The sequence below is a fragment of the Ramlibacter humi genome (assembly GCF_004681975.1).
GTDB lineage: Bacteria > Pseudomonadota > Gammaproteobacteria > Burkholderiales > Burkholderiaceae_C > Ramlibacter > Ramlibacter humi.
Genome location: NZ_SMLK01000004.1, coordinates 1 through 56,289, shown reverse-complemented (window position 1 = coordinate 56,289; position 56,289 = coordinate 1). Strand labels below are relative to the sequence as shown.

At 66.6% G+C, this 56,289-nt stretch carries 54 protein-coding genes (1 of these 54 only partly in view); 40 read left to right on the top strand and 14 right to left on the bottom strand.

Annotated elements, in window-relative coordinates; genetic code table 11:
- From EZ216_RS21395 to EZ216_RS13350, 3 genes are all read left to right on the top strand, one after another.
- Positions 1-349, top strand: the final stretch of a protein-coding gene (locus EZ216_RS21395; RefSeq protein WP_167772900.1) for an ATP-binding protein. The gene continues 2,633 nt to the left of window position 1, outside the view; 349 of the gene's 2,982 nt are visible here — the last part of the coding sequence; the start codon falls outside the window, past its left edge; the stop codon is at positions 347-349.
- A gap of 29 nt (positions 350-378) precedes the next feature.
- On the top strand, positions 379-732 hold the full coding sequence (locus EZ216_RS13355) for a hypothetical protein (RefSeq protein WP_135250280.1): 354 nt from the start codon (positions 379-381) through the stop codon (positions 730-732).
- 623 nt (positions 733-1,355) lie between these two features.
- On the top strand, positions 1,356-1,664 hold the full coding sequence (locus EZ216_RS13350; RefSeq protein WP_135250279.1) for a hypothetical protein: 309 nt from the start codon (positions 1,356-1,358) through the stop codon (positions 1,662-1,664).
- 306 nt (positions 1,665-1,970) lie between these two features.
- Here EZ216_RS13350 and EZ216_RS13345 read toward each other — a convergent pair whose 3' ends face one another.
- The gene (locus EZ216_RS13345; protein ID WP_135250278.1) at positions 1,971-2,261 is read right to left on the bottom strand and encodes a hypothetical protein; all 291 of its coding nucleotides are present in this window, start codon (positions 2,259-2,261) and stop codon (positions 1,971-1,973) included.
- Between the two features lie 431 nt (positions 2,262-2,692).
- Between EZ216_RS13345 and traA the strand changes: the two genes are divergently transcribed.
- From traA to EZ216_RS13240, 22 genes are all read left to right on the top strand, one after another.
- Positions 2,693-3,022, top strand: a complete 330-nt coding sequence (traA, locus tag EZ216_RS13340; protein WP_135250277.1) for a TraA family conjugative transfer protein — start codon at positions 2,693-2,695, stop codon at positions 3,020-3,022.
- Between the two features lie 16 nt (positions 3,023-3,038).
- Positions 3,039-3,326, top strand: coding sequence for a type IV conjugative transfer system protein TraL (gene traL / locus EZ216_RS13335; protein ID WP_135250276.1), 288 nt, complete (start codon positions 3,039-3,041; stop codon positions 3,324-3,326).
- Positions 3,323-3,937 (top strand): type IV conjugative transfer system protein TraE, encoded by a 615-nt coding sequence (traE, locus tag EZ216_RS13330; protein ID WP_167772899.1) that lies wholly within the window; start codon positions 3,323-3,325, stop codon positions 3,935-3,937. Before traL ends, traE begins: the two co-directional genes overlap by 4 nt.
- Complete coding sequence (locus tag EZ216_RS13325; protein WP_239024392.1) at positions 3,903-4,616, top strand: TraK domain-containing protein; 714 nt, start codon at positions 3,903-3,905, stop codon at positions 4,614-4,616. The genes traE and EZ216_RS13325 overlap by 35 nt, the downstream gene beginning before the upstream one ends.
- Before the next feature lies 1 nt (position 4,617).
- Positions 4,618-5,994 (top strand): TraB/VirB10 family protein, encoded by a 1,377-nt coding sequence (locus EZ216_RS13320; protein WP_167772897.1) that lies wholly within the window; start codon positions 4,618-4,620, stop codon positions 5,992-5,994.
- Between the two features lie 2 nt (positions 5,995-5,996).
- Entirely contained in the window at positions 5,997-6,737 is a 741-nt protein-coding gene (locus EZ216_RS13315) for a DsbC family protein (protein WP_135250272.1), read from the top strand.
- Positions 6,734-7,348 carry a type IV conjugative transfer system lipoprotein TraV gene (gene traV, locus EZ216_RS13310; protein WP_135250271.1) on the top strand — a complete coding sequence of 205 codons (615 nt, stop codon included), beginning with the start codon at positions 6,734-6,736 and terminating at the stop codon, positions 7,346-7,348. The genes EZ216_RS13315 and traV overlap by 4 nt, the downstream gene beginning before the upstream one ends.
- 1 nt (position 7,349) lies before the next feature.
- Positions 7,350-9,941, top strand: coding sequence for a type IV secretion system protein TraC (gene traC / locus EZ216_RS13305; protein ID WP_135250270.1), 2,592 nt, complete (start codon positions 7,350-7,352; stop codon positions 9,939-9,941).
- A complete protein-coding gene (locus EZ216_RS21390) occupies positions 9,938-10,312 on the top strand; it encodes a hypothetical protein (protein ID WP_167772896.1) in 375 nt (124 codons plus the stop codon). Before traC ends, EZ216_RS21390 begins: the two co-directional genes overlap by 4 nt.
- Complete coding sequence (locus EZ216_RS21385; RefSeq protein ID WP_167772895.1) at positions 10,312-10,821, top strand: S26 family signal peptidase; 510 nt, start codon at positions 10,312-10,314, stop codon at positions 10,819-10,821. Before EZ216_RS21390 ends, EZ216_RS21385 begins: the two co-directional genes overlap by 1 nt.
- A 40-nt stretch (positions 10,822-10,861) precedes the next feature.
- A complete protein-coding gene (locus EZ216_RS13295; protein WP_135250268.1) occupies positions 10,862-11,443 on the top strand; it encodes a hypothetical protein in 582 nt (193 codons plus the stop codon).
- Positions 11,440-12,759: a TraU family protein gene (locus EZ216_RS13290; protein ID WP_135250267.1), complete on the top strand. Its 1,320-nt coding sequence runs from the start codon at positions 11,440-11,442 to the stop codon at positions 12,757-12,759. Before EZ216_RS13295 ends, EZ216_RS13290 begins: the two co-directional genes overlap by 4 nt.
- A gap of 35 nt (positions 12,760-12,794) precedes the next feature.
- Positions 12,795-13,640, top strand: a complete 846-nt coding sequence (gene trbC / locus EZ216_RS13285; RefSeq protein ID WP_167772894.1) for a type-F conjugative transfer system pilin assembly protein TrbC — start codon at positions 12,795-12,797, stop codon at positions 13,638-13,640.
- Positions 13,637-14,557, top strand: coding sequence for a conjugal transfer protein TraF (locus EZ216_RS13280; RefSeq protein WP_135250265.1), 921 nt, complete (start codon positions 13,637-13,639; stop codon positions 14,555-14,557). Before trbC ends, EZ216_RS13280 begins: the two co-directional genes overlap by 4 nt.
- Before the next feature lie 11 nt (positions 14,558-14,568).
- On the top strand, positions 14,569-15,993 hold the full coding sequence (locus tag EZ216_RS13275; RefSeq protein ID WP_135250264.1) for a conjugal transfer protein TraH: 1,425 nt from the start codon (positions 14,569-14,571) through the stop codon (positions 15,991-15,993).
- 88 nt (positions 15,994-16,081) lie between these two features.
- The gene (locus EZ216_RS13270; protein WP_135250263.1) at positions 16,082-18,937 is read left to right on the top strand and encodes a conjugal transfer protein TraG N-terminal domain-containing protein; all 2,856 of its coding nucleotides are present in this window, start codon (positions 16,082-16,084) and stop codon (positions 18,935-18,937) included.
- 165 nt (positions 18,938-19,102) lie between these two features.
- The gene (locus EZ216_RS13265; RefSeq protein ID WP_135250262.1) at positions 19,103-20,938 is read left to right on the top strand and encodes a type IV secretory system conjugative DNA transfer family protein; all 1,836 of its coding nucleotides are present in this window, start codon (positions 19,103-19,105) and stop codon (positions 20,936-20,938) included.
- 13 nt (positions 20,939-20,951) lie between these two features.
- Positions 20,952-21,440 carry a lytic transglycosylase domain-containing protein gene (locus EZ216_RS13260; RefSeq protein WP_135250261.1) on the top strand — a complete coding sequence of 163 codons (489 nt, stop codon included), beginning with the start codon at positions 20,952-20,954 and terminating at the stop codon, positions 21,438-21,440.
- Positions 21,441-21,882: 442 nt separating this feature from the next.
- Entirely contained in the window at positions 21,883-22,884 is a 1,002-nt protein-coding gene (locus tag EZ216_RS13255; RefSeq protein WP_135250260.1) for a hypothetical protein, read from the top strand.
- Between the two features lie 77 nt (positions 22,885-22,961).
- Positions 22,962-23,600, top strand: coding sequence for a helix-turn-helix transcriptional regulator (locus EZ216_RS13250; RefSeq protein WP_135250259.1), 639 nt, complete (start codon positions 22,962-22,964; stop codon positions 23,598-23,600).
- 184 nt (positions 23,601-23,784) lie between these two features.
- On the top strand, positions 23,785-24,819 hold the full coding sequence (locus tag EZ216_RS13245; RefSeq protein ID WP_239024381.1) for a glycosyltransferase: 1,035 nt from the start codon (positions 23,785-23,787) through the stop codon (positions 24,817-24,819).
- 3 nt (positions 24,820-24,822) lie between these two features.
- Entirely contained in the window at positions 24,823-25,755 is a 933-nt protein-coding gene (locus tag EZ216_RS13240; RefSeq protein ID WP_135250258.1) for a glycosyltransferase family 2 protein, read from the top strand.
- Positions 25,756-25,796: 41 nt separating this feature from the next.
- On the opposite strand, the gene EZ216_RS13235 is transcribed toward EZ216_RS13240, so the two are convergent.
- Entirely contained in the window at positions 25,797-26,618 is an 822-nt protein-coding gene (locus EZ216_RS13235) for a hypothetical protein (protein WP_135250257.1), read from the bottom strand.
- A gap of 32 nt (positions 26,619-26,650) precedes the next feature.
- On the opposite strand from EZ216_RS13235, the gene EZ216_RS13230 reads away from it, so the two are divergent.
- Both EZ216_RS13230 and EZ216_RS13225 read left to right on the top strand, forming a co-directional pair.
- On the top strand, positions 26,651-26,938 hold the full coding sequence (locus EZ216_RS13230) for a hypothetical protein (protein ID WP_135250256.1): 288 nt from the start codon (positions 26,651-26,653) through the stop codon (positions 26,936-26,938).
- Between the two features lie 315 nt (positions 26,939-27,253).
- The gene (locus EZ216_RS13225) at positions 27,254-28,843 is read left to right on the top strand and encodes a DUF4139 domain-containing protein (protein WP_135250255.1); all 1,590 of its coding nucleotides are present in this window, start codon (positions 27,254-27,256) and stop codon (positions 28,841-28,843) included.
- A gap of 9 nt (positions 28,844-28,852) precedes the next feature.
- Here the strand turns inward: EZ216_RS13225 and EZ216_RS13220 are convergent, their stop codons facing one another.
- The 4 genes from EZ216_RS13220 to EZ216_RS13205 form a co-directional block, all read right to left on the bottom strand.
- Positions 28,853-29,833, bottom strand: coding sequence for an LLM class flavin-dependent oxidoreductase (locus EZ216_RS13220; RefSeq protein ID WP_135250254.1), 981 nt, complete (start codon positions 29,831-29,833; stop codon positions 28,853-28,855).
- Positions 29,834-29,940: 107 nt separating this feature from the next.
- The gene (locus EZ216_RS13215) at positions 29,941-31,023 is read right to left on the bottom strand and encodes an ankyrin repeat domain-containing protein (protein ID WP_167772893.1); all 1,083 of its coding nucleotides are present in this window, start codon (positions 31,021-31,023) and stop codon (positions 29,941-29,943) included.
- 151 nt (positions 31,024-31,174) lie between these two features.
- Positions 31,175-31,543, bottom strand: coding sequence for a cupredoxin domain-containing protein (locus EZ216_RS13210; RefSeq protein WP_135250252.1), 369 nt, complete (start codon positions 31,541-31,543; stop codon positions 31,175-31,177).
- Positions 31,540-32,433, bottom strand: a complete 894-nt coding sequence (locus tag EZ216_RS13205; RefSeq protein WP_135250251.1) for a metallophosphoesterase family protein — start codon at positions 32,431-32,433, stop codon at positions 31,540-31,542. Before EZ216_RS13205 ends, EZ216_RS13210 begins: the two co-directional genes overlap by 4 nt.
- A 140-nt stretch (positions 32,434-32,573) precedes the next feature.
- Between EZ216_RS13205 and EZ216_RS13200 the strand changes: the two genes are divergently transcribed.
- Positions 32,574-33,143 carry a sigma-70 family RNA polymerase sigma factor gene (locus tag EZ216_RS13200; protein WP_167772892.1) on the top strand — a complete coding sequence of 190 codons (570 nt, stop codon included), beginning with the start codon at positions 32,574-32,576 and terminating at the stop codon, positions 33,141-33,143.
- Positions 33,140-33,892: an anti-sigma factor family protein gene (locus EZ216_RS13195; RefSeq protein WP_135250248.1), complete on the top strand. Its 753-nt coding sequence runs from the start codon at positions 33,140-33,142 to the stop codon at positions 33,890-33,892. The genes EZ216_RS13200 and EZ216_RS13195 overlap by 4 nt, the downstream gene beginning before the upstream one ends.
- Positions 33,893-33,908: 16 nt before the next feature.
- Here EZ216_RS13195 and EZ216_RS13190 read toward each other — a convergent pair whose 3' ends face one another.
- Entirely contained in the window at positions 33,909-34,217 is a 309-nt protein-coding gene (locus EZ216_RS13190) for a high-potential iron-sulfur protein (protein ID WP_239024380.1), read from the bottom strand.
- A gap of 189 nt (positions 34,218-34,406) precedes the next feature.
- Between EZ216_RS13190 and EZ216_RS13185 the strand changes: the two genes are divergently transcribed.
- Positions 34,407-34,826 carry an MAPEG family protein gene (locus EZ216_RS13185; RefSeq protein WP_135250245.1) on the top strand — a complete coding sequence of 140 codons (420 nt, stop codon included), beginning with the start codon at positions 34,407-34,409 and terminating at the stop codon, positions 34,824-34,826.
- 25 nt (positions 34,827-34,851) lie between these two features.
- On the opposite strand, the gene EZ216_RS13180 is transcribed toward EZ216_RS13185, so the two are convergent.
- Positions 34,852-36,132: a TIGR03862 family flavoprotein gene (locus EZ216_RS13180; RefSeq protein ID WP_439126737.1), complete on the bottom strand. Its 1,281-nt coding sequence runs from the start codon at positions 36,130-36,132 to the stop codon at positions 34,852-34,854.
- 158 nt (positions 36,133-36,290) lie between these two features.
- Between EZ216_RS13180 and EZ216_RS13175 the strand changes: the two genes are divergently transcribed.
- Genes EZ216_RS13175 through EZ216_RS13160 form a run of 4 tightly spaced genes read left to right on the top strand, consistent with a single transcriptional unit; the run spans position 36,291 to position 40,717 of the window.
- On the top strand, positions 36,291-36,452 hold the full coding sequence (locus EZ216_RS13175) for a DUF1328 domain-containing protein (RefSeq protein WP_135250242.1): 162 nt from the start codon (positions 36,291-36,293) through the stop codon (positions 36,450-36,452).
- A gap of 47 nt (positions 36,453-36,499) precedes the next feature.
- On the top strand, positions 36,500-37,525 hold the full coding sequence (locus tag EZ216_RS13170) for a phosphotransferase enzyme family protein (protein ID WP_135250241.1): 1,026 nt from the start codon (positions 36,500-36,502) through the stop codon (positions 37,523-37,525).
- Positions 37,522-38,520: a GNAT family N-acetyltransferase gene (locus EZ216_RS13165; RefSeq protein WP_135250240.1), complete on the top strand. Its 999-nt coding sequence runs from the start codon at positions 37,522-37,524 to the stop codon at positions 38,518-38,520. Before EZ216_RS13170 ends, EZ216_RS13165 begins: the two co-directional genes overlap by 4 nt.
- A gap of 58 nt (positions 38,521-38,578) precedes the next feature.
- A complete protein-coding gene (locus EZ216_RS13160; RefSeq protein WP_135250239.1) occupies positions 38,579-40,717 on the top strand; it encodes an FUSC family protein in 2,139 nt (712 codons plus the stop codon).
- Positions 40,718-40,815: 98 nt separating this feature from the next.
- Here the strand turns inward: EZ216_RS13160 and EZ216_RS13155 are convergent, their stop codons facing one another.
- Positions 40,816-41,979, bottom strand: a complete 1,164-nt coding sequence (locus EZ216_RS13155; protein WP_135250238.1) for a mandelate racemase/muconate lactonizing enzyme family protein — start codon at positions 41,977-41,979, stop codon at positions 40,816-40,818.
- 103 nt (positions 41,980-42,082) lie between these two features.
- Between EZ216_RS13155 and EZ216_RS13150 the strand changes: the two genes are divergently transcribed.
- On the top strand, positions 42,083-42,988 hold the full coding sequence (locus EZ216_RS13150) for a LysR substrate-binding domain-containing protein (protein ID WP_135250237.1): 906 nt from the start codon (positions 42,083-42,085) through the stop codon (positions 42,986-42,988).
- A 9-nt stretch (positions 42,989-42,997) separates the two neighbouring features.
- Here EZ216_RS13150 and EZ216_RS13145 read toward each other — a convergent pair whose 3' ends face one another.
- Positions 42,998-44,338 (bottom strand): dicarboxylate/amino acid:cation symporter, encoded by a 1,341-nt coding sequence (locus tag EZ216_RS13145; RefSeq protein WP_135250236.1) that lies wholly within the window; start codon positions 44,336-44,338, stop codon positions 42,998-43,000.
- A 206-nt stretch (positions 44,339-44,544) separates the two neighbouring features.
- Between EZ216_RS13145 and EZ216_RS13140 the strand changes: the two genes are divergently transcribed.
- Positions 44,545-44,835: a DUF2845 domain-containing protein gene (locus EZ216_RS13140; RefSeq protein ID WP_167772891.1), complete on the top strand. Its 291-nt coding sequence runs from the start codon at positions 44,545-44,547 to the stop codon at positions 44,833-44,835.
- Positions 44,816-45,406 (top strand): cytochrome b, encoded by a 591-nt coding sequence (locus EZ216_RS13135; protein WP_338050547.1) that lies wholly within the window; start codon positions 44,816-44,818, stop codon positions 45,404-45,406. The genes EZ216_RS13140 and EZ216_RS13135 overlap by 20 nt, the downstream gene beginning before the upstream one ends.
- A gap of 5 nt (positions 45,407-45,411) precedes the next feature.
- Here the strand turns inward: EZ216_RS13135 and EZ216_RS13130 are convergent, their stop codons facing one another.
- Positions 45,412-46,386 carry an MlaD family protein gene (locus EZ216_RS13130; RefSeq protein ID WP_135250234.1) on the bottom strand — a complete coding sequence of 325 codons (975 nt, stop codon included), beginning with the start codon at positions 46,384-46,386 and terminating at the stop codon, positions 45,412-45,414.
- 43 nt (positions 46,387-46,429) lie between these two features.
- On the bottom strand, positions 46,430-47,758 hold the full coding sequence (locus tag EZ216_RS13125) for an MFS transporter (protein WP_135250233.1): 1,329 nt from the start codon (positions 47,756-47,758) through the stop codon (positions 46,430-46,432).
- 325 nt (positions 47,759-48,083) lie between these two features.
- Here EZ216_RS13125 and EZ216_RS13120 point away from each other — a divergent pair, with 325 nt between their 5' ends.
- From EZ216_RS13120 to fusA, 3 genes are all read left to right on the top strand, one after another.
- A complete protein-coding gene (locus tag EZ216_RS13120; protein WP_135250232.1) occupies positions 48,084-51,782 on the top strand; it encodes a pilus assembly protein in 3,699 nt (1,232 codons plus the stop codon).
- A 186-nt stretch (positions 51,783-51,968) separates the two neighbouring features.
- On the top strand, positions 51,969-52,388 hold the full coding sequence (locus EZ216_RS13115) for a hypothetical protein (protein ID WP_135250231.1): 420 nt from the start codon (positions 51,969-51,971) through the stop codon (positions 52,386-52,388).
- 116 nt (positions 52,389-52,504) lie between these two features.
- Complete coding sequence (gene fusA, locus EZ216_RS13110; RefSeq protein ID WP_135250230.1) at positions 52,505-54,562, top strand: elongation factor G; 2,058 nt, start codon at positions 52,505-52,507, stop codon at positions 54,560-54,562.
- 160 nt (positions 54,563-54,722) lie between these two features.
- On the opposite strand, the gene EZ216_RS13105 is transcribed toward fusA, so the two are convergent.
- Together EZ216_RS13105 and EZ216_RS13100 are read right to left on the bottom strand one after the other, a co-directional pair.
- Entirely contained in the window at positions 54,723-55,604 is an 882-nt protein-coding gene (locus tag EZ216_RS13105; RefSeq protein WP_135250229.1) for a hypothetical protein, read from the bottom strand.
- Positions 55,605-55,689: 85 nt separating this feature from the next.
- Positions 55,690-56,058 (bottom strand): response regulator, encoded by a 369-nt coding sequence (locus tag EZ216_RS13100; protein WP_205959677.1) that lies wholly within the window; start codon positions 56,056-56,058, stop codon positions 55,690-55,692.
- Positions 56,059-56,289 lie beyond the last annotated feature (231 nt).

Below are 56,289 nucleotides of genomic sequence, written 5' to 3'. Positions count from 1 at the left end.
CTCGGGCGAGCCCACCAGCGCGGCCGAGGCGTTCAGTGAAGGCATGCGCGAGTCCGTGGCGTCCACCAGCTGGCCCGCCGCGGCAGCGTGCGTCGCCGCGTTGGGCGTGCATCTCTGTTCGAGCGATCGGCCGCTGGGCCTGGCGATACTGGTCTTCGCGCTGGGCCGGCCCGAGCTGGCCTGGTCCGCGTCGCAGGAGTGGGGCCGGCGGCTGGATGCGCTGGATGCGACAGAAGAAGAACTGCATGCGGCGCGCCGGCGATGCGAAGGCTGGGGCTTCGAGCAAGTCGCGGCGCTGCTGGGCAGCCTGGCCGGCACTGCGCTGCCGACTACGGCCGCGACGCGGTGACGTTTTCTGTTCCGCAGGTCTGTGGCTACATGACGCTGGACCTCACGATGCGTCGCGTGCTTGTCGAAGCCGGAGTCTGCCTTGGATTCGTGGCGGTCCTCTTCTGCTTCGCCGTCTGGCTGGGTGCACCTGAACTTGCCGCATCCGCAGTGCTCGCACCGTTGCCGCTGTTCTTGCTGGTTCTTGTCCGCCGGCATCTGACCCTGGTTCAGAAGCTGGCTTATGCCGGAGCAGTGCCTCTTGCGGTCCCTTTGGCCCTGTTCGTCGTCCTGAACCATCAGGTTCCAGGGCGATCGTTGTACTTTCTGGCGCTCACCGCCATCGGCACGCTCTTTCTCGTGAGTGTGCTCGCCTGTATGCGAGTTCTCTGGGAGGTGCGGTGAATGCAAAACGTTGTCTTGCGTTTCGCATGGCTGGTACTGCATCTGTTTATCGGGATGAAACCCTTTGAACCAATGCGATGAGCACCTGACTTCGCGATCGACCGCGAGCACCTGTCCGGTATTCCGCGATAACTTTCTGGCCGTTCTATAGGTCCTCACAGCGACAAATGGCAACGGTTTGCCCGCAAAAATGGTGACAACGGAACCCTGCTGGTCAGTTCAAGGCCGACGTCGTACGGCGGTTGTGAGCGAACTTCGAAGCTCCTGCCATTGCGGTATTTGTCGGCTCGGAACCGGTGCGTAGACTGAGTGCAGTCGTTAGCTCAATTGAGCTTGCGATAGAACGGAGCCGGCGGCGTTTGCGAGGCGCGGACTCGGTACGGGGCACTCCCTGAGCGCGGGCTACTTTGCCCCTTTCAGGGAGTGCTCCATACCGGGGTTACTCCAGGAACGAGTTTTCGTTCTTGCTTCGTAAAGGCAGGTACGCGATGCGTTTGTATCACGTGCTGTTGGCGATGTTCGCGGCAGCGTTGCTGTTGTGCGGTGGTTGTGGTTCTTCTTCGATCCTCGTGCATCGCCCTTCGGAACCCCAGGGGTGCGCAAGGGTGGTTTGGAGGTTGGCCATGGAACAGAAGGACAAGATGCTCGCGTATGGTGAACTCTTCGGTCGCGAAGAAATCCAGGCCGCGTGCTGGACCGACGCTCCGAAGGCCGACCGTGTCTGGACCGCTTACGTCGCCACCTGGGAGTACTACCAGAAGGAAAGGGCGTTCCGTGAGGAACTGAAGGCCTCGCATCGTCCGGGTGAGGGGGATCAGATGAAGGACAACTTCATCGTGGACAACGACTTCGCGTTGAACTATGAGCGTCAGCACATGTTCAACATGCTCGGCATCTTGCAGGCCGAGCAGCCGAAGTACGAGCGGCAGTAACGCTTTCGAGTGGCATGTGTGAGCTGAGGTAAATCGCCGAGGTCCACACAAGCTGGGAAGGTACGGGTGTCGATTCTGACATCCGTACCTTTTCTTTTTTTGGGGCTTCCGCTAATTCGGGAAGATCTGAAAAGTCCACCGAATCGTGCCTGCGCGGGTTGATAGCTCAGTGTGACTGTTGGTCGCGAATCTGAAGTTCGGGGTCCGTCCAAAAAAAAGGAACCGAACCTCGGGTGAGGTTCGATCCCTTCCGGTGACGGCGGCGTCAGATCAACTGGTCATCTGACGCCGCCAGCGCCTACAGCACTACTGCTGATTGCTGGTCTTCATCCCCTCCAGCACGCAGAGGTTGTACCTCTGCTGCTCGGGGGGCGACAGCTCCGCGACGAGCTTGCTGAGCTTGCCCAGCCACTCGATCGCGCCATCCCTCTCGTACTCGTTGCCGTACTGCTTGTTGCGGAGCGCAACCACCGTCTCGGCGCACAGCGACTGCACGGTGAGCTCCTGCTCCTGCGTCAGGCCCTGCGGATGCGGGGTGACGCAGCCAGCGAGCAAACCGGCGAAGAGGAACGCAACCAGCTTCAGGTTAGTACGCATCTGTACTTCTCCATGGCACCTCTGCAGCTCTACCTGCAGTCCGTTGTGGGGGGTCTCGTCGGTGCCGGTGACCCTCTTAAACACCTGCTTCAACCGAAGCAAGTGGCTAAGAGGGGAACCGGCACCAAACCCTCCACTGGAAAAGACGCATGAGTCTTCGCCTGATGGCTGTGAGCCGCCAATTCCGTCAGGAACTTACTCGGTGGCCTGGGCGCCACTTTAGAGATCGGGGATGGCAACGCGAATCATGCAAACACAGGGGCAGGACAAGAACAAGCATAAACAGAAGAAGGCCGCCCGACCGCTGTCGCGCGAATGATGCGTTTGCTCATGCATACGTTTAGTCCATTCCTACAGACAGGAGGAATTGAAGAGCTGAAAATTCAATCTTTAGTTAAGAAGGGGTGGAGATGTATATCTGCGGTTCACCAATGAACCAGCGAGACGGCCATAAGCATGGGCGGCTCGAGCACATTGCCATGGTCGTTCTTCTGATCGCCGCGGCATACCTCTTGCTCGTCGGCGCAGCGAACGCGGCGGGAACCGGTGGGGCGAAGGAGTTCGAGAAGCTTTATACGGACCTCCAGGCGTGGGTCAGCGGCTATCTCGGAAAGCTGATCGCCTTGTTTGCGTTCGTGATCGGTCTCTTCTATGGCGCCATCAAGCAGAACTTCATGATGGCTCTCGGCGGCGTCGGCATCGCGATCATGATCGCCGTGATGCCGAACCTGCTGGATACCGTCATCGGCGCCGTCATCTGAGAACCGTGGATCGTCCATGGATGACCAGGACTACTACATCCCACGCCGGCTCAACGATGTGCCGCGCCTGTTCTTCTGGGACATGGATGTGGCCTGCATCTTCCTGGCGTTTCTCATGCTTGGCCTGCTGGTGGGATCGACGACGCTTGGATTTCTCGCGGCAGGCTGCGGCGGCTACTGGTTCGGCAAGGCCAAGTCGGGACGGCACCCGGCCTACACGATCCACCTGGCCTACTGGTACCTGCCGATGACCTCTGGGATGGACGCGATGCCGCCCTCCCACATCCGGGAGATGAACGGTTGAAGTTCGATCTGCGCAAGAAGTCGCTGGAGGCATCGCAAACCACGATCGCACTGCAGATGCTGCTTCTCGGCCTGTCCGTGCTGGCCAATGTGGCATTGGCCTGGGCAGTGATCGCGTTGGCCGGCAGCGGCCGAACGGTGGTGGTGCCGCCCAGCGTGGAAAAGTCATTCTGGGTCGAGAAGAGCCATGCCAGCGCGAGCTACCTGGAGCAGATGGCCGGCTATGTCGCCTATCTCTCCTTGCAGGTTTCACCGTCGACCGTGGAATACCAGTCCAGGCAATTGCTGGAGTACGTGAGCCCGGCCAGCCACGGCCAGCTCAAGCAGGACATGAGCTATGCCGCGGAGAAGTTGCGGCGCGAGAACGTCTCCCAGACCTATGTGCCGCGGGGATACGAAGTCGACGAGAAGCGGCAGTCGGTGGTCGTCCAAGGCAAGCTGACGACGTACGTCAATGAAAAACCCATCGGGACCCGCGAGGCATTTCTCGAGATCGCGTTCGAAGTTGTTCATGGAAAGCTGTATGTCAAGTCCATCAAGGAAGTCAATCGGGACCAGGCGCCCGCGGGTGACGGCGATGCTGGTGCTGTGCGCGCTGGCGCTTCTGGCTAGCGTCCGCCCGGCGTCGGCACAACAGGTTCTGGAGGTGGAGGCGGAGCGGACCATCACGGTGGACGTGCCTGCCGACGGCCTCACCCTGTTCAGGACGGAAGGCGCGAAGCTGCTGAAGGTGCGCCACCTGCAGCGCGAACTGGCGGCCGAAGCCGACCCCGACAAGAGCGAGGTGACGATCCAGCCTTTGAAAACGTCGGGCGTCACGGCCCTCTTTCTCGTCACTGAAACGCTCACCATCCCGGTCAACGTCAGGATCGAGAAGGGGCGCGGCGCGAGGACCATCGTGCTCAGGACGCCCGCGCCGCCTCCCGCGCCGGCGCCCAAACGCAAGGCACAGGATCCGCACGCACCTGCACAGGAGCAAGTGCGGTCCATCAAGGACATCGTGATTGCCGCCGCGGGGCAAGCCGTGGACGAGTCCGTCTACGAGGTCAGCCACGCCGGCAAGGCATTGCCGCCCGTGGATTCGCTGCAGGTCTTCCATCAGCTCACCGTCACCTCGGCGCGTGGCCTGAGCGGACGCCGCTACGTCATCACGAATCCCACCGACAGGACCATCGTGCTCGACGAGCGAAAGCTGCGCACTCCGGATGCGCTGGCGGTCGCGGTCGAAGAGGTGGAGCTGCCGCCGGGCGGTGCGACGGTGGCGGTGGTGGTTCATTCTTCGGGGGAGTGACGTGACGGACAGCAAAGCCGGCCCCGCCGGCACCCTGGAAACGCCTTCGGACGTGAAGAAGAAGCAGCTGTTCCTGATCACGATCATCGTCATCGTGGTGATGCTCGCCACTTTCTTCACGACGATCTTCAGCGGCTCCAAGGAGGAGCCCAAGTCCGCCAAGAAGGAACCCGCGCGCAAGACCAGCATCGCCGCACCCGGCGCGCGCGTCGATCCGAAGGAAGCCTGGATCGGCGCGGCCGGCGACCAGATCGCATCGCTGGAAAAGGACAAGCGAGCGCTGGAGGATCGTCTCCAGCGTCTGGAAGAAAAGGAGAAGGCGAGGGACAACAAGCCTGGCGTGCCCGCGGACGCCTTCATGCCGCCGCTGGGCGCCCCGCCGCCCATGCCCGCCGCGGCCCAGCCTTCGCGGGCGGCTTCGGCCATCGGAACTTCGGCGCAAGGCGTTCCCGCGGAGCCGGAGGGCGCGTCCAACAAGATCGCCACCACGATGGTCATGGGCAGTGCCGCGGACTCCCGGCCCCGGGGAGGCGAAACGGGCCAGCCATCGACTACGGGTGGAACGGCGGCAGTGCCGGCCACCCCTGCGGTCCCGGCTGCCGCCGCGGCCCCAGTCCCGGCGGCGAAGGCCGTCGACTTGACCCGCGAAGACTACATTCCCGCCGGCTCGTTCTTCCAGGCGGTCATGCTCAGCGGCCTGGACGCGCCCACCGGCGGCCAGGTTCAGGCCAATCCGCACCCGGTGCTGCTGCGGCTGCTCGACAACGCCATCCTGCCCAATCGTTTCCGGGCGCAGGTGAAGGAATGCTTCGTGGTCGCCGCCGGCTATGGCGACATGAGCAGCGAGCGGGCCTATCTGCGCACCGAATCCTTGTCCTGCGTGAATCGCAAGGGCCAGGTCATCGACGTGCCCATCGCCGGCTGGGCCATAGGCGACGACGGCAAGGCGGGCATCCGCGGCCGGGTGGTCAGCAAGCAGGGCCAGGCGATCGCCAACGCCATCCTGTCGGGCGTGATGGCCGGCCTGGGCTCGGCCATCAAGGAGTCCTCCGTCGACACCTATACCGGAGGATTTGGAGGCACGTCCGTCGTGCAGGTGCCCAGGCCGGGCAAGGAATTCCGGGCGGGGGTCGGCGAAGGCGTCACCAAAGGCCTGGACCGCCTGACGGAGTACTACATCAAGCTGGCGGAACGCATCTTCCCCGTGATCGAGGTCGATGCAGGACGGGTGGTCGATATCGCGCTGAACAAGGGCATGAGCATGAAGGGCCTGTACAAGGCCGACGCCGGCGACCCGGCCCAGCCGGGCGACGCCAGCGCGTTGAGCCGCCGGCAACTCGCGTTGCGCAAGACGGCCAAAGTGCCGCAGGAGCAGTAGCCGTGGCATACCGATGGACCGCCCTTGGCGCGGCGGCAGCGCTCACCTGTGCTGCCTGCCAAGGCACGACGACAGAGACGGACCAGGCGGTGCTGGCCAGGCTGCAAGCCGCCTATCCGGGCGCGGCGATCGAATCCGCGCATCGGTCGCCCATCGCATCGCTCTACGAGGTCAAGGCAGGCAGCGAAGTGTTGTATGCCGATGCCTCCGGACGCTATGTGATCTTTGGCCGCCTGCATGACATGCAGGCGGCGTCGGCTCCTGATGCCGCGGCGCCAAGTCCGCAAGCCGGCAAGGCACCGGCCGCCGTGCTGCGTGAGCTGATCGACTCGGCCGAGGCCAGCGCCATCAAGACGGTACACGGCAGCGGCGCAAACAAGCTCTATGTCTTCAGCGATCCGCAGTGCCCCCATTGCCGGTCGCTGGAGCCGGAACTCGCCAGGCTGAAAGACGTGACGATCTACACCTTCCTCTTTCCGGTGCTGTCGCCCGACTCGCGCGAGATCGCCCGCACCGTCTGGTGCTCGGCCGACAGAGCTGCCGCCTGGAAGCAGGCGCTGGCGGGCCGCAGGTTGGCTGCTCCCGAAACCGCCTGCAGCACGCCGATCGAAGACAACGTCCGCATGGCTCGTGCCTTGGGCATCCGCGGCACCCCCACCTTGCTTCGCGCGGACGGGCAGATGCTGGTGGGCTACCAGTCCGCGGAAACCCTGACCAAGCAATTCCAAGAGGTCACACGATGAGATCGGTATTTGCCCTCGCGGCTGCCGTTGCCCTGGGCGGTTGCGCCGTCACCGGCATCGACAGCCGCCCTGATTTTGCTTGCCAGGCGCCCGAAGGCGTCCAATGCATGACGACGGCCGGCGTGTACTACAACTCCCTGGCCAACAACCTGCCGGCACTGCGCACGCCCGGGCGCGGCGAAGGTTCGCAAGGAGGCGGAGCGCCCAACGGACAGACGCGGCTCGTGATCGAGGACAAGGTCCCGGCCGCCGTGGCGGGGTCCGCGCCGACCGCGCGGTCCACCGCCGCGGTCGGCAAGCGCGCCGGGGACGTGGCGCCCGGCGGCGGTGTGCGCGCCGTGCCGCGGATGATGCGGATCTGGGTCGCACCCTGGGAGGACAGCGACGGCGACCTGCACGACCAGGCCTACCTCTACATCACCCTGGATTCCGGCCGCTGGCTGCTGGAACGCGCGCGCGACCGCAGCCAGCCAACCGCCACGGCGGGCACCTCGCTGCTGCAGGGCGACGCCGTGTCCGGCCAGTCAAGCGTGGACAGCCAGTCCGGCAAGAGCACGTTCGCCAGGGAATTGGACAAGCTTGCCCCGGCCGACAGCGCAGGAGCCCAGTGAAATGGCCGAGGCTGCGATGCCCGGGGCCGATCGGCCGCCGCCGCTGTTCGGCGGGTTGCGCGACCTGCTGGAAGCGCTGCGGCGCCCTGCCGGGGGCCATCCCACCGTCGACGCCAACGAGCGCGCGACCGCGATGCTGGGGTCATGGCTCAAGTACTCGGCGTACATCGACGAGCGCAGCGTCTTCGTCAACGACGACGGCGTCGCGTTCGCACTGGAAGTCCATCCGCAGACCGGCGCGGACCAGGAGATGGGACAGATCCTGGCCGGCCTGTTCAACAACGCGCCGGCGGACACCGGCATCCAGATCCAGCTGCTGGGTTCGCCCCGGCTGGAGGACATGTTCGAGGCTTACATCGAGCAGCGCATTCCCGACGAGCAGCTGGGCGACTACCTGCAGGGACGCGATGCCCAAGGCGGCAACCCCTACCGCGAAATGGCCCGGCGCCGCGCCGCGTACCTGGGCCAGGCTCGCAAGAAGAGCTTCGCTCCGTCCGTGGGCAGTCTGGTGCGCAACTTCCGTTGCGTGCTCAGCGTGACCATGGACGGGGATCCGGAAGACCGGGTCTTTCTGGACAACCTGGAAATGCTGCGCTCCGGCGTGGAGTCCACGCTGAAGGCCGCGAATCTGCCGACGCGCCGGTGGTCCGCGACCGACCTGGTCAACTGGTGCGCCGACCTGCTCAATCCGCGCCGTCTCTATGGGCCGAGTGCCAAGCTTCGCTACGACCCCTACAAGGAGATCCGCCATCAGCTGGTGGCCCTGGACACCCGCACCTCGGTGCGCAAGGACAAGGTCGTTCTTTGGAGTGCCGACACCGACGACCACGTGGCCATCCGCACGCTCACGGTGCGGAACTATCCGGAGAGCTTCGCCCTGTGGGGCATGAACTTCCTGATCGGCGACGTGTTCCAGAGCGCGTTGCAGTACGGCTGCCCCTTCATCGTCTGCATCGGAGCCCGCGTGCCGAACCGCGACGCGATGAAGAACAGGGTGCAGCTCAAGCAGGCCCGGGCGACGCAGAACGCCGAATCGCCGATCGCCAAGTTCATGCCGGCCTTCGCCCGGCAAAAGCGCGACTGGGACGCCGCGCTCCGCTCGCTGGACCAGGGCGGCCAGCTGATCGACCTGTACCACACCGTCACCCTCTTCGCCAACAACGAAACGCTGGCAAGAGAGGACCAGGTGGTGCGGTCGATCTGGGCGGCCAAGGGCTTCGACCAGAGTTCGATGGAGATGATCCAGCTGCCGGGGCTTCTCATGAGCCTGCCCATGACGCTGTCGCGGCAGATGTTCAAGGACATCAACGTGCTCAAGCTGTATGCGACCAAGACCACGCACAACGCGGTGCACCTGGCGCCGTTCATCGGGGAGTGGAAGGGCACGCCCACGCCGGTGATGATGCTGGCCGGCCGCCGCGGGCAGCTGATCTCTTTCGACCTGTTCGACAACAACCAGGGCAACTACAACGTCGCCATCGCCGGCGCCTCGGGCTCGGGCAAGTCGGTGTTCGTCAACGACATCGCGTCTTCCTACGCCAGCGTCGGCGGCAAGGTGTGGATCATCGACGTCGGCCGCTCTTACGTGAACCTGTGCGAGGCCTTCGACGGCGACTTCATCGAGTTCACCCCCGAGCGCCACATGTGCGTCAACCCGTTCACCTATGTCGCCGACATCGACGAGGAGATGGAGCTGCTGCAGCCGCTCATCGCCCTGATGGTGTCGCCCAAGCAGGAACTGGACAACTTCACCTACTCCCTCATCGCCAGGGCCGTGGCCAGGGTCTGGGAGCAGCGCGGCAACGAAGCCTGCATGACCGACATCCACGATCTGGTCAAGACGGGAAAGATCGACGACGACGAGCAGTACGACCAGCGCGTGAAGGACCTGGCTTCGCTGCTGCATCCCTTCACCCGGCACGGCGCCTACGGCCGCTACTTCGACGGGCCGGCCAACATTGGCTTCAAGAACAGGTTCACGGTGCTCGAGATGGAGGAGCTCAACACCAAGAAGGACCTGCGCACCGTGATCCTGTACATCATGATGTTCCGGATCACGCACGACATGTACCTGAGCGACCGGGCCCAGCGCAAGATCGTGATCATCGACGAGGCCTGGGACCTTCTGGGCGCGCAGGGCGGCAGCGACTCGGCCGCCTCCGCCAAGTTCATCGACGCCGGCTACCGGCGCGCCCGCAAGTACGGCGGCTCGTTCATCACCGCGACCCAGAACATGTCGGACTACGAGATGAGCACCGCCGCCAGCTCGGCGCTCAAGAACAGCGACTGGCGTTGCTATCTGCGCCAGAAGTCGGAATCGCTGGAAGCCATGAAGGCCAACGGCCAGTTCAAGGACGACCCGGGCTTTTTCAAGATGCTGCAAAGCCTGCGCACCGAGAAGGACGTGTTCTCCGAGGTGCTGATCAGCGGGCCCAGCGGCAAGGCCGTGGCGCGCTGCTACATGGATCCCTACAACCTGCTGCGCTCCAGTTCCAACCCGGCCGACTTCACCGAAGTCAGGCGGCGCCGCGAAGCGGGCATGAGCCTGCACGAAGCGCTGGTCGACGTGCTGCGCGCGAGGGGCAAGGAATGAGGCTGACGTTGCGCGAATGGATCGTGGTGGCTGTCGCCAGCCTGGTGTGCAGCGCGCTCGTGGGAGTCAACGCCTGGTACCAGCGCACGCAGGCACAGCGCATCGCGACCGTCGATGCCCGCGCCGTGCTGCAGGCCAAGCACAGGCAGGTGAGCGAACTTCTTGTCAAGAAGGACATCTCCGACGAAGAACGCAAGGCCGCCGTGGAGTCGGCGGCCGGTTATCCCGCCAAGGTCGACCAGGCGGTGGAGGCGGTGAGGGCACGCTGCCGGTGCGTGCTGGTGGCCAGGAGCCTGGTGGTTGCCGGCGCCGGCATCGACGACTACACCGCGGAAGTGCTCGATCAACTGCGGGCGGAACTCGGACGGTGATGGCGCTGCGACATTTCTTCACGCGTCGAGGCAGCCTGACGCCGCGCCAGTGGTTGCTGCTCGCGGCCATTTGCGGCGCCACGGCCTTTTTCGCGCGCCAGTACTTGCGCGTCGGCATCAACGAGAGTCCGAGCATCAAGGCGCGTGTGCTGCTCGTCGTTCGCGGCCTGCAGCCGGATGCGCGCGGGCAGTACGTGGCGTTTCGCTGGGACGGCCGCGGCGGGATTGTCCGGCGCGGGAGCCAGCTCGTGAAGATCGTGGCGGGCTTGCCCGGCGATGCGGTCGAAGTCGGCCCGGACCGCTTGGTGAGCGTGTCCGGCGCCGTGGTGGGGCGGGCCAAGCCCGTGTCGTCCAAAGGGGTGCCGCTGGAACCCATCGATGCGGGCCGCATTCCCGCCGGGCACCTGTTCGTGGCCGGCCAGTCGGAGGACAGCTTCGATTCGCGCTACCGCGTGGTGGGCTTGATCCGGCAGGACGACATCGTCGGGAGGGCCTATGTGCTGTTCTAGCCTGGGGGTGGCCTGCTTGGTCCGCGCCGCGCTGGCAGTCATGCTGGCGGCCATCGGCGCAGCACAGGCTGGCGAGATCGGGCGGCTGGGGCCCACCTATGCCATCCAGGAGGTCGACGGCAGGGTGGCTGCGGATGCCCAGAAAGCCAGGATGGCGGCCCGGTCTCACGAATTCGAGGTCAAGGCCCGTGAGGGATCCAGGCAATTTCTGGATCGGCTTCCGCCGATCAAAGACATGGCAAGGGTCGAGAGGAGCCAGCGGCGCTTCGTCGACCTGGTTCATGTCGTGCCGCAGGACGTGCAGGACAGCCAGGGAAGGGTGGTGCTGAAAGCCGGCACCTCGGTGAACTACGGCCATCGCGCCAGGTTCGATGGCTTGCTGTATCTGTTCGATGGGGGCGACCCGCGGCAGGTCGCCCTGCTCGAGCGCCTTTGGAACGCCAAACTGAAGGTGCAGCCGATCCTGGTGGCAGGTTCATACACCCAGCTGGTGAAGCGGTTCCGCCGCCCCTTCTACTACGACTATGGCGGGGCGATCTCGAGAAAGCTGACCGTCACCCGCGTTCCCGCGCTGGTGGGACAGGACGGCAACCGCCTGCGGATCGAGGAGATCAAACCGTGAGAAGCCTGCGCGCGTCTTGTGCCGATGCATGGATCAGACGGCTGAGGGTCGCCGCGGCGCTGGTGTGCTGTTGCGCAGTGACGCACGTGCATGCAGCGGCACCGGCCGACTGGAGCAAGGTCTTCGAGGTCATCGGCGACCTCAAGAAATATGTTCCCGGTGCGAAGTTGGAAGCGGATAGCGATAGCGCGCTGGGGCAGGCTGCGGGGGCCGTGGCGGCGGTGCTGGGGGTGGCGGCGGATGCGGAGGCGGGCAAGGAACCGGCGAAGTGCAGCGCCTGGAAAGGTTCGACGCTGGACTACGGCAAGCTCATCACGGCAGGGCTCGACAACTTCGACGAGGAATGGGAATGGTTCGAAGAATTCTGCCAATGCCAGATGATGTGCATCGACGTACTCACGCCCGCACCCGGCACTTCGATGCAGTTCTGGCAAGGCGAGACCATGATCGAGGTGGTTCGCGAGCCCGGCTGCTCTCCAATTTCCGGCGAGATCCCCATCCCGATCCCGAAGGAAGCCTCGGACAGCTCAGGAGGCCGCAATGGTTTCTATCACGTCCACATCATCCCCAGCCCCATCCTTCTCGCCATGGCGGAAGGCATGGAACTGCTCTGTCACTGGCAAGCTTTCGCCGACGCCATCCCGCTCTACTACTCGGAACTCGATCCAAGCTGGAATCCGGAGATGCAGTTGCCGGACGTGAAGGACGCCCCTTACACGAAGGGATTCGCGGACAGCCTGGCAACCTTCACCTGGAAGGACATCCTTTCGTTCGACCCTGTGATCTTCACAAAGAAGCTCGGATATGCCTTGGGTCCCGACCTGTTTGGGGCATACCAGGCCGGAGAGAGTCTTGCATGCGTCGCCGAGTGCTTGGCGATCACGGCAGGGTTTGAGCCCTTCAGCTTCCCGCCATTTGACAATTGTTCGGGTTGCAATGGCCTGCTGACGCCCTACACCGGCGACGCAACCGCGGTAGGCGGCCGGCGTGCCGCCGAGCTGATGGCAAATCGGGTCATCAAGCTGCAGGTGAATCGATTGCTCTGGCAGAGCACGACGGTCGTGCAATGCGCGGGAGCGGTTCCTATGCCGGGGGGCGTGCTGTTTCCCAAGAATGACTTCCGCCTGCAGCTGATCTATCCGGAGGACAAGAGCAAGGCGATGCGCAAGTTCGGCGCGATCCACGTGCCGGTTCTCGACGAATTCGGAAAACAGGGGGGGCTGCTCAAGCAGGACTACGTCTTTCAGCTTTGGAAGCGGCGCAAGTGTTGCGCGACGCTCAGGCCGTGCGTCCCGATTCCCCTTCCGTACTCCTGACGTGCCTTGTCTTGTTTGCGCTTCGCAAGATGCCGATGCCTGCCGTGATTGATCGCATGCGCCTTTGTCGCCGGACGAAGATGGCGACCTGTGCCGCGATGCTGGGGTTGCTGGCGGCCAGCGCGCAAGCCGATGGAGCAGGCCAATTCCCGGCCATCGAGGAGGTGCTCCGGGCGGCGGAGCGGAAGCTGGGACGACCTGTCGATCCCGCGAATCCCGCGTCGAAACCTGTGCCGAATCCGGCGTCGCGAACCGCCGCCACTGCGCCGGCGCCCAGCGCCGGAACACTTCCGGGCGTGCCGCCGCGCGCTGCGCCGCAAGGCGCGCCGGACCCCGCCGCGCAGGGCGCGAAGTTGGCCGCCATGCTGAAGCAATATGGCGTCAAGCAGGAGCTGCCCACGCCGGTCTTGCACGGCAAGCTCTACGTCGCGATTTCATTTTCCATGCCGGAGGAGTCTCTGCGGCGGCTCTTCGCGCAAGCCAGGGCGGCCGGAGCGACCGTGATCCTGCGGGGATTGCATCGCAACTCCGGCAAGGCGACCCAGGAGCGGTTCGCCCAGCTACTGGCGCCCCCGCAAGGCGTCAAGGCAGGTGGACGGCCGCAGCCCGGCGGCGGTATGAGCTTGCGAGCCTCCCCCAAGTCCTTCGAGCGTTTCGGCATCCGCGAGGTGCCTGCATTCGTGCTGGTACCGCCGCGGGGCGCCCAGGACGACTGCCGCACGCCCGCCTGCCCAGGCTACGGCGATTTCGCGGTCGCTACAGGCGACGTTTCGGTGTCCTATGCCATGGAGGCCATCGGCCGGGCCCGGCCCGACCTGCGCCCTGCGGCCGAATTCTTTGCCAGGCGCGCGGCCTGGCCGACAGGGGAGACACGTCGATGAAGCTCGCTGGAAGAACAAGCCGATGGTCTCGGTGCTTCGCCTGCCTGGTATTCGCTGCCTGCCTGGCAGGGACTGCGGTTGGTGCCCAGCCGGCCGCTGCGGATTCCGTGGCGGGAGAGGTGCCATCCGTGGGGGCGGCAGCGGTCGCAACGATCGCCGAACCTGGCGCGGAGTTCTGGAAGCGCCGCCGCGATGGATGGTTTTGGTATCGGCAGGATCCGCTCCCGCTGGCCCAGCCCCTGCCAAAGCCCGCGCCAGCAGCGCCGGCCCCATCGGTCAAGAACAAGGACATCCAGGAGTTCGAGGACTTCCAGAGGAAACTGGAGAGCCTGCGCAAGGCCGCCATCATCAATCCCACGCAGGAGAACGTCCGGGCCTACATGGTCTACGAACGCATGGCCTTCAAGCAGGCGGCGCTGTTCGGACAGATGCACCAGAGCATCAACTGGATCGATCCCGTCTTTGCGGAGGACGCGGCCGACGTCCGGCCGGCCAATACGGTAGCCATGGGCATCTGGGACTATCAGCGCGGCCTCACGAAGAAAGAGTTCGTCTCCCGCGTTTCCAAGACGCACGGTCTGTACTTCGTCATTCGCGGTGACTGCCCCTATTGCCACGCCTTGGCGCCCGTCCTCAGGAGATTCAGCGACGAGACTGGCATGACCGTCTTCCCGGTCAGCCTGGACGGCCGAGGCAACAAGGAATATCCCAATCCGGTGCTGGACAACGGATTTGCCTCCCGGTTGGGAATCAAGACGACTCCGGCCCTGGTGCTTTCGCAGCCAAACGCGCGCGAATTTCAGGTGTTGAGCTTCGGGATGATCACCAAAGAAGAAATTGTTGACCGTATCTATTCCCTGCTGAACGAGCGGCGGGCCTCCAACGCACCGGCCGCGGGCCGCCTCGCGGTCAACTGAAAGGAGCGGAGATGAAGGCAGTGAAGAAGCTGGTCCTGTGCGCATTCCTGTGTTTTGCGGCACTGCAGCCGGCCGGCAGCGCGGATCTCAGCCTGGATCTCAACGCAGCCATGCAAGGTGCGTTCGACGCCGGCCGCGTCTATGGGCACGTCGATGGGCCCAGCGCCTTCACGGCCCAGGGCCGGGGCTATGCAACGGGCGGAAGCCTGACGGTTCGCACGAAATCGGCGACGCTGACCCCCGTGAACATCCAACTGCCGAGGTTCGACGCGGGTTGCGGCGGCATCGACCTGCATCTTGGATCGATCAGTTTTGCCAGTGGCGAGGAGTACCTGAACTTCTTCAAGGCTTTGCCTGCCGCGGCGGGCGGCTATGCGCTGAAGGTCGGCCTGAATGCGATTTCGCCGACCCTGGCCGATGCCTTCGACAAGATCGAGGAGGTGGTCAACAAAATCAACAACTTGAGCATCAACTCCTGCGAAGCAGCCAAGGCGCTGGTGGACGGCACCGTGGGCCTCATCGCCGGCAAGGATGAGTCGAGTTGCATGCAACGCAAGCAACTGCTCGAAGGGGTCGGCCCGGCAAGGGCGCGGCAGCTTTGCCGGCAGGCGATGGCGATTCCGGCATCAGGTGAGGCGGATACCGCGCCGACGCGCCCTTTGGAAGGCAATCTGGTTTGGAATGCGATGAGCAAGAAGCTCACCGGCCTGTCAAAGCTCGAAAAGCAGCTTTTCATGAGCCTCGTTGGAACCGTCGTCATTCACCCGCGCACCAAAGAAACAGAGAGTGATCGAGAGGGCATCAAGCGGGTCGATCCCTTCGGCCCCACCATTTTTACCTTCTCGCAGTTCTATAACGGTGAAGCCGAGGGGTGGTGGGGAAGCCCAACGATGCTGAAGATGTACGACTGTGGCGAGGATGATGCCTGCATGAATCCGACGCCGACGGACGTTTCGGTCAAGACCTTCCCTACGATGGTCGAAGAACGACTGCGGAACATCGTCGCCAACTTGGTGGATGGCAAACCCCAGAAGGATGCCGACATCGGCTTCATCAACTCCACGTCGTTCCCGGTCTTTCGCATGCTGGTGCTGGCAACGGCCAACGGCGATGCGACTGTGGCCAACTCCTTGATCGACAACTACAAAGACATCATCGCGATCGAAATCGCGCAGGCTTACATCGACAAGATCGTGGCGCAAGGCAGCGCCATCCTGCAAACCTCGAAGGTGGATGCGTCCTCGGCGGAATTGCAGCTGCTCAATGGGATCTCCACGATTGCGGCCCAGTTCAAGGAGGGGGCGCAGGCGGAGCAAAGGAAGTACGCGGACAAGATCAAGAGCCGGAGTGAATTCATGGGTGAGATGGAGCGGTTGCAGAGGACGCTGTACGGCCAGGTTCCGGAGAACGTGCGCCGCCTCGCCATGGCCAGATGACGCCGTCGGCGGAAGCCGGCAGCGTTGTCTTCGTCTTCCCTGAACGGTAGCCGCGAGCGCCTGCGCGCGCCGGCCAGAACGGACCAGCATGAATATCTACACCTACGACAATCTCGAGGCGGTCGCGGCGGTCATGAGGGCTGTCCCGATGATCATGAGCAGCGGCGAGTCCGGCTACAAGGACATGGTCAAAGTGATGGGGATGCTCGGCTTCATCGCCGCGCTGATCGGCTTCTTCGTGAACCCGACCCGGATGGCCGCGCTGACATGGTCGGGCGGATTCGTCCTGATCTACCTGCTGCTGTTCGGGCCGCTGACCACGACGACGGTCGTCATCTTCGACAAGGGCAGGCCCGGCACGCCGGTCGACAGGGTGGAGGGTGTTCCGGTTGCGCTTGCAGCCGTTGCCAGCGTCAGCAGCACCGTCGGCTACAAGCTCACGCAGATATTCGAAGACGTCACCAAGGTTGCCGACAACTGCGACACAGGGGCCATTTGCATCTTCAAATTCTCCGAAGGCGGCATGATGGGTGGCAACAAATTCATGGCGAAGGTACAGCAGGCGGCCCAGCGAGGTTTCGCGGTCGTCGATCCGGCGTTGGAAAAGGATACCAACGAGTTCTTCAGCCAATGCACAAGTTTGGATCTGAGTTCGGGCCGGCTGGACTACTACCAGGTCAGCAATGCGAAAGACCTGTGGAAAGCCATCGAGAACACATCGCCTGCGAGGTATGTCACCTATCACGTAACGCCCACCAAGGAGACTTTCGGCTCTTGCCAAGACGCCTATGCGAATCTGAAAAGCAGGCGCGACGCTCAGGGAGAGGAGCTCAAGAAACGGGTCGCCAAGGAGATGTTCCCCAACATGTCGGAGGCGAATGCCCTGGAGGGCGTCAACGCGGCGTTCCGGCAGGTGAATCTTGCGACGCAGGTGGGCGATGCTGCGTGGCAGGCAAAAGAGTTCCTGCTGCAGAACGCCACGATCAACCAGTTCAAGCGCGGCATCGGCCGCACGGGAATGGATGCCGGCAGCGCCTCCGGCGTCATGCTGGGAACCGCCGAGGCGGCGAGCTTCGCGTCGACGAATGCGAGTTTTATCGTGCAGGCCCGCCTGGCGGAAGAGGCGCTGCCGATGATCCGGAACTCCGTCGAGGCGATTCTCTACGGCATTTTCCCCATCGTCGTCCTGCTGTTGCTGGTGCAGCAAGGTCCTGCAACGGCGACGGCCGTCAAGGGGTATGTGTTCGCGCTGATCTGGATCCAGCTGTGGCCCCCTCTCTACGCCTTGGTGAACTACATCGGCCAAGTGCGCTCCCTCGCAGCCATGCGAGCCATCACGCAAACCACCGGGGCGGACGTGGGCGTGGCGTTTTCGAACTACAACGACATCTACAACGGCCAGCTCTCCGATCAGGCCGTGGTCGGCTACCTCGTCATTGCCGTGCCGGCCATCGCATCGGCCATTGTCTACGGCATGAATTCGGCGGTGGGCGCCATCGGCGGCAGCGGCTTGATCGGCTCTGGTGGCAGGGCAGGGGAAGCAGCCGGGAGCGGCAATGTGCAGATGGGCAACGTGTCGCTGGGCCAGCAGCACCTTGGCCCCTCGCGAGTGGATGCGGACGTCTTCCAGAGGACATCGACCCACGGTTCGTACACCCACAACGCCGAAACGGGCGAATACCTGGCCGGAAAGTCGAATTCGACTCAGGTCGACGGCCTGAAGATGACGATCAATCAGCAGAATGCTGCATCGATGCGGGAGGACATCAGCAAGAGCTTGGTGGCATCCAAGAGCGAGCAGCAGTCGATCTCCAACAGCATCAACGATCAGTTCACTCACCTGATCTCCAAGAACGAGCAGTTCCAGAAACTGGTCCAGGAGTCCACGGGGTTGAAGGTGGACACGTCCGGAACCATCACGCAAGGAGTGGGAAGCTCGCAAACGATGGGCCAGTCCTCGGGTACGTCGGAGACAAAAGAACGTACATCAGCGCAATCGGTGTCGACGAAGGCTGGCGTTGCGGTGGAGTTCATCGTTAGTGCGGGCGGCGGTGTCGAGCACAAAGGCTCAAAGTCGGCCAATACGTCCACTGGCCAGCAAACGACCGTCCAGGACCAGATCAGTGCCGAGACCAAGGCCCAGCTTCTGGAGAAGTATCAGAAGCAGCAGACACACAACGAGTCGGAGCAGCATACCGATGCGGCGGCGGATACCAAGTCGATGAACTTCTCCGAGGCGCGTCAGCGGCTGAACAACCTGACCAAGCAAATCCAGCAGTCAGAACAGGCCTTGGCATCGCTGTCGCATGTGTCGCAGAACGCTGCCTCAGTCGAACAGGATCTGGTCCACCAGGCGGCCAAGAACCTGAACGACCGCATGGGACAGACCTATTTCGAGAATCTGAGCGACGAGGAAAAGCGTGAGCAGCTCAGGCAGGAAGGCGTTCACATCATCCAGGACAAGCTTGGTTTGACGGAAAAGCAGGCCCAACAGTTGTTGGACGGGTCCCGTGAGTCCTATGCCAGCGAGAACCTGCACGCTCCGCAGAATCCGGCGGCAACTTCTGAATACCTCAATGATCAGCATTCGCTGACCGGGGAGCGTCTTTACGGCCCGAGAGCCGGCCCCAACGAGAAGGACCAAGCGAAGATATATGGATACGGACCGAGGCCCGACGACCAGCCAGCCCCTGGTGCGGCGAAAGTCCAGGTGGGCGAAGCCCTCGAAACGTTCGGAAAAGCGATGCCATCGCAGCAGGAGCAACTGCGCGGCAAGGTCGCCGCAGTTGGCAACGCCACCGGAGAGGCAATTGACCAACCTACCGAATCCGTGCCTGGAGAGCTTCGTAGTGCGGAGTCGATGGCTACCCAGGTCAAAGTGGTGACGGAGCAGGCGCAACAGGGCCCGAACCCAATCGACATCGCCAATAAGCGGCGGCACTAAGTGAGCCGGCAACCCTGTTGCCAAGGTGCGACTGCCCGTGCCTGTATTCCTGTGATCCGGGATCCATCGCCGCTGCACCAGCCTGCTCCTCGCTACAAGTGACTGCCCTCAGGGGATTTGTCATCAGTGGGATTAAAGGTTCTTGAGAGCCGCACAGACCTATCAATGAACGCCTTGCTCGACCAGCTTCTCATTCCGCAATACCAATTCGCCATTCAATGGTTTGGTCCTGCCTACTTCAACACGATCATGCTGATGATCATGGTGCTGGTGTGGATCAACCCGCTGCCGCTGAACGCCACCGAGAAAGACGATTCCACCAAGGAAGCGGTGCTGCTGTGGACGCGGCGCATCATCGTGACGGCCATCCCCATCCTCGCCGTCATCGTCCCGATCTACCTTTGCCTGCTGGTCGATGCGGTGCGCGTTGCCGATCTCGGCGCGGACTCCGCCCGATGGGCCCGGGCCTGGCTGTGGGGCGCTGCCAAGGCCAACCTGTGGCGGGTGGTCGCGGGCACGCTGGTCGCGATGGTGGTCAAGGCCATCTATCTGCGCAACATCGCGCCAGTGCTTTCGCACTGGTTCCACGAGCGGCGCAATACGCTCGGCCTGGACGCGAAGTCGGATATCCGCGTGACCGCCGGCAAGCTGCAGGCCAAGGACTTCTCGCCGGTGGAGTACTACAAGGAAGGCGAGGTGTTCTTCGGCCTGAACGAACACGGCGCGCCGATCTACGTGGACCTGGAAACCTTCCGCAAGGCCAACTGCCAGGTCATCGGTCCCACCCGTTTCGGCAAAGGCGTGCTGCTGGGCGGATTGATGGACCAGGCCATCCGGAACGACCACGTGGTGATCTATGTCGATCCCAAGGACGACGAATGGCTGCCCTGGGTGATGTACCACGCCGCCGGCGCCAACCGCCGGCTGGTGACGATGGACCTGAACGGCAGCGGCAAGCAGCGCTGGCATCCCTTCGCCGGCGGCACGGTGCGCGAGCGCCGCGCCCGCATCATCGTGGCCTGCGGCCTGGCCGACACCGGCTCGGACGGCGACTTCTACAAGCGAGCCGAGCGCGGCATCCTCGATGCGATCCTGCCCAAGTGCCCTTCGGGCTCCATCGGTTCGATGCTCGCTGCGCTGGAGGCCAAGGGCCCCGACGGCAAGCCGCTGAAGGAGAACGCGGCCCGCCTGTACGAGAGCCTGCGCGAGTGGTCGCTGGTGCCCGCGCTCAACCCCGATAAAAAGGGGCTGACGGTGGACGACGTGCTGCGCAACGGGTGGGTGTGCTATTTCCGCGGCGCCATGGACGATCGCACGGTGCTGGCGGCCACCCGCATCTTCATCATGGAAGTGATCCAGGCGGCCAAGCGCATGAAGGAGGAGCGGGCGGGTCGCCAGTTGACCTTGGCGGTGGACGAACTCAAGTTCCTCATCAGCCAGGAGTTGTCCGACGCGCTGGCCACGTCGCTGGGGCACAACGTCAACATCGTCATCTGCCACCAGTCCATCGGCGATCTGCGTGGGCCGGAAGACAAGACTTTGGACGCGGCCGCGCTCGAGCAGGGCGTGCTGACCAACTGCCAGCTCAAGGTGCTTTACCGCTGCGACCCCGACACCGCCGAATGGGGCGCCAAGCTCAGTGGCACCCGGCAGATGAAGGTGATGCGCACCGAGAAAGTCCACACCAACGCGGCTGGCGGGCAGGTCTACAACGATGACCACATGGTGGCGAATGAGGAAGAGGCGCTGATCCCGGAGAACGTGCTCCTGAGCCTTCCGCCAAGGGTGGGGGTTGTCTTCACCCCGAACCAGCTGGCGCGCGTGATCTACACCTCTCCCGTTCGGGTGAGCAAAGGCACCGATCTGTTGGCGGAGCATCCCGACGCCGCCGCCCGCGATGTGGGAGGGAAGGGACAGACTCAGCCTGTCCCGGCGCCCGGAAAGGCCGAAGCCCAGCCGGTGCGGGAAGCCGCGGCGCCGTCCCCCGCCGTCGCATCCTGAGGCGGCTTGCCGCATGCTGGGCCGGTGGGGGCTTCTTCTGTGCCTGGCTGCACTGTTGGAAGCAGCGCCCGCCCATGCGGAACGCAATTGCTGGATCGAGGCTGGCGCACGGTACCGGATCGATCCTGGCCTTCTGTACGCCATTGCCCAATTGGAAAGTGGCCTGAATCCGCGAGCCTTGGGGCGCAACCGCGATGGCAGCCGCGACGTCGGCCTGATGCAGATCAACTCGTCGCATCTGCCGTTGCTGGCTCGCTATGGCATCGGCGAGGAACAGCTCTATGACCCTTGCGTGTCCATTCATGTCGCGGCGTGGCTGTTGGCCGGCAATTTCCAACGGATGGGCCACAGCTGGACTGCGGTGGGCGCCTACAACGCGGCTTCGCCCGGAAAGAGGTCGCTGTACGCGTCGAAGATCTACCGTCAGCTCGACCCGCAAACCGCGGCACGCCTGACAGGCGCGATCGACGGCGCCTCATCGCGGGAAGCGCCCCAACGGTGAACGTCTCCGCCGCGCTCCCTATGAGCAGGCCCCGAGACCGTGATTCCCATGGCCATCAGCGCCCGAGTAAAAAGAAACTCCAAGGCGATTCTGATAAAGCGACTATGTTTCTATCAATATGAAGTATCGGATTACGTTGTGAAGAGGCGATTGAATTGACGGATAAGACGTCGTTCGAATAAACGTATGCAGTAGCAAGCATGCAAAGGGAAAGAAAAACTTTTGTATTGAGCTATCCTTTCTTCCGTTGCAGGCGCTGTTTCTGATGGCTCCTGTAGCGACATCGGTGGGTTGCTCTTTGTCAACCCGGTCTTTTCGGAAGCGGATCTTTCGGAAACCCCACTTAGCCACTTACAAGCGTTTGAGTGGCTAAGTGGGTTTCCGGAGAGCCCGTGAAAGAAAAACCGGCCCTCTCATTCGAGAGGTGTAGACAGGAGGCGATATGCACTTTGTGCGCTCGCTGGTGCTGTTGCTGTGCCTGGGTCTCATCAACCCGGGGTTGTCCAACGCTGAAACGGAGGTGAAGGAACCGGAGCCGGCTGCGAGCATGAGTATCCAGGCCGCGACCGAATTCCGCTGCTTGCTGGGCACCAAGTCGTGCCTGGAGGAGTACACGGAGATCGACGTGCGCGCGAAGGGAGCTTTGCTCGATGGTCCATTCGGCAGACCGATCATGGCGGATGTCGGCACGATCGTGCTTGGACTGAACCATCAGCTCCAAGTGCGGGCGGTCATTGACCTGAGCTGGGCCCTTGTGGAGATGGAAGACGGTTACTTCCGCTTCCGCGTCGGAACCGACAAGGGCTTTGACGGGGCTTTGTACCGGCTGCCGACCATTGCCACCGTCGCGGACGTCCGCGGCCCTGATATGCGCACTCCGTCCATGGACGCTTATGACCCGGGCGGTGGCGTGGATCTCAGGGTCGGGAAGCTCAAGTTGCGCGGCTGGGTCGACGAGGCCTCCGCCAGCGCAAGTGTGATTGTCCATGGCGTGGGATCGTTGTCCGGCGTGATGTTCCACGGCGAAGTCGGTCGTCGTCTGGTCTGGTTGACGGGTGTCGCCCTGAATGAGTCGAGCCTGGCGCGACCGGGAGAGGGGTTCATCCGCCTCATGCCCGATCGCATCAAGCTCGGTCAGCTGGGGGACAACACCGAAGACATCCTGACGCTGCAGCTTGCCGCTGAGGGCGATCGACTGCTGGTTGAGGGGGGTGGCTTTGCGAGCACCGTGACGGTCGCGAGCGTAGTGGAGGCGAACATGGGCGTCGTCAATGTCATGCTCTCCACGAAGCTGAATATCCCGCTGCGGGATATGCCGGTCGCGGGGCATCTCACTGCCCACATCCAGATAGGGCCCTTCTTCGGTGCCTTTGACCTCGGCCCTCGCAAGGCGTTCACGTTGGCGATTGGAGCGTCTGTCAAGTTCGACGGACGCTGGAAGTAAGTAACACAGCGCAGGGGCAGGGATAGCGGACGACCCCATAGGTTCAAAGCTATCTCTGTCGGAAGGGGCTGGACAGCATGTCTGTCCAGTCCCTTCTTTTTTGTCCATTCCTTTTCGTCCCCCCATGGAGTGAAGAAATGCGCAACGGGAAAATCCTTGTGCTGAGTGGAAACAGGTTTGTCCGCACGTGCCTGCACCTGATACTGATGGCCTCGACGGGGCATGAGATCACGACGGCTGCCTGGGATAGCAGGGCAAGACTGCCGGCCGTCGCTCCCTATGACCTTGTCATTCTTGATCTCAGCGACCCTGCTCACCTGCCTTGGTTGCACTCTCAACTAAGCCACCAGCCTGCAGCAACAAGCACCATCTGCATGGTCCCGCCTGCCAGTTGCGGGGCGGACCTGGTCGGCCAGACCGGTGTGATCTACGTCTCCAGTTCTTCTGATGCGGTCCAGTTGCTCGAACTGATTGAACTGGAACTGGATCGTGCGCGGACCGGGGCCTCGCTTCCGAGCCCACCCAGGTCCTCCTTCGATCTCACTGCCAAGGAGGAGGCAATACTTCGGCTGGTCGCAAAAGGCCTGTCCAACCAGCAGATTGCCCGGCAGCTGGCGATCGCGGAGCCCACGGTCCGTGTGCACAAGCACCATGTGATGCGCAAGCTCGGCATTCGGGGCGCCGTCCAACTCCATCGGTTCGCATGCAGCCTATGAGAACGCCTGCGGATCGTGGCCGGCCACGATGGCGAGCATCAACATGCCGCCCCCCGGGTACCGTCGGGGCTTTCTGCGGGCTCTCGTACTGCAATTGAACGATGACCCTGCCGAGCTACTTCCGCCGGCGCCGGTGCACCCCGGCCACTACCCTCCTGCTCACATTGCAATCAGGAGATATACGTTGGCTACACGACCCACCGTTGGCGCGATCAGGGTGTCCGTCATCATCAAGGCGCTGAACGAGGAAGCCCGCATCGCTGCTGCCATCCAGAGCGCGCTCTCGGCGCTGCGCAAGCTGCCCTGCCTGGGCGAGGTGATCCTCGCGGACTCGTGTTCCACCGACGAAACCCTCCGCATCGCCGCCAACTACCCCATCCGCGTCGTCACGCTGGCCAACCCCGACGAACGCAGTTGCGGCATCGGCCCGCAGCTCGGGTACCAGTACACCACGGGAGATTTCGTCTACATCCTCGACGGCGACATGGAACTGGACGAGGATTTCCTGAAGGCCGGCCTCGAGTTCCTCATGCGCCATCCCGGCGTCGCCGGAGTGGGCGGCCAGGTGGAAGAGCGCGTGACGACCAGTCTCGAATACGCGAGGCGCGCCCGCCGCGCCAAGGTGAACATGCGCCCGGGCGAGACGGACCGTCTTGAGATGGGCGGGCTCTACCGGTGCCGTGCGATCGACCAGGTCGGCTACTTCTCCGACCGCAACCTGCGCAGCTACGAGGAACTTGACCTGGGCATGCGCCTGCGGGCCCGGGGTTGGCGCCTTTGGCGGCTCGACTGCCCTTCGGTGATCCACCACGGCCACGCCGACGGCACGCTCGCGCTGCTGCTGCGCCGCTGGCGCAACGGGTACCTGTGCGGCATCGGCCAGCTGCTTCGCGCCAGCGTCGGTGAGCCGCACATGCGCATCGTGCTGTCGTCCGTCTCCGAATTGAGGCTCTACCTGGCGGTCCTGATGTGGTGGGCCTTGCTGGTCGCGATCCCCTTCCTGCCAGTTCGGCCCTGGGCGGCGACGGAGCTCTTCGCCGGTGTCCTGGCCGCCCCTTTCGCGCTGGCGGCCTTGCTGCGCAGATCGGTTCTGGACGCGTTCGTGACCGTGACCTCCTGGTGCTTCCACGCTGCCGGCCTGGTGCGCGGGTTCATCCAGGCCAGGCGACCGCCAATGAGCGCCGTCCGCAGCACATTGGTCAAGGATTTCTACATCTGACCGATGCAGCCGGATTTCTCTGTCATCGTGCCGCTGTACAACAAGGCGGCTTTCGTGCGCGGGGCCGTCCAGTCTGCGCTCTCGCAGACTTTCGCGCCCAAGGAAGTCATCGTCGTCGATGACGGTTCCACTGACGGCGGCGCCGAGGCGGTCCTCGGCATCCGTGATGCACGCCTGCGCGTCGTGCGGCAGCGCAACCAGGGGGTCTCCGCGGCGCGCAACACCGGGATCGAGCTTGCCACCGGCCGCTGGATCGCTTTCCTGGACGCGGACGACTGGATGCATCCGCGCCTGCTCTCCGCCTACGCGCAGGCGCACGCGGCGTACCCTTCGGTCAGGATGCTTGGCGCCGGATTCCTGCGCATCGGAGAAAGCGAGCATGAGGTGATTGCAAGCTGGCCGCGCCTGCCGGATCGCTTCAGCTTCGAGTTCGTCGAGCACCTGCACACCCGCTGGATGCGCGGCGAGACGTTCGCCACCAGCAGCGTGGCCATCGAGGCGGAATGCCTGCGCGGGTTGCGTCCGCGGTTCCCCGTTGGAGAAAGCTGGGGCGAGGACCTCGACGTCTGGTTCAGGGTGGCGGAGCGCACCCCGCTCGTGCTGGTGAAGGCGCCCTTGGCCGGCTACAGGTGGGTGGGGGGCAGCTTGTCGGACACCGATCCGCTTCATGCCGATCTTCCGCCGTTCCTGCGCCGCATGCAGGCGAGACTGGCCAGCGGCCTGGTGCCCCCGGCCAAGAGGAAGGCCGTCCGCGGGCTCCTCGCGCAGTTCCTGGTCAGCTCGGCAAGATCCTCACTGGCTCGTGGTGAGCGCCACCAAGCCGTGCGCCTGCTGATGGAGGCGAGGGCCGCGTATGCATCCCCCCGCTGGCTGCGCACCTGGCTGATGCTCGTGACCAAGAAGGCCTGGCCCGCTGTGCCCGCCGGTTGCGCATAGCACCGGCGCGGCGGGGCGCTGCCAAGCCCCCGAGGCCCGGGTCACCGCCCGAACAGGTACTGGTTCGGCTGGGTCTGGTCCGCGCTTTGGTACGTGACCACCAGGTGACCGTCGGGTCCGGCGACCGCGATGCCCTGGCCGGCCTGCACGTACTCGCCAGTGAGCTCGCTGACCCAGTACACGGCGCGGCCGTTCAGTTCCGTCTGCGCGTCGGTCGCCGCGCCCGTGGCTGAGTGATGCTGCAGGTGAAGGTAGGCGTTGGTGCCGCGCGAGTAGCCGCGGACCTCCTGCCACAGCACGCCGAACGGGCCGGCACCGGACGGCAGCACGCGCACGTCGGACACCTGGTACGTGGCAGCGGCCGTGTCGAACGGGCCGGCCACGGAAGCCTCCGGCGCGATGACCGCGGTGCGGACCTCGGACTGCCCGCTTTGCGTCGTGCCCGCCCACGACAGGCCGATGTTGGCGCCGATCGGCGCAGCTGACACGGCGAAGTCCGAAGCCTGCAGCGTGTCGGCCAGCTGCGTCGGTGCCGTGAGCCCATGCAGGCCGGCATCGAAGTGCCGCGTGTAGATCGAGTAAGTGAACGGGTAGTAGGGGCTGCGCTGGTTCCACACGGCGCTGAGGGTGCCGTCCGGCAGCGGCACGATGGAGATCCTGCGCTGTGCCTCGCCGCCGCCGCCCGGCACCAGGTCGGCCCGGGCGCCGGCCAGTTCGCCGGCCGAGCCCAAGCGCTGCAGGTGGCCCCAGAACGGCGCCTGGGCGACGGTCTGCGACGACCAGCCGACCACGTAGCCGCCGGCGGCGGGTTCGATCACCAGGTCCTGCACATGGAAGAACGCCTCGGGCGCGCACAACGCCATCGGCGGAATATCGCCGCACCTGCACGTTGTGGATGACCGCGCCGGGCGTCGTCGATTCGGTGTCGGCCCCGGCCCACGCGACGAGGAACCCGCCATCCGGCGCGGCCGCCGCGGCCACCTGGGTGACCAGCTGCACTTCGTCCTGGACGACGATGGGCGAGCCCACCAGGTTGCCGGCCGCATCGGTGAGCTGCGCCATCACGCGGCTGTTGCGCGTGGTCGAACCATGGGCGATCCACAGCGCGACGTTGCCGCCGCCCGCGAGCCTGGCAACGGCTCCCGGGCTGAACGTGATCGGGTTGGCGCCGACCAGGACCTGATCGAAGGCGGCGAACGCGGCGGCCTTCGGCGCCGAGGGACTCGAGCCGCCGGCCGCAGGCGCGGAAGCGCCCACTCCGCTGCCAAGGCCCTGGCTCAGGCTGCTGCCGGCCGAAGGCGCAGGTGCAGGCAAGCGTGAAGATTGTGGCGACGCGTTGCGGGTGTGTGGTCGCGCGCACACTCGGGCCGCGTGTTCGCCGGCGCGCTGTCATGCGCATGCAGTAGCCGATCGCGTAGACGCGCATTGACGCCGCAAAGTCGCATCCGACACACGAACCCGGTGCTGCCAGTCGCACCTCGTCCTGCAAGGAAAAGTGATGCACAGAATCTTCTTGTACCTGCCGCTGTTGTCCGCGATGCTGGTGCCGGCTTTCGCGACCGCGCAGTCCGCGCCAGTCACCGCGGTCACGCTGTACCCCGGCAGCGCCACCGTCGTCCGCTCCGCACGCGTGGAAGCCGGCGCCACGCGGCTGGTGGTGGCCGAACTCACGACGCAGTTCCCGGTGCAGACCCTGCGGGTCGAGGGCGATCCAGGCATCCGCATCGGCCAGATCGTCACCCAGGACGCATCCCGCACGGAGTCGGCCAACGCCACGCAGGCGGCCTTGGAGGCGAGCATCCAGGCGCTGCGGGACCAGTCGGCGGCGCTGGACGCGCAGGCTGGCGCGGCCGACATCGTCAAGGGCTACCTGGAGCGCGCCACCAGCGACAACGGCAAGGAGCACGCGCGCATGCCGATGGACGGCAAGAGTCTCGCCTCCACCGTGACCGCCCTCTCGCAGGCGGCTGCCGACGCGCTCACCCGGAAGCACCAGGTCGCGTTGCAAAAGCGCGAGATCGGCAAGAAGATCCAGGCGCTGCAGCGTGACCTGGCCCGCGTGCAAAGCCAGTCGCGCGACCTGCGCACGGTCACCATCCAGCTCACCGCGGAGCGGGCAGGCGACGTCCGCATCTCCTACCAGCTGAACAGCGCCGGCTGGCGGCCGGCGTACCGCGCGGAACTCGACTCGGCCCATTCGACCGTTTCGATCGACCGCCTGGCGCAGGTCTCGCAGAAGACCGGCGAGGACTGGCGAGGCGTCCGCCTGGCCTTGTCCACGGCGCAGCCGCGGCAATCCCTCTCCGCGGCGACACCGCAACCCTGGCTGGTCGGCTACGACCCGCCCCGGCCGTCTGGCGAACTCGCGCCGCCGAACGCTCTCGCCAAGTCCGCCGCCATGCAGTCCGCGCCGATGAAGGATCGTGGCCGGGAAGCGGAGTACGAGCCGCCCACCTTCCAGGCGGACGGCACGTTTGCCACCGAGTTCGTGGTGAGCACTCCCGTGACGCTGCCGGCGGACGGCCGCGAGGTCCTGTTGCCGCTCGCGCGCGAGACACTCGCGGCCCGGCAGCGCGTGCAGGTCAGTCCGCGCCTGTCGACCACGGCCATGGTGATGGCCGTGGTCGACAAGCCTGCCGGCGTGTGGCCCGGCGGCAGCCTGCAGCTGTACCGTGACGGCAGCTACGTGGGCGCCTTGCCGTGGTTGCCGGACGCGGGAGCGAAGTGGGCCCTGTCGTTCGGGCGGGATGAACTGCTGCAGGTGCGCCTGAGCCCGGTAAAGGGCGACTCAGGCAGCACGGGCCTCTTCGACAAGCGCAACGTGCGGCGCATCTCCGACCGCATCACGCTTCGCAGCAGCCATGCGACGCCCGTGGAGGTGCTCGTCCTGGAGGCCGCGCCCGTGAGCACCTCGGACGAGGTCAAGGTGCAGACCGTGTTCTCGCCCCAGCCGACCCAGGACACGTGGGAGCAGAGACGCGGCGTGGTCGCCTGGGTCCGCATGCTCGCCCCGCAGGAGACCGCCGCCATCGACGTGGCCTATGAGCTGGAATACCCGAAGGAAGGATCGGTCACGGGCCTGCCTTGAGACAGCGTCTCAGGCCGCCTGCGCCGCGATCTCGTACGACCGCATGCGGGCCTGGTGGTCGAAGATCTGCGAGGTGATCATCAGTTCGTCCGCGCCCGTGCGTTCGACGAACGCGTGCAGCGCATCGCGCACGGTGGCCGGCGAGCCGATGGCGCTGCAGGACAGCACGTCGTCCAGCATCGCGCGAGCTTGCGGGGGCAGCGCCTCCAGGTAACCGGGAAATGGCGGTTGCAGTTGCGAAGGCCGCCCCGTGCGCAGATTGACGAAAGCCTGCTGCATCGACGTCGCCAGCACGCGCGCTTCCTCGTCGGTGGGCGCGGCGAACACGTTGAACCCCAGCATCACGTACGGCTCGGCCAGCTGCGCCGAAGGCTTGAACGTGGCGCGGTAGATCTCGATGGCCTGCATCATCTGCGCCGGCGCGAAGTGCGAGGCGAAGGCATAGGGCAGGCCCAGCATCGCCGCGAGCTGCGCGCCGAACAGGCTGGACCCGAGGATCCACACCGGCACCTTGGCGCCCTTGCCGGGAACGGCGCGCACCGTCTGGCGCGGCTCGTCGGACATGAAGTCCATCAGCTCCACCACGTCCTGCGGAAACGCGTCGGGGTCGCTGGCCAGGTCGCGCCGCAACGCGCGGGCCGTGGCCTGGTCGGACCCCGGTGCACGGCCCAGCCCCAGGTCGATGCGCCCGGGGTACAGCGCCTGCAGCGTGCCGAACTGCTCGGCGATCACGAGCGGTGAATGGTTGGGCAGCATGATGCCGCCCGCGCCGACACGGATCGTGCTCGTGCCGCCGGCGATGTGCCCGATGAGCACCGCCGTCGCGGCGCTGGCGATGCCGGGCATGCCGTGGTGCTCGGCCAGCCAGTAGCGGTGGTAGCCCAGCCGTTCGGCCCGCTGCGCCAGGGCCAGCGAGTTGCGGAACGAAGCCGCGGCGTCGCCGCCCGCGGTGATGGGGGCGAGGTCGAGAACGGAAAGTACGATGGTCATGGTTGGTGGCGATGATCGCCCAGGCACGTAGTCCCCATCCGACGTCGGCCATTCCGACACGACGATGCGACGGATGACTATGCGCACGCGGCTGAGGGGCACGGGGTTCAGTTCACCCCGAGCTTGCGGCAAATCTCGCCCAGGTACTCCGAGTTCCTCTGCTCCGGCGCGCAGCAGGTTTCGCGCAGGAACCGTTCCGTTCGCGCAGGCACCGTGGGCCGGGCGCCCGCGTTGACCAGGAAGTTGACCATGTCCAGTTCCTCCTTCTGGTCCCGGCGGTTGGAAGGACACGAGGACACGGCCCAGCTGACGGCACTCTCGCCCCCGGGGCCGCGCTGGTCGACGTTCGCGCCGTGGCTGACGAAGAGCTTCACGAGATCGAGGTTCTGCTCGCCTGCCGCCAGCATCAATGGCGTGGTTTGCCGGGCGCCGTAGGGGTTGTTGGGATCGCCCCCCAGCCGCAACAGCAGTTCCGCCCGTTGCAGGTGATCCTTGAACTGGGCGGGTGACATGCGGAACGTCGGCTCGGTCGCGATGGGGTGCAGGGTATTGGGCGGGAACCTGACGCGGTGGGCGCGCAGGAACTCCAGTTGGGCGCTACCGCCGTCCCGCGCACCGACCTGGCCGATCGCGCGGCCCAACGCCTGGTCGGAGGCGATGCTGGCAAGGAAGAGGGCGAGGTTGGTCGTCTCATCCTGGGCGGCCCCATCCCTGCACTTCTCCATGCACGCGAGGGCCAGCTGTTGTTCCAGCCGTTTGCCCAGGCGCTTTCCGTCGGAGATGCTCCACAGGTAGCGGGCGGCCTCGACCTGGCCGGCGTAAACGGCGTAGTCGAAGGCGTTGGACCTGCAGCCGTCGCAGTCGCCGGGATTCATCACGCTTTCCGCGTAGATGTCGGCACCCGCATCGACCAGCGCCTTCATCACGTCCAGGTGGCCCATCCCGCTCGCCAGCATCAACGGACGGACTCCCACCATGTAGGAGAAGCCGTGTTCGATGTGGTGTCGATATTCGGAAGAGTCGACGTCGACGGGCCGGCCGGACCGGATCCAGCTGCGCACGAATTCGATGTCCCCTGCGATCGCCGCGTTGTGCAGCGGGCCCGGCTTGACGCCGCAGGAGGCGAGCAAGGCGCACGCGGACAGGACCAGGGCGAGGGCTGCCATGCGTCGCACAGCGAAGCTGGTCATCTTCCATGCCTCCATCGGCCTTGATCGAGCACGGATGCAGTCTAGGCAGCACCTCCTGGAGCCGTCCATTCCATCCCGCGGCGTTGCGCGGCGAGCATCGATTCAAGTGAAATCATCGAGCGGGCCTGCACGCAGGGCGATCGCCGGGATCTCATTCGCTCACGACCAGCGTCCCGTTCATCGTCTCATGTCCCTCGCCGCAGAAGACGTCGCACAGGTAGGTGAACGAGCCGGCCTTGTCGGCCACCAGTTCCAGCGTCGCGGGCTGGCCGGGCACGACGTCGGTGCGCACCTTGAAGTCGGGCAGGCTGAATCCCATCGGCACTTCCGGCGCCGTGAGCTGGAACAGCAGGACCTCGCCCTTGCGGGCTTGCACCGTGCCGGGCACGAAAGTCCATTTCCTCGCGACCATGGGTACGACACGCCGCGCGGGCGCCGCGGACGTCCACGCCGCGAGCCCCGCGAATGCCAACGCGCCGGTGTACGCGAGGAATGCGCGCCGGTGTGCGATGCGGTTCATGTCCCGGCCCCCTTCTGCACCGGCACTTCGGTGATTGCATAGCGGGCCTGCGCCGGCAGCGCCTCGATCTCGCGCCAGCCGAGGCCCTTGTACGGCTGCGCGGGATCCCAGGGCAGCGGCGTTCGCTTGGGCTGCGACGCCGGTGCGGGCAGCGCGAACATCAGCGACTTCGCCGAGTGGTGGGCGATGGCGCCCGTCATGCGGTGGTGTTCCTGGTGGATGTGCCCGTAGAAGACGACGACGTCCGGGCGCGTCGCCAGCAGGTCGATGGCCTGCTGTCCATCGCGCGTGGCCCAGTCCCATTGGGGGTACAGGTCGAACAGCGGCCGGTGGGTGAAGACGACGATGGGCGTGCCCGCCGGTTGTGCATGCAGGTCGTCGGCCAGCCAGCCGAGCTGGGCCTCGCCCAGCCGGGCCGCTGGGTCGCTCACGTTGTCCAGCGTCACGAAGTGCACGCCTTCGTGGTCGAAGGCGTAGTGCGCCGGCCCGAAGAATTCGCCGAACGCGCGGCCCTTGTCCAGCGATGCGTCGTGTTCGCCGGGCATGAATCGCAGGTCCTTCACCTTCAGGTCCTTCGTCATGGCCTGCACCTCGCGCAACCGCTTGCGGCGCTCGACAGGGTCGTCCGTGGTGTGCGTCAGGTCGCCGGTGAACACGATGAAGTCCGGCGCCGGATCGAGCGCGTTCACCTCGGCGATGGCCTTGGGCAGGGTGCCGCGCGCGTCGGGGTTTTCCGGGCCCGGATAGCCCCAGTGCAGGTCCGAGAGCTGCACGAAGTTGAAATCACCCGCCGCACCGCGCGCGAGCGCTCGCGAGGCGGGGAAGAGGGCCGAGGCGTAAACCAGTCCGCCGCAGGCCGAGCGCAGGAGTTGCCGTCGCACCAGGTCCATGTCGAGCTCCTGAAAAAAGAGGTGGCGATGCGTGCAATACCGGCCTTGCGGGCCGCGCATTCCCCGACCCTGCCGCCGGCGCGGCCATCGGGAATAAACCGTGCCCCGCGCGGGTAGAACCCTGCACCACGAGGCCCCTGGTGACCGACCCCGCGCTTCTTCACCGTTTCGAGCAGGCGGCACTGCCGCACCTGGACGCGGCGTACAACCTCGCGCGCTGGATGACGGGCAACAGCGACGACGCGAAGGACGTCGCGCAGGAGGCCTTCCTTCGCGCGCTGTGCTACTTCGGCAGCTTCCGGGGCGGCGATGCGCGTCCGTGGCTGCTGCAGATCGTGCGGCACACGTGCTTCGCCTGGATGAGGAGCAACCATCCGGCCGAGCTGGTGGCGCTGGACGACGAAGACGAGCAGGGCTTGCCGGAGCGCGGCGCGATCGCCGAAGAGCCGGTGAACGTGCTCTCGCGCGAGGACGAGCGCGCGCAGGTCAACCGTGCGCTGGCGGGCCTGCCGTTCCCGTACCGGGAGGTGCTGGTGCTGCGCGAGATTGAGGACCTGTCGTATCGCGAGATCGCCGCGATCGCCGATATCCCCATCGGCACCGTGATGTCGCGGCTGGCGCGCGGCCGCAGCCTGCTGCGCGAAGCCCTGGCGCCGGATGCGCGGCCCGCGCTGCGCTCGGTCCCCGCAAGACGTTGGGAGAAGGCATGAACCATCCCGAATCCCGCTGGCAGCTCGACGCGTATGTCGACGGCGAACTGGAGCTCGCGGCGCAACTCGCGATGGAAGAGCGGCTCGCGGGCGATCCGGAGCTTCGCTCGCGGGTCCAGGGCATGCAGCGCCTTCGCGAAGCGCTGCGCGGGCAGGCCGACTACCACGAGGCGCCGCCGGAGCTCAGGGCCCGGGTGCAGGCGCTCGTCGTGCCGAAGCCGAGGCCGTGGCCGCGACCGGAACGCGGCCGGCATCCGTTGCGCTGGTGGGCCGGCGCTGCGATCGCGGTGGCTGCGGCCGCGCTGGCGGTGAACCTGGCGCTGCTGCCGCTGCAGGCCGGGCAGCGGATCGAGGACGACGTGGTCGCGAGCCACGTGCGCGCGACGCTGGGCGCACGGTCGGTGGACGTCGCGTCGTCGGAGCACCACGTGCTCAAACCCTGGCTGTCCTCGCGGCTGGATTTCTCGCCCGATGTGCCCGAGCCCCAGGCCGGCCGTGGCACTCTGCTCGGCGGCCGTGTCGACTACGTGGACGGACGCCCCGTGGCCGTGCTGGTGTGGCGCGCCGGCCCGCACGTCGCGGACGATTTCACCTGGCCCAGCGCGACGGCAGACCATCCGCCCGTCATGACCTCGAGCCGCGGCTTCAACGTCGCGCACTGGACGCGCCACCGCATGGCGCACTGGCTGATCTCCGACCTGAACCGGGAGGAACTGGCGCAGCTCGCGAGACAGATGGCAGCCGATTGAAGGCCGCGGCGCGGCCTCAGGCCTTCTTCACCCAGGAACTGCACCAGCCTCCGGCCGCGACCTGCTTGCCGCCGAAGATCGTGCACGGCCCTTCCTTGGTGTTCGCGGCTGCCGTGTAGAACTGGCAGCCGTTGCACTTCTGGTCGTTGGCGTGCTTGGGGAACCGCTTGGTGTCGGCCTTGGTGGTGTCGTCCACATAGCCGAGGGCGGTGGCTTGCGGGTCCTTGGGGTCGACCTTCTGCTGGGCGGTGGCGCCGGACGTCGCCGCGACCGCGCCGGTGCCGGCGATGACCTGGAGGAGAAAGACGCGACGGTTGCTGCGCACGGGAACCTCCTGTTCGTGATCCGGTGATCGTGCGTGGCGGCCGCGAAGGGCGTGCACTCGGCCGTCGAAAGAATCGCGTGAATTTGTGCGCGCTGCTCGACGCGACGGCGCGGCGCGCATGGCCGACTTGCCCGTTGCGGCCCCACAGGGGCAGACTCTGCCGTTCACAGCGGCTTCAGGAGAACTCCCGTGACGGCCTCGGCGATCGCACTCATCGTCTTCATCGCGTGGACGCTGGCCTTGCTGGTGGCCATGGAAGCGATGCGTTCCTGGCTGGTGCTGGCCGGGCGCATGCCTTCCAACCGGTTCACTCCGGACAACGCCAACCTCTCGCCGCTGATGCAGCGGCTGGCGCGCGCCCACGCCAATTGCATCGAAGGCCTGCCGGTCTTCGGCGGCCTGCTGCTGGTGGCAACGGTTTCCGGCCGCCACGAACTCACGGACCCGCTGGCGCCGTGGCTCGTCGTCGCGCGCGTGCTCCAGTCCTCCGTCCACGTTGCGTCGACCAGCGTCCCGGCGGTGAACGTGCGGTTCACGTTCTTCTGCATCCAGGTGGTGATCGCCATCGCCTGGGTGGGCAGGCTGCTGGCCGCATCGGTTGCCGGATGACGGCTTTGCGCCTTCACACCCGTCGTCAGCCGGGCGTCGGCGCGGGCCGCTCCCGCAACCACCGCGCCACGCCTTGCCCGGCGACGCGGCCTGTGGCGAAGCAGGCCGTCAGCAGGTAGCCGCCGGTCGGCGCTTCCCAGTCGAGCATCTCGCCCGCGCAGAACACGCCGGGCAGCTCGCGCAGCATGCCGTTGGCATCCAGCGCGTCCAGGCGCACGCCACCCGCGGTGCTGATCGCTTCTTCGACGGGCCGGGGCCGCGCCAGCGTCAGCGGCAGCGCTTTCAGCGCGGCAGCAAGCTGGCCGGGATCGTTGAGCTGCTCCACCGACAGCACCTCGTGCAGCAAAGCCATCTTCAGGCCGGCGATGCCCAGCCGGCTCTTGAGGTGCGTGGACAGGCTTCGCGGCCCGCGCGGGCGGCGGGTTTCCGCCAGCACCTGCGCGGGGCTGTGTTGCGGCAGCAGGTCGATGAGCCAGGTGGCGCGGCCATTCGCCGCGATCTCGTCGCGCAGCCGAGCCGAAAAGGCGTACACCAGGCTGCCTTCGATGCCCGTCTCCGTCAGGACGAACTCGCCTTGCTGGCTTTCTTCGGGCGGCTGCGTCGCCAGGCGCGCGGCCACGGGCTTGATGGGCTGGCCCGCGAACTTCCGGCGAAGGTGATCGCTCCAGCCCGCAACACCTGGACGCGTGGGCGCCACGTCGAATCCGCAGTTGGCGGGTTGCAGCGGCTCGACGGGGACGCCGCGCGCGGCCAGCAGCGGCGCCCACGCACCGTCGGAACCCAGGCGCGGCCAGCTCGCACCGCCCAACGCCAGGACGGTCGCATCCGCGGCGTGGACGACAGGTCCTGCCGGCGCATCGAAGAGCAGATTGCCCGTCGCGGGATCCCAGCCCTTCCAGCGGTGACGGGTGTGCAGCCGCACGCCGGCCGCGCGCAGGCGGTGCAGCCATGCGCGCAACAGCGGCGCGGCCTTCATGTCGGCGGGGAACACGCGCCCCGACGTGCCGACGAAAGTCTCGATGCCCAGGCCGGCCGCCCAGCGCCGGACTTCGTCGCCGCCGAAAGAGGAAAGCGCGTCGCGCAGCGCATCGCCGCGATCACCGTAGCGGGTGATGAAGGCGGCGGGCGGTTCCGAGTGGGTGAGGTTCAGGCCGCCGCGCCCGGCCAGCAGGAACTTGCGGCCCACGGACGGCATGGCATCGAAGAGGTCGACCGGCACGCCTTCGCGGGCCAGCATTTCGGCGGCCATCAGGCCGGCCGGTCCGCCGCCGATGACGGCGGCGCGAAAGGGAAGGGAAGTCACCAGGCGATTGTCTTCGCCCCGGCCCGGTGGCGTCCTACAGCCGAGCGCGAGGGCACGGACAGGCGGAACCGCCCGCCGCTGATCGGCCGCGGGTTAAGCCGGTCTTAAGGTGGCCCCAGTGCCGGCACCCGCCGGGTGCGCCCATCGAAAAGGAGTCGAACATGCTGCACTACGCCGTCGTGTTTTTCGTCATCGCGCTGATCGCCGCTTTCTTCGGCTTCGGCGGCATTGCCGCCGGGGCGGTGGGAATCGCGAAGATCCTCTTCTTCGTCTTCATCGTCCTGGCCGTCGTCGCCTTCGTCTTCGGCGGCCGCAGGCCGTAACGCGCGGGGTCGCTTCGCGGGGCGCGGCGGCGCATGGACAATGCGCCATGCCCACCGCCGAGCAGCCCGACGCCGACCTCGTTCCCACCCACACCACCGCCGCGGCGTCTTCCGTCGCGCGGTGGGTGGAGCGGCACCATGGCTTCGCGGTGCAGCGGTGCCACCTCATTCGCCGCGGTCTCAACGACAACTACTCGGTTCGGTCCACCGGCGGCGACCGCTACGTGGCGCGCCTGTACTCGATCCGCCCACGCGGCGCGTTCAACGCCGACTTCGAAGCCGCGCTGCTGGCGCACCTGGAAGCCAGGGGCGCGGCAGTGGCAGCGCCCGTGCCGGGCATGGACGGCCGCCCTCACGTCACCCTGCGGTTCCCCGAAGGGCCGCGCCTGCTGGCGCTCTTCCGCCATGTCGAAGGCGCGGTGCCCGAGACCCTGGAGGATTTTGGGCTGACCGGCCAGGGGCTGGCACGCATCCACCAGGCAGCGCGTGACTACGCCGGCCCGCCAAGCCGCTACGTGCTGGACGGCCAGCACCTGGCGGGCAGGACCCTGGGCTATCTCGAGGCGCATCCGGAGCTGGACGCGGAACTGCTGGCAACGTACCGCGGCCTGGTGCATGGCCTGCTCGACGAACTGGCCGCGGCCGAGGCCGGGCTCACCCGCGCGGTCTGCCACGGCGACACGCACGGGTTCAACAACCACGTGCACGGCGAATCGGCCGGCATCCGCAAGACCGCGTTCTTCGATTTCGACGATGCCGGCCCCGGCTTCCTCGCCTACGACCTCGGCGTGCTTCCGTGGTCCTACCTGTTTCGCAAGGGGCTGAAAGAGGCCGACGACGTCCTGCGCGAGCGCTGGACGCATTACCTCGCCGCGTACCGCGAAGAAGGGGGAGAGGTCACGGAACGCGACCTGGCGGCCTTGCCGCTCTTCCTGCAGTTGCGGCACCTGTGGAACATCGGCGAGGGGCTCGGGCGCCTGCATCACTGGGGCACGAACATGTTCCCCGTGGATTGGCTGCGCAAGCAGCCGGAAGTGTTCGCGGCCTGGAAGGCGCTGGACCTGCGCGCATGACCCACCGTGCTTCCGATGTGCAGCTGCGGCCCTTCGCCGGCGAGCCCGACTTCCCGCGGATGGCGGAAGTTGCGAATGCCAGCTTCGCGGCGGACGGCATCGCGATGGTGCGCACCGCCGGCGTCATGCGCGCGGACTACGCGGCGATGTCGTCGTTCGATCCCGTTCGCAGCATCGTCATGGCGCAGATCGGGGACCGGCTGGTGGGCTACGCGAGAACCTGGCCGTTCACCACGAGCGAAGGCTTCCTGGTGCAGCCGCAGGTGGCGTTCGTCCACCCGGATTTCCGCCGGCGGGGCGTTGGAACGGCGCTGCTGCGCTGCATGGAAGACCATGCACGGCAGGTGGCCGCCGCGCACCCGCGGGCGACAGCGTGGCTGCACCAGGCGATGGTGACCGAAGGCGAGCGCGATCGTGCGCACCTGCTGGAGAGCTCGGGCTACCGGGTCGTGCGGCATTTCCTCGAGATGGAGCGGCCCACGCTCGAGGACATCCCCGATTTCGCGCTGCCGCCCGGTTTCGAAGCGAGGCCCGTGGAGCCCGCACACCTCCGCGCGATCTTCGACGCGCACATGGAAGCTTTGCGCGACCACTGGGGTTTCGCGCCACCGGACCCCGGGGACTTCGAGCACTGGAAGGCTGCCCGCACCTGCCAACCGCACCTCTGGCAAGTGGCGTGGCACGCGGCCAGCAACCAGGTCGCCGGCCAGGTGAAGCCCTGGATCGACGCGGAGCAGAACGCGACCCTGGGTCGCAGGCGCGGCTTCACCGAATTCATCAGTGTGGGCAAGCCGTGGCGCCGGCAGGGATTGGCGCGCGCCCTGGTGTCACGGGCGCTTCACGCGCAGAAAGCCGCGGGCATGGACGAGTCGGCCCTGGGCGTGGACGGCGAAAGCGCGTTCAACGCCGCGCGGCTGTACGAAGCCTGCGGATTCCGGATCGCCAAGCGCAATGCGCTGTACCGGAAGCCCGTAGGTCCGGCGCCCACGGCCTGATCGGGGCGTCAGCGAGACAAGCCGCACGCGCCGTGTGCGCGTTGCACAATGCGCTTCGATGCGATTGCACGACGCCCCTTCGGCATTGCGCCGGGCCGCGCGGGTCCTACTGAGCTCGTATTTCACCAACGGCCTGGCGACGGCGCTCGGCATCCCGTTCGCGGCGGCCGTGGTGCACGCGCTGTTCGGTCCGCAGGCGGCCGCCACGGCGACGGTCGCCGTCATCGTCGCCACGCCGCCGGACCAGGTCGCGCCCCGGCGCGGCAAGCTCGCGCAGCTGTTGCCGGCAGCCCTGCTGTCCATCCCCGTCTTCTTCGCCGTGCAGGCCGTGCGCGCGGACGCCGTGTTCCTCACCGTCGTGCTGGTCGCCGTCACGTTCGTTTCGTTTCTCGGCGGGGCCTGGGGCCGGCGGGGCTTGCCGATCTCCATCGCCCTCATGCTCGCGATGGTGTTCTCGCTGGCGGTGCCGGCGCAGCCGGGCCTGCACGCCGAGGCGATGTCCACTTTCCATTTCGCGCTGGGCATCGCCATCTACCTGGTGTACGCGGTGGCCGTCAACGCGGCATTGAACGGCACCTACCGCAGGCTGGTGCTCGTCGATTCGCTGTTGCTGACCTCGCGCCTCATGCGGATGCAGGCGCGCCAGTTCAAGGCGCAGGGCGGCGACGCGGCGTTCCTGGCCGGCCTGATCAAGCTGCAGGCGGGCCTGGCCGACCAGCTGCAGGTCGCGCGCAACGTGCTGCTGGAATCGCCGGGCACGCGCGAGCGCCAGCAGCGCGCCGCGATGCTGCTGCAGATCCTGGACATGCGCGACCACCTGGCCGCCTGCATCCTGGACCTCGACACGCTCAAGCGCGACGAGTCGCAGCGGCCGTTCCTGCAATCGCTGGGCGCGGAGATCGATTCGCTGGCGCACGAGGTCGAGGCGCTGGCCGACGCGCTGCTGCTTCGCCGGCTGCCGGAGCCTTTCGAGCGCTCGCCGGCCACGCCGCCGGAAGGCAGCAGCCTGCTGGCGCGGTCGGTGGCGGGACGCGTGCGCCACATCCACGAGGAAGTCGAGCGGCTGGTGGGCCTGGCGCGCCGCGAGCGCGAGCCCGACGTCGCTTTCGTGCGCACCGCGTGGCAGCTTTTCGTGAGCCCGGCGGCGTGGTCGTGGAAGCCTTTCACGCAGCTGTGGCAGCGGGACGCGCCGCCGCTGCGCCACGCCATCCGCGCCGCGCTGGCCATCGGCGTGGGCCAGGCCGTCGCGCTGATGCTGCCGTGGGGCACGCACGACTACTGGATCCTGCTCACCATCACCGTCGTGCTGCGCGGCAGCTTCGCTCAGACGATCGAGCGCCGCAACAGCCGCGTGGCGGGCACCTTCCTCGGCTGCGTCATCGCCGCGGCACTGCTGTATGCCAACACGCCCGCGTCCGTGCTGCTGGGCACCGTCACCCTCGCGCAGGCGCTGGCGCACGCGTTCGCCGTCCGGCGCTACCTGGTCACGGCGGTCGCGGCGACCGTGCTGGCGCTGCTGCAGGCGCACCAGCTGAACGCCACGGTCTCGCCGGTGTTCGAGATCGGCGAGCGCATCGGCGACACGCTGATCGGCGTCGCCATCGCGTGGCTCTTCAGTTACGTGCTGCCGTCGTGGGAACGCACCCAGATCCCCGCGCTGGTTTCACGCGCGCTGGGCGCCCAGGCGCGTCACGCGCGTGAGGCGCTGGCTCTGGGCCAGCTCACGGCGGTGGACAACCACACCGAGGCGGCGTGGCGCCTGGCCCGGCGCGAGGTGTACGACAGCCTGTCCGCGCTGGCGCAGGCCACCCAGCGCGCGGTGTCCGAGCCGCGTGCCGTGCGGCCGCCGCTGGAATCGCTGGAACGCGTGCTGGCCCTGAGCTACCAGCTGCTGGCGCAGCTCACGGCGGTGAAGACGATGCTGCTGCAGCGCCGCGACCGCCTGCGCATCGAGGACATCCGCGATTCGCTCGGCCAGGCGGCGGACCACATCTCGCTCGCCCTCGGCGGCCGTGAACCCGGCGAGCCCGGACGCGCCGTGGAAGAGCAGCCCGAGACGCCCATGGCCCTGCCGGACCCTTTCGAGCAGGACCTGACGCCGTGGCTGGCGCGGCGGCTGCAACTGGCCGCGGGCCTGGCGCGCAGCCTGGCGGCGGAGGCGGCGCAAACAGGCCCAGTCGAGCTCGATCGACCTTGATCGCCAGCAACTGGTTCACCGCGGCGTTGACCTGGGTGACGACCGGGGCGGGCGTCGCCGCGGGCATGTACAGGCTCGCGTGATTCGTCGCGGAAGTCTCAGGAGGCGAGCGCACGCATCTCGCGGATCAGGTCGGCCTTGCCCTCGAAGCCGATGCCGGGCAGATCGGGCATGGTGACGAAGCTGTTGTCCACCTTCACGCCGTCGGGGAAGCCGCCATACGGCTGGAACAGGTCCGGATAGGACTCGTTGCCGCCCAGGCCAAGGCCCGCGGCGATGTTCAGCGACATCTGGTGACCCCCATGGGGCACGCAGCGCGACGCCGACCAGCCGTGCTGTTTCAGCATGTCCAGCGTGCGCAGGTATTCGACCAGGCCGTACGACAGGGCGCAGTCGAACTGGAGCCAGTCGCGGTCGGGACGCATGCCGCCATAGCGGATGAGGTTGCGCGCGTCCTGCATGGAGAACAGGTTCTCTCCCGTGGCCATGGGATTGGTGTAGTAGCTGCGCAGGATGGACTGCAGCTCGTAGTCGAGCGGGTCGCCGGCTTCCTCGTACCAGAACAGGCCGTACTGCTGCAGCGCCTTCGCATAGGCGATGGCGGTGTCCATGTCGAAGCGGCCGTTGGCGTCCACGCACAGGCGCTGGCCGTCACCGAGGATGGACAGCACCGATTCGATGCGGCGCCGGTCCTCGGCCAGCGAGGCGCCGCCGATCTTCATCTTCACCACCGAGTAGCCGCGATCGAGGTAGCCGCGCATCTCGTTCTTCAGCTGCTCGTCGTCTTTCCCGGGGTAGTAGTAGCCGCCGGCCGCATAGACGAAGACCTTGCGCTTCACGGTGCCGTCGCCATGGCGGTCGGCCAGCAGCTGGAACAGCGGCTTGTTCTCGATCTTGGCGACGGCGTCCCAAACGGCCATGTCGATGGTGCCCATCGCGACCGAGCGCTCGCCGTGGCCGCCGGGCTTCTCGTTCCTGAACAGGGTGTCCCACACCTTGTGCGGGTCGATGACGCCGTTGGCGCCGAGCAGCGTGTCGGGCTTGGCTTCCATGATGCGGGGCAGGAAGCGCTCGCGCATCAGCTGGCCCTGGCCGTAGCGGCCGTTGGAGTTGAAGCCGTAGCCCACCACCGGCTTGCCGTCGCGGACCACGTCGGTGATCACGGCGACGAGGCTCAGCGTCATCTTGCTAAAGTCGATGTACGCGTTGCGGATCGGCGAGCTGATGGGAACGGTCTTTTCACGGATTTCGACGATCTTCATGGAGTGGAGGAGTCGGTTGGGACGACCTGCGATGTTCGTCGTCCGGCGGCAGGCTGCCCAATGCTCGTTTCGACTGATTTGATGCATTGGACGAACCGGAACCATGAAATTCGAGTTCACCTGGCTGGAAGATTTCCTGGCCTTGGCCGGCACGGGCAATTTCACCCGTGCGGCGCAAGAGCGGCACAGCTCGCAACCGGCGTTCAGCCGCCGGGTGCGGGCGCTGGAAGAATGGATCGGCGCACCGCTGGTGGACCGCAGCACGCAGCCGGCCCGGCTGACGGAGGCCGGCCGATGGTTCGGCGGCGTCGCGCAAGACCTGGTGGCCAGGATCGCGCGCCTCCCGGGCGAGGCCAGGCAGATCGAGGAGGCGAGTTCCGCCACGCTGCGCATCGCCAGCACGCACGCCTTGTCGTTCACGTTCGTTCCGCACTGGCTCCGTGCCCTCGAGGCGCAGCTGCCGCTGGGACCTGTCGCCCTGACCTCGGACGTGCTGGCGCGCTGCGAGGCGCAGATGCAGGAGGGCAAGGTCCACTTCGTCCTCGCACATGCGCACCCGCGGGTGCCGGGCTCGCTCGACGGCGATGCCTACCGCTCCGCGGTCATCGGGGGAGATGAGCTGGTCCCGGTGTCAAAGCCCGGCGCCGGTGGCCAGGCGCTCCATCGCCTGCGCAAAGCAGCGAAGGGGGACGTCCCCATGCTCGCGTACACCGAGGAGTCGGGCATGGGCAGGGTCGTCCGCGCGGTCCTCGGGCGAAGGCTGGACGCCGTTCGCTGCAACGTCGTGTTCACCGCGCACCTGGCTTCCGTCCTGCGGTCGATGGCGCTCGATGGCCGCGGGGTCGCCTGGCTGCCGCGCACGCTGGTGAAGGGCGACCTCGACGACGGAAGGCTGGTCGAAGCGGCGGGCAGCGACTGGATCGTCGGCCTGGACATCCGCCTCTACAGGCAGCGCGACGGCATCGGGCGCGTCGCGCAAGCCGTGTGGGACGCGTCTTCCCGCCTGTGACGGCGGACGCTACTTCGCCATGCGCGCGTCGAGCGCGGCGTTCACTTCCTCCGGCTCGTCGGTCTCGCCGGGAGCGGGGTGGTCCAGGCGGGACCGCAGGCGCTCCATGTCGAGGTCACCTGTCCATTTGGCGACGACGAGCGTCGCCACGGCGTTGCCGACCAGGTTGGTGAGGGCGCGCGCTTCCGACATGAAGCGATCGATGCCCAGGATCAGCGCCAGGCCCGCCACGGGCACATGCCCCACCGCGGACAAGGTCGCCGCCAGCACGATGAACCCGCTGCCGGTCACGCCGGCCGCGCCCTTGGACGTCAGCAGCAGGACCGCGAGCAGGGTGAGCTCCTGCGTCAGGGTCATGTGCGTGTTGGTGGCCTGCGCGATGAAGACCGCCGCCATGGTCAGGTAGATGCTGGTCCCGTCGAGGTTGAACGAATAGCCCGTCGGGATCACGAGGCCCACCGTCGTGCGGCGCGCTCCGAGGTTTTCCATCTTTTCCATCATGCGGGGCAGCACGGACTCGGACGAGGACGTTCCCAGCACGACCAGCAGTTCTTCCTTGATGTACTTGACCAGCTTCCAGACCGAGAACCCGTGGGCGCGCGCGATGAGGCCGAGAACCACGAAGACGAACAGGAGGCAGGTCGCGTAGAAGGTGGCCATCAGCTTGCCCAGCGAGAACAGCGAGCCCAGGCCGTACTTGCCGATCGTGAAGGCCATCGCGCCGAACGCACCGAGCGGGGCGAGCTTCATGATGAAGCCCACCATCGTGAACAGCACGTGCGAGCTCTTCTCCACCCAGTCGAAGACCAGGCTGCCGCGGCCGCCGAAGCGATGCAGGGCGAAGCCGAACAGCACGGCGATCAGCAGCACCTGCAGGATCTCGCCCTTCGCGAAGGCGTCGACGAGCGTTTCGGGAATGATGTGAAGCAGGAACTCGGTGGTGGTGCCCAGCTTCCCGGGCGCGGTGTAGGCCGCGATGCCCTTGGTGTCCAGCGTCGCCGGATCGACGTTCATGCCGTTGCCGGGACCGACGGCGTTGACCAGCACCAGTCCGATGATCAGCGAAATGGTGCTGACCACTTCGAAGTAGAGCAGCGCCAGGCCGCCAGTCTTGCCCACCTTCTTCATGTCGTCCATGCCCGCGATGCCGGTCACCACGGTGCAGAAGATGATCGGCGCGATCATCATCTTGATCAGCTTGATGAAGCCGTCTCCCAGGGGCTTCATCGCTTCGCCGAGGTCCGGCCGGAAGTGCCCGAGCAGGATTCCGACGACCACCGCGGTCAGGACCTGGACGTACAGCGAGCGGTACAACGGCTTGCGGCGGGTGTCTGCAACGGTGGAGGCCATGGGACGTCCTTCGACAAACGTGTCCCGCATGGTACGTCGCGCATCGCTTTCCTGGCGCTGCGCGCATTGCCGAGTGCGTTTCGCCGCGGCCGACCCGGGCGGAACGTTTGCCCGCCGCGCCGCGTCCAATGGCACACACGTCGCAGCCGCCTCCCATGCTCTGCCGCCATGCACTCGTGCTCGCTCTTCTCGGGGCGGCGCCCCTGATGGGGCGTGCCGAGTCGCTTCGATGCGCCGGCGGCAGTGTCGCCGAAGGCGATTCGCGGCTGTCGCTGGTCTACAAGTGCGGGCAGCCCGACGCGGCCGACACCTTCTGCGCACCGGTCTACTACGAAGGCACGGGCTTCATCGTCCCCGACCCCTGGGCGTCGCTGGCGGTTCCCTGCCAGGTCGTGGAGCAGTTCGTCTACGACCGCGGGCCGGGCCAGCTTCTCGCGACGGTCCACGTGCGCAACGGTATCGTGCAGTCCATTGCGTATGGCCGCGCACCGAGATGAGCCGGCGGGAACGGTCGCGATGGTGCCCTGGACGAACGACATCCGGCGATACGGGGCGGTCGCCATGCTCCTGCATTGGGGAATGGCGATCCTGCTCGCCGGCCTCCTGATCCTCGGCCTCTACATGGTGGCGCTGCCGGATGCGGGCTACGACCGCCGCAAGATCACGCTCATCCTCGTGCACAAGGCCGTGGGCATGCTGGCGCTGGGCTTGGTGCTGGTGCGCGCCGCGTGGCGCACCGCGAACCCGCTCCCCGCATTCGCGGCCGGGCTGCCGGGCTGGCAGCAGGTCGCCGCGCGTGTCGTCCACTTGTGCTTCTACGCACTGATGCTGGCGCTGCCGCTGACCGGCTGGCTGATGTCGTCCGCGGGCGGTTACCCGGTTCCGGTCTTCGAGTGGTTCAACGCGCCGGACCTGATCGCCACCGACGAGCACCTGTTCCGCGCGCTGATCGCCCTGCACCGCTGGCTGGCCTATGCGCTCGTGGTGCTGCTGGCCCTGCACGCGGGCGCCGCCCTTTGGCATCACTTCGCCAGGCGCGACGACACCTTGCGCAAGATGCTGCCCTGAGCACCTCAGTGGCAGGTGCCCGCGACCGTGCGTGTCGCGCGGCGGCCCCAGATCAGGCTGGACGGGTTGTCGCGGATGTTCGCGGCGGCGACGTTCATCGTCAGCAGCAGGTCGTCGGCCTGCCGCAATTCCTGCATGGTTTGCGGCAGCACCTGCGTTTCCATTGAGCGCATCACGCGGTCGCCCGATTCGACCAGGGGCCCGAGGCCCGCGCTTGCTGTCTCTACGTTGTGCAGCGCGAGATTCGCCGTGCCCGCCACGCCGTCGAAACGCAGCAGGGTTTCCTGCGCCTGCGGCAGGACGCGGTCCTGGAGCGTGCCGAGCGCGCGGTCGCCGGACTGCAGCAGCGGGCCCAGCCTGCCGCTGGCCTTCTCGGTGTTCGCGATGATCGCGCGCAGCCGGGCGTCGTTCGAGGCCAGGCTGCCGCTCACCTGCTCCACGTGGCCGGCGGTGGCCTTGAGCGCCGCCACCGTCCGCGCGTCCAGCGTCTGCTGCAGCAACGCCATCATCGATTGCATGCTGGCGTTGAGCTGGTTCACCGAGTAGTCGAGGCTGGCGGATCGCACCGGCGCTGTCGCGATGCGTGGGTAGGGCTCGCCCGGCGGGATCGGCAGAGCGGCGCCGCCGGCCGCGGCGTCCTCGAGGCTGACGTAGACGTAGCCGGTGAAGCCGCGTGCGGCGATGCCGCGCCCCGTGATCGTCGCGACGGTGGCTGTCGTCACCGGTGCGTCGCGACGGACGCGCAGCAGCACCTGCACGGTCCGGGGATCCAGCAGGCGCACGTCATGGACCTGGCCGACCTCGACGCCATGGAATTCGACGGGCGCGCCCGTGATCAGGCCCGACACCGGCTCGCCGGTGCGCAGCTCATAGGTGACCGTGCCTGCGCGGCCCGAGAGAAAGAGCCCGGCGGCGGCGGCACAGGCGAGCAGGATGGCGAGGAACACATACCAGGCAAGTCTCTCGTTCGCGCGGTCCATGGCTGCTCCTTGCTGCTGCGGCGGTGCACGCCACCACACGCCATCAGGCGAATTCCTGCGAGATGTCCTTGTGCGTGTAGTCCTGCAGCGCGAGCGTGGCCGCGATGCTGATCGCGGCGCAGACGAAGATGTAGGCCGCCACTGCCCAGCCCGTGCCGTAGCGGGCCAGCAGGGCCGTCGCGATCAGCGGCGCCGGCCCGCCGGCGATGATGGACGCGAGCTGGTAGCCCAGGGATGCCCCGCTGTAACGCAGGCGAGGGGTGAAGCTCTCGGCGATCAGCGCGGCCTGCGGGCCGTACATCATGTCGTGCGGCACCAGGGACAGCACGATGGCCAGGAACACCAGCCCCGCGCTGCCGCTGTCCAGCAGGCCGAAATAGACGAAGCCGTACACCGCCGTGACGAGCGCGCCCAGCAGGTACACGCGCTTGCGGCCCCACAGGTCGGAGAAGTGGCCGAAGGCCGGGATGGTGAGGAACGACAGCAGCGATGCGCACATCACCGCGGCCAGCAGGAAGTCGCGCGAGAGGTGCAGGCGCGTGGTGCCATAGGCGAACACGAAGGCCGTGAAGACGTAGAAGGGGGCCTGCTCGCCCATGCGGGCCAGCGCCGCGAGCAGGATCACCCGCGGCTGGCGGCGGATCACTTCCACCATGGGCTGCTTCTCGATGCGCTTTTCCCGCAGCAGGCGCGAGAACACCGGCGTCTCCAGGATCTGCAGCCGGATGTACAGCCCCACGGCGACCAGCACGATGCTCAGCGCGAACGGGATGCGCCAGCCCCAGGTGGTGAACGCCGGCCCGGACAGCGCGCTCGAGGCGAACACCACCAGGTTGGCGAGGAACAGGCCGGCCGGCACGCCGAACTGCGGCCAGGAGGTGGTGAACCCGCGGTGATGGTCGTTGCGCGTCCACTCCATCGCCAGCAGCACCGAGCCGCCCCATTCGCCGCCCACGCCGATCCCCTGGATGAAGCGCAGCAGCGTCAGCAGCACCGCACCCCAGATGCCGATCTGCGCATAGGTGGGGACGAAGGCGACCAGGAAGGTCGCGATGCCCATCAGCAGCAGCGTGGCGATCAACGTGGACTTGCGGCCGATGCGGTCGCCGTAGTGGCCGAAGATCGCCGCGCCCACCGGCCGGGCGATGAAGCCCACCGCGTAGACCAGGAAAGCCTGCAGCGTGCCCGTGAGCGGGTCGGCGGTGGGGAAGTACAACCTGGCGAACACCAGCCCGGTGACGATGCTGTACAGGAAGAAGTCGTACCACTCGATGGTGGTGCCGACGGTGCTTGCGATCACGGCGCGGCGCAGCTGCGTGCGCTCGTCGTTGGCGGACAGGACGGCTGCCTGCCCGGCGGTGAGGGTGGCCATACGCACCTCCTTGTCGGTCAGTGCTTTGGATAGCGCGGCTTGCCGGGGAGTTCTAGCTCGGCAGGGCTAGGAGGAACCCTTGCATCGGCAGAAGGGGATGGCGGACACGGCTTCTGCTGGACAGTGACGGCGGACCACCATGGATTGCTGATGTCGCGTTCAGGATCATTGCTGTCGCAGGTCTTGGATGCCGATGGCGCTCTGGATATTTCAAACAGGTCGAGATTTGGTCGTTGCTTTCAATGCAACGGTCTCAAAGGCAACGGACCTAACTCGACAGGATTCCTAGACTCCACTGCGTTTCCAACAAGGGGGAGGCGCGCAGATGGTATTGACCGGACCCAATCGCGTGGCGCTGGCCTGCGGCGTGATGCTGGCGGCCACCGCGCAGTCACCAGCTTTGGCCGTGAACGTGGCGACCGAGCCGCTGTTCACGGGCTCGGCCGGCGCCAAGCCGAACCTGATGTTCATCCTGGACGATTCGTACAGCATGTCATGGGAGTGGATGCCCGAGGCGTCGGTCATCTTCGGGCATCGCCGCTACGGGCGGCGCGCTTCGCAGTGCAACGGGGTGGCCTACAACCCGACCATCAAGTACGTTCAGCCGTACAACGCCGACGGCACCCAGGCTCCGGCGGCTTCCACGAGCGTCTTCGTGCCCAACCCGCTCACGCAGACGACCACGCCGCGCGCCATCAATCCGGTGGGGGCCATTCCCACTTCCTCGCCGGGGCCCGGCCCGGGCACGATGGTGGTCACGGTGCCCGGCGCGCCGGGGGCGATGGGCAGCGTCGGCTGGTACACCACCGGTACCCGTGTGACGGTGTACCAGACCGGCGATTCCAGCCGCTTCATCGCCGGTGACGTCCAGTCGTGGGACGCCGGCACCGGCAAGCTGACGATGAACCTCACCGAGGCGACGATCGTGGGCACCGGTTCCCTCAATCCCGCCGTCGTGGCGCTGGGCGAGCCCGCCTACGACACGTACAACGTCTACACGGCCACCCCGGGCAGCAGCAACTACTTCGATCCGCTGAGCTTCATCTACGACGCCTGGGGCAACCCGCAGTACGGCGACTGGCCGAACTCGTTCACGTACCAGTGTTCCGCCTACCTCGGCACGGAGCCGGGCAAGTCGGTGTTCACGACGGTGCAGGTCAAGCCCGGCGACACCCAGGCGCAGAACTACGCCAACTGGTACCAGTACTACCGCAATCGCATGTCGATGATGAAGTCGGCGCTGAGCCAGGCGTTCGTCTCCATGAACGACAGCTACCGCGTCGGCTACAGCACCATCAGCAGCGACCGCGCGGTGGAAGGCAAGAACTTCGTCGACATCCGCGACTTCGACGTGGCCCAGAAGAAGAAGTTCTTCAACGCCTTCAACGGCGCGGTGCCGATGGGCGACACGCCGCTGCGCGGCGCGCTGTCCAAGGCGGGCCAGTACTACGCCAACAAGGCCTATGGCCAGACCAGCGACCCGGTGCAGTACTCGTGCCAGCGCAACTACACGATCCTGTCCACCGACGGCTACTGGACTTACGGCGGCGAGAACCAGCGGGGCACACCCAAGTACGGCCCGTATGGCCTCGACGGCAAGAACGTGGGAGACGTGGACGGCAGCGATCCGGTGATGTTCCCGAGGCCCATGACGGACGCCAGCAAGAGCGCGGACACGCTGGCGGACATCGCGGGCTACTATTACAAGACCGACTTGCGCGACAGTTCCTGGAACAACTGCACCGGCGCCATTGCCGGCGTGGACGTCTGCAAGAACAACGTTCCGCCGGAGAAGGTCCCCACCGATCCCAAGAAGTGGGGTGGCGCCTACGGCGACACGATCGTCACGCAGCACATGACCACGTTCACGCTCGGCCTCGGCGTGAACGGCCGGCTGAAATACAACCGCGCCTACGAGACCAGCACCACGGGCGACTTCGCCGACATCCTGAGCGGCAAGGCCAGCTGGCCGGCCATCACCAGCGACAACCGTCCCGAGCAGGTCGACGACCTCTGGCACACCGCCATCAACGGCCGCGGCAAGTACTTCAGCGCGGGCGACCCGGCCGCGCTGGTGACCAGCCTGCGCACCGCGCTGGACACGGTGAAGGCCGTCACCACCGGCGCGGGCGCGAGCGCGGCCACCAGTTCGCTGCAGCCGGTGGTGGGCAACAACGACATCTTCGTCGGCCAGTTCACCTCGGGCACCTGGACCGGTGACGTCCTCTCCTACAAGATCGATCCGGTCACCGGCGAGATCGACGCGGCGCCCACCTGGTCGGCCCAGGCGCAGCTGGAGGCCAAGGCGCCGTCCTCGCGCAACATCTACTTTGCCTCGCCAAAGTCGAAGGCGCTCAAGCCCTTCCAGCGTGGGCAGCTCAACAGCGACGGCCTGCTGGACAAGTTCTCGGATTTCTGTGCCGGGGGCGACAAGAAGGCCGCCAGCGGCGCGCCGTCGCCGGAGCAGTGCCTGGGCATGAGCGCTTCCGACCAGACGCTCGCCAACGACCCGGCCAACCTCATCGCGTACCTGCGCGGCGACCAGACCAAGCCGTACTACCGCTCCCGCAAGAAGATCCTGGGGGACATCGTCGATGCCTCGCCGCTGTTCATCGGCCAGCCGCCTTTCAAGTACCCCGACGCTTCGTACAAGAAGTTTGCGGCGGCGGCCCGCACCGCGGTCGTTCTCGCCGCCGCGAACGACGGCATGCTGCATGCCTTCGATCGCGGCAACGGATCGGAGCTGTGGGCGTTCATCCCGACCGAGGTGCTCGGCAAGCTGTACATGCTGGCCGACAACGGCTACAGCTCCAACCACAAGTACTTCGTCGACGGCTCGCCGGCGATGGGCGACATCTACGCGAGCGGCGGGGCCAAGCCCGGCTGGAAGACCATCGTCGTGGGCGGCCTCAACGCGGGCGGCCGCAGCTACTACGCGCTGGACGTCACCGACCCGGAGAACCCGCAGCTGCTGTGGGAATTCACCAACCCCAACCTGGGCCTGAGTTTCGGCAACCCGATCATCACCAAGCAGGCCGACGGCCGCTGGGTCGTCGCCTTCAGCTCAGGCTACAACAACGTCAGCCCCGGCGACGGCAACGGCCACCTGTTCATCGTCGATGCCAACGACGGCACGCTGCTGCAGGACATCCAGACCTACACCGCCACTGGTGTCGGCGCGGGCAACCCGACCACCCCCAGCGGGCTGGCGCGCCTGAGCGCCTGGGTGGACACGGAATACGACAACCACGCGCTGCGCTTCTACGGCGGCGACCTGAACGGCAACGTCTGGCGCTTCGACACCGACGGCCTGGTGGAGCCCAAGAAGGCGGCCCTGCGCATGGCCGTGCTCACGTCGCCGGGCGGCGCGCCGCAACCGGTCACCACCAAGCCGGTGCTGGCCGAAGTCCGATCGGCCGGCGCGCTGTACCCGGTCGCTTATTTCGGCACGGGCCAATACCTCGGGGTGGACGACCTCTCCACCACGGCGGTGCAGTCGCTCTACGCGATCCGCGACCCGCTGGCGGACCTGCCCCACGGCGAAGTCCGCAAGAACTCGCGCTTCGTCGAGCAGGTGCTGACCGACGGCATCGACCCGGCGAGCAAGGTGGCGGTGAAGCTGGTCACCAACAAGCCGGTGGACTGGACCAAGGCGGATGGCTGGCGCATCGATTTCATCACGCCGGGCGAGCGGGTGTTCACCAATCCGATCATCCTGCTGAACTCCATCTACGTGGCCACGAACATCCCGAGCAAGGACGCGTGCGTGGCCGGCGGGTCGTCGTTCCTCTACACGTTCGACATCGCCACCGGCTCGTCCAGCGGCCCCGCCGGCATCTCCAACGGCAACTACATGCTGATGGGCATAGCCGCGCTGCAGCTGCAGTCGCCGGGCGACGGCAAGCCCGGGAGGCGCATCATCCTCGGCACGCGGTCGGACAGCACGTTCATGGAGCAGCCGGCTTCGCCGGGCAAGGCGCCCGGCGGCCTCAAGCGCGACTCGTGGCGCCAGATCATCAAGTAGGCCGGTGCGCGCGATCCCCTTGCACTGCAGGGCTCGTCCGTTGGCGTTCTTCGTGGACCATCATGGGCCCCCCGGTCGCCTCGTATCGGAGCCGCCGGGAGTGGCTGGAGGTGCGCAATGAAGGATGAGGGCGTCGTGTCGTGAGAACGCTGCTAAGCTCGCGCCCCCCAACACGCATCCATTCGCATGACTGACACCGTGCCCCACGGCGGGCGCCAAGCACTTTCCCTTGCCGCGTCGACGCTGCTGCTGGCCACGCTGGCCTTTGCGGCCTGGATGGCGCTCGACTTTGGCTCCGATGCGCGCGATGTCGTGCTGCTCGCGGGCATCGCGCTCGTCGTGCTGGCCGCCGTGCCGCTGCTGGCGGCGGTGCGCGGGTCACTGCGCTGGGCGGCCGGCGCGTATGCGCTGGGAACACTCGCTGCGCTGGCCTGCTTCGCGGTGGGAATGGCCCGCGAACTCGACCTGGATGACGGGCCCGATGAGCCTGGTTCGGGCGAGGCGGTGCAGCGAGTCGCGTCGGCAGGACGGGAAAGCGCGGACTTGCTCCACGCGGCCGATCGCCACGCCCCCGGAGCACACCGGCAGCGCCACAGCAAGGACTGACGGACTGCGCTCCACCGGGACGGTGGCGGCTGCTCGGCGTCGAGAGCAAGGGCAAGGGCCACGGCGCGGCGACTCCGGACGACAATGCGCCGGACGTTCCGCGAAAGGAGTGCCTGATGGCTGCCCATCGTGACGTGAGTTCCCGGCGTACCCTGGCCCTGGTGGGGCCCAGCGGTGCAGGCAAGACCAGCCTGGCCGAAGCCCTGCTGTGGAAGGCGGGGGTGCTGGGTTCGCCCGGCAGCGTGGAAAAGGGCAGCACCGTCTCGGACTGGGACCCGCTGGAGAAACGGGCGCTGCGCTCGCTCAACGCCAGCCTGTTGCACTTCGAGCACGGCGGCATCACCACCTACCTGATCGACACGCCCGGCGCGCCCGATGGCCTGGGCCAGTCGCTGCCGGCGCTGGACGCCGTGGAGTCGGTCGCGGTGGTCATCAACGCCACCGCCGGCATCGAGCCGATGGCGGTGCGCATGATGCAGTGGGCCAAGGACCGCGATCGCGACCGGCTGGTGGTGGTCAACCGCATCGACACACCGGGCGCGGACCTGCCGGCACTGCTGGAGCAGATCCAGGCCACGTTCGGCAAGGAGTGCCTGCCCGTCAACCTGCCGGTGCAGGGCGGCGCGGCCGTGGCCGACTGCTTCTGGTCGCGCGAGGGCAGCGGGCCGCCGCCGGACTTCGGGTCGGTGGACAGCGCGCATCGCGCGCTGGTCGAGCAGGTGGTCGAGGTCGATGCGGCTTTCGTCGAGCGCTACCTCAACGACGGCGACGTCGATCCTGCCGAGCTGCATGCGCCGCTGGAGCAGGCGCTGCGCGAGGGGCACCTGGTCCCCGTCTGCTTCGTCTCCGCGCGCACGGGCGCGGGGGTGGACGAGTTGCTGGCCGTCATCGAGCGGCTGCTGCCGGACGCCACCGAGTCGAACCCGCCGGTGTTCCTGGACGGCAAGGGCGAGGACGCGCGGCCCATCGGGACAGCGCCTGACCCGCAGGCGCACGTGCTCGGGCATGTGTTCAAGGTGACGCAGGACCCGTACGTGGGCAAGCTGGGGATCGTGCGAATCCACCAGGGCACCGTCACGCGCGACAGCCAGCTGTTCGTGGGGGATGGCCGCCGCCCTTTCAAGGTGGGCCACCTCTTCCGGTTGCAGGGCAACAAGCTGGCGGAGGTGTCCAGGGCGGTGCCGGGCGACCTGTGCGCCATCGGGAAGGTGGAGGAGCTGCACTTCGACGCGGTGCTGCACGATGCCGCCGAGGACGTGTCCATGAAACCGCGGCAGTTCCCGGTGCCCGTGCACGGGCTGGCGCTGGAGCCAAGGCGGCGCGGCGACGAGCAGCGACTGCACGACCTCCTGCAGAAGCTGGTGAGCGAAGACCCGTGCCTGCGCATCGGGCAGGCGACCGGCACCCACGAGACGGTGGTGTACGGCCTGGGGGAGCAGCACTTGCGCACGCTCCTCACCCGCATCGTCGATGTGCACGGGTGCCAGGTCGACACCCGCCCGCCTCGCATCGCCTACCGCGAGACGGTGACCACCGCCGCGGAAGGCCATCACCGGCACAAGAAGCAGACCGGCGGCGCCGGGCAGTTCGGCGAGGTGTTCCTGCGCATAGAGCCGCTGCCGCGCGGGACCGGTTTCGAGTTCGTCGACGCGGTGCGCGGCGGCGCGATCCCGGGCAACTTCATGCCCGCGGTGGAGAAGGGCGTGCGCCAGGCGATGGACCAGGGCGTGATCGCCGGCCATCCCGTCGTGGACCTGAAGGTGATCGTGTACGACGGCAAGCACCACCCGGTCGACAGCAAGGAGATCGCGTTCGTGACGGCCGGGCGCAAGGCGCTGGTGGCGGCCGTGCAGGCGGCGCAGCCCCTGGTGCTGGAGCCCTTCGTCGAGGTGGAGGTGAGCGTGCCCGAGCAGAACCTGGGCGACGTCACCGGCGACCTGGCGTCGCGCCGCGCGCAGGTCACCGGCACGCTCTCCGCGGCGCAGGGGCGCCTGGGCATCCTGGCGCTGGCGCCGCTGTCCGAGCTGTCCAGCTACCAGACGCGGCTGGATTCGCTCACGGGTGGGCAGGGCACGTACACGCTGGCGCCCAGCCACTACGAGCCGGTGCCGCCTGCCGTGCAATCGACTCTGGTCGCGCAGTACCGGCCGAAGGAGGAGGTTGCCGCGGCCTGACCGGCGAGCCGGCTGTTGCCTCGCGCAGGCAACTTCTCGAGGCGGTGGCGTTTGCCATCCGATCCCGGATTCCCGGCGCCATGGTCGATTCGATCACGTCCGACAGCCGAACGGGCACCATTCCGTTCGGGTCATCTTGCGCAACGGGATCGAGGTGGCGCTAGCGAGGCATCCAGACGCGGTGATCCAGCCGGGTGCCGCCGGTTTCTGAAAGGCGCTGCACGCGCGCGCCCTGGATGCGCCAGAGATCCGCGGCTCCCCCGGTCCGGCGAAAGTCGACAGCGAAGCTGTCGTAAGACAGTTCGCCGGGCAGTTGATAGGGCGTCGTGATCCGGTAGGTCAGATAAGCGCTGTTCGCGCCTACGCCACCGCCGAGCAGGCGCCAGCCATCAATGGCATGCAGCCATTCATAGAAGCGCCGCTCGCGTTCGAATTCTCGACGATAGGCGTCGACGACGGACGGCTCGCTCGTTGGATCGCCCCGCAGCCGCTGGTAGCAGGCAGCATCCCGGCAGGCGAGCACGGCCAGCCGATAGCGCTCCCAATCGGCGGCGAGGTGGCGCATCAGGCCGTCGTCGGAGGGCAGGCCCAGCGCGTCGAAGTCCTGCTGATGGAAACCGAGGGCGTGCAGACGCGCATCTTCACGTTCGACCTTTGACGTGTCGCTGCAAAAAAGTTCGAACAGCGAGCGGTCGCGGCGTTTCGCGAAAACCAGCACGGCGCCCTCGTCCCCGGCTGCGGCGTCGCCATCCGGTCCATGCAAGCCGCTATACCTTCCCGACTCGATCGATACGACGGGGCCGGCTGAGCCCTTGAGAACACGCAGCACAGCTATTTGCGTCGTCCTCTTCAAGTTCGAGAACGTGCCAGGCGCGGCGCGGCTTTCCCGGTGCATGACTTTCCCGACCAGGACGACGTCGGCCGCCTCGAACTGTTCCTGCGTGCTGCGTCGCTCGCATTCCAGCGCGTGCACCGGAAAGGTGGCCACAAGCATGACCCAGGCGATGGCGAGTGCGGTCGAAGTCAGGCGTCGGGAAGTCACGTCATCCTCCGTAAGGCTCGATGCTCAACTGGTTCCGCATGAGGCGTTGATCCGGAACACACACTGCTCAGAGGAGGCGGATGGCCTAGAGCGGACAGTCCCTTTCGCGGCCGAGGCTGGCCAGGATGGACAGCACGCGCTGGGCATGGGGCTTGGCGACGAAGTGCTCGACACCCGCCTCGATGGCCTGCTCGTAACAGAGGTGGCGTGGCAACCCGGTGAATGCGATGCAAACGGTATCGGGGGAGTCCCGCCGTATCCGCCGGCACGCTTCCAGGCCATCCATGTTTTTCAGGCGCAGATCCAGGACCACGGCCTGCGGCCGGAGAAGCTGGACGATCTCCGGCAGCTCCAGGCCATGTCCCGCGGTCAGCACCTGGTGGCCGTCGCTTTGGATGAGCATCGAAAGCGTGGTCAGGAGATCGGCGTTGTCGTCTGCAAGGGCTACGAGCACGCGCCGAACTTTAGTGGGTGAAGATGCCACCCCGATATTGGAAGCAGCACACGGTGTGCGCAGGCGCACCGTGCAGTTGCATCGCTACTTCGGCTCTCCATCCCGGGGTCCACGCTCGCGCAGCCGCTGCACGATGGACTCTCGCGTGGCACGCATCTCGGCGGCGAAGGGGTTGCTGGTGTCGGCCGCGACCTCGTCGATGACCTTCAGCGCCTCCTGCGGGCGGCCCAG

Coding starts and splice junctions, on each gene's coding strand:
- EZ216_RS13215 (WP_167772893.1), bottom strand. CDS start 31,023: ATGACCAGCTTCGCTGTGCGACGCATGGCAGCCCTCGCCCTGGTCCTG.
- EZ216_RS13275 (WP_135250264.1), top strand. CDS start 14,569: ATGAAGGCAGTGAAGAAGCTGGTCCTGTGCGCATTCCTGTGTTTTGCG.
- traV (WP_135250271.1), top strand. CDS start 6,734: ATGAGATCGGTATTTGCCCTCGCGGCTGCCGTTGCCCTGGGCGGTTGC.
- EZ216_RS13165 (WP_135250240.1), top strand. CDS start 37,522: ATGACCCACCGTGCTTCCGATGTGCAGCTGCGGCCCTTCGCCGGCGAG.
- EZ216_RS13265 (WP_135250262.1), top strand. CDS start 19,103: ATGAACGCCTTGCTCGACCAGCTTCTCATTCCGCAATACCAATTCGCC.
- EZ216_RS13145 (WP_135250236.1), bottom strand. CDS start 44,338: ATGGCCTCCACCGTTGCAGACACCCGCCGCAAGCCGTTGTACCGCTCG.
- EZ216_RS13270 (WP_135250263.1), top strand. CDS start 16,082: ATGAATATCTACACCTACGACAATCTCGAGGCGGTCGCGGCGGTCATG.
- EZ216_RS21385 (WP_167772895.1), top strand. CDS start 10,312: ATGGCGCTGCGACATTTCTTCACGCGTCGAGGCAGCCTGACGCCGCGC.
- EZ216_RS13135 (WP_338050547.1), top strand. CDS start 44,816: ATGGCCGCGCACCGAGATGAGCCGGCGGGAACGGTCGCGATGGTGCCC.
- EZ216_RS13175 (WP_135250242.1), top strand. CDS start 36,291: ATGCTGCACTACGCCGTCGTGTTTTTCGTCATCGCGCTGATCGCCGCT.
- traA (WP_135250277.1), top strand. CDS start 2,693: ATGAACCAGCGAGACGGCCATAAGCATGGGCGGCTCGAGCACATTGCC.
- traC (WP_135250270.1), top strand. CDS start 7,350: ATGGCCGAGGCTGCGATGCCCGGGGCCGATCGGCCGCCGCCGCTGTTC.
- EZ216_RS13240 (WP_135250258.1), top strand. CDS start 24,823: ATGCAGCCGGATTTCTCTGTCATCGTGCCGCTGTACAACAAGGCGGCT.
- fusA (WP_135250230.1), top strand. CDS start 52,505: ATGGCTGCCCATCGTGACGTGAGTTCCCGGCGTACCCTGGCCCTGGTG.
- EZ216_RS13255 (WP_135250260.1), top strand. CDS start 21,883: ATGCACTTTGTGCGCTCGCTGGTGCTGTTGCTGTGCCTGGGTCTCATC.
- EZ216_RS13235 (WP_135250257.1), bottom strand. CDS start 26,618: ATGGCGTTGTGCGCGCCCGAGGCGTTCTTCCATGTGCAGGACCTGGTG.
- EZ216_RS13355 (WP_135250280.1), top strand. CDS start 379: ATGACGCTGGACCTCACGATGCGTCGCGTGCTTGTCGAAGCCGGAGTC.
- EZ216_RS13125 (WP_135250233.1), bottom strand. CDS start 47,758: ATGGCCACCCTCACCGCCGGGCAGGCAGCCGTCCTGTCCGCCAACGAC.
- EZ216_RS13210 (WP_135250252.1), bottom strand. CDS start 31,543: ATGAACCGCATCGCACACCGGCGCGCATTCCTCGCGTACACCGGCGCG.
- EZ216_RS13220 (WP_135250254.1), bottom strand. CDS start 29,833: ATGACCATCGTACTTTCCGTTCTCGACCTCGCCCCCATCACCGCGGGC.
- EZ216_RS13140 (WP_167772891.1), top strand. CDS start 44,545: ATGGGGCGTGCCGAGTCGCTTCGATGCGCCGGCGGCAGTGTCGCCGAA.
- EZ216_RS13150 (WP_135250237.1), top strand. CDS start 42,083: ATGAAATTCGAGTTCACCTGGCTGGAAGATTTCCTGGCCTTGGCCGGC.
- EZ216_RS13170 (WP_135250241.1), top strand. CDS start 36,500: ATGCCCACCGCCGAGCAGCCCGACGCCGACCTCGTTCCCACCCACACC.
- EZ216_RS13325 (WP_239024392.1), top strand. CDS start 3,903: ATGCTGGTGCTGTGCGCGCTGGCGCTTCTGGCTAGCGTCCGCCCGGCG.
- EZ216_RS21390 (WP_167772896.1), top strand. CDS start 9,938: ATGAGGCTGACGTTGCGCGAATGGATCGTGGTGGCTGTCGCCAGCCTG.
- EZ216_RS13130 (WP_135250234.1), bottom strand. CDS start 46,386: ATGGACCGCGCGAACGAGAGACTTGCCTGGTATGTGTTCCTCGCCATC.
- EZ216_RS13345 (WP_135250278.1), bottom strand. CDS start 2,261: ATGCGTACTAACCTGAAGCTGGTTGCGTTCCTCTTCGCCGGTTTGCTC.
- EZ216_RS13155 (WP_135250238.1), bottom strand. CDS start 41,979: ATGAAGATCGTCGAAATCCGTGAAAAGACCGTTCCCATCAGCTCGCCG.
- EZ216_RS13205 (WP_135250251.1), bottom strand. CDS start 32,433: ATGGACCTGGTGCGACGGCAACTCCTGCGCTCGGCCTGCGGCGGACTG.
- EZ216_RS13230 (WP_135250256.1), top strand. CDS start 26,651: ATGACCGCGCCGGGCGTCGTCGATTCGGTGTCGGCCCCGGCCCACGCG.
- EZ216_RS13250 (WP_135250259.1), top strand. CDS start 22,962: ATGTCTGTCCAGTCCCTTCTTTTTTGTCCATTCCTTTTCGTCCCCCCA.
- EZ216_RS13280 (WP_135250265.1), top strand. CDS start 13,637: ATGAAGCTCGCTGGAAGAACAAGCCGATGGTCTCGGTGCTTCGCCTGC.
- traL (WP_135250276.1), top strand. CDS start 3,039: ATGGATGACCAGGACTACTACATCCCACGCCGGCTCAACGATGTGCCG.
- EZ216_RS13295 (WP_135250268.1), top strand. CDS start 10,862: ATGCTGGCGGCCATCGGCGCAGCACAGGCTGGCGAGATCGGGCGGCTG.
- EZ216_RS13160 (WP_135250239.1), top strand. CDS start 38,579: ATGCGATTGCACGACGCCCCTTCGGCATTGCGCCGGGCCGCGCGGGTC.
- trbC (WP_167772894.1), top strand. CDS start 12,795: ATGCCTGCCGTGATTGATCGCATGCGCCTTTGTCGCCGGACGAAGATG.
- EZ216_RS13115 (WP_135250231.1), top strand. CDS start 51,969: ATGACTGACACCGTGCCCCACGGCGGGCGCCAAGCACTTTCCCTTGCC.
- EZ216_RS13260 (WP_135250261.1), top strand. CDS start 20,952: ATGCTGGGCCGGTGGGGGCTTCTTCTGTGCCTGGCTGCACTGTTGGAA.
- EZ216_RS13195 (WP_135250248.1), top strand. CDS start 33,140: ATGAACCATCCCGAATCCCGCTGGCAGCTCGACGCGTATGTCGACGGC.
- EZ216_RS13225 (WP_135250255.1), top strand. CDS start 27,254: ATGCACAGAATCTTCTTGTACCTGCCGCTGTTGTCCGCGATGCTGGTG.
- EZ216_RS13350 (WP_135250279.1), top strand. CDS start 1,356: ATGGAACAGAAGGACAAGATGCTCGCGTATGGTGAACTCTTCGGTCGC.
- EZ216_RS13120 (WP_135250232.1), top strand. CDS start 48,084: ATGGTATTGACCGGACCCAATCGCGTGGCGCTGGCCTGCGGCGTGATG.